Below are 57,671 nucleotides of genomic sequence, written 5' to 3' on the forward strand. Positions count from 1 at the left end.
TGGTAGATGATCCTATTTTTAGTATGAAGATAAAATATTTTGATGATAAGGCTACCTTTAAACAGCGTATAAAGGTTAAAACAAAAAAAAGCTTTACTGTAGAAGGCGTTGTTAATTTTATGGTATGTAACGATAGTAGATGCTTATCTCCGACAGAAGAGGATTTGTTGTTTACGGTTGAGTAATTGAGCCTTTAAAAGTTATACTTATGTTCTTATTAATATTACGGAAATAGTATCTGATATTGTTATATAAAAAAAGTGATCAACTTAGTTGATCACTTTTTTTATTATTTAAACTTTACTCGTAGATGTTACAATCCGAAAGCGGCTTTTACTTTATCTACATAATCTAATTTCTCCCAAGTAAATAATTCAACATCTAATGTTATTGATTCACCATTTGGTTGTGAGAATGATTTAGTAACTGTTTCATTTTTACGTCCCATATGGCCGTATGCAGCGGTTTCGCTATATATAGGTGCTCTTAGCTTTAAACGCTCTTCAATAGCAAATGGACGCATATCAAACAGTTCTGTTACTTTTTGTGCAATCTCTCCATCGGTCATGTTAAAGGTACAGGTTCCGTAAGTATCTATAAAGATTCCCATAGGTTCTACAACACCGATAGCATAACTAACTTGTACTAAAACTTCACTAGCAACACCTGCTGCTACTAAATTTTTAGCAATATGTCGTGTAGCATATGCAGCACTTCTGTCTACTTTACTTGGGTCTTTTCCAGAAAAAGCACCACCACCGTGTGCACCTTTCCCACCGTAAGTATCTACAATAATTTTTCTACCCGTTAAACCAGTATCACCGTGAGGTCCACCAATAACGAATTTACCAGTAGGGTTTATATGATATTTAATATCGTTGTTGAATAAATTTTGAATAGCTTCAGGTAAATCTGCAACTACACGTGGAATTAAAATTTCAACTATATCTTTTCTAATTTTAGCAAGCATTACGTCATCCGCATCAAAATCGTCATGTTGTGTAGAAACAACAATGGCATCAATACGTTGTGGTACATTATCATCGCTATATTCAATAGTTACTTGACTTTTAGAATCTGGTCTTAAGTAAGTAATGTCTTTATTTTCTCGACGTAATTCTGCTAGAACTTTTAGAATTCTATGAGATAGATCTAAAGCTAATGGCATAAAGTTTTCTGTTTCGTTACTAGCGTAACCAAACATCATACCTTGATCTCCTGCACCTTGTTCTTCTTTAGTACCACGATCTACACCTTGGCTAATATCGTCTGATTGTTCATGGATTGCAGAAAGCACACCACACGAGTTTCCATCAAACATATATTCACCTTTGGTATATCCAATTTTGTTAATGGTATCCCTTGCGATTTTTTGAACGTCTAAATAAGTCGTCGATTTAACTTCGCCAGCAAGCACTACTTGTCCTGTAGTAACTAGAGTTTCACATGCTACTTTCGATTCGGTATCAAAAGCTAAAAAATTGTCAATTAACGCATCACTAATTTGATCCGCCACCTTATCTGGGTGTCCTTCAGAAACACTTTCCGAAGTAAATAAATAAGCCATATTATATTATTTTATAGCAAGATTTGACGAAAACGTCGAAGGAAGTTTACACTGCCTTTAGCATTTTTATTTGTAAAAAATTAATTTCAATGTTTTTGAAACTTTATTCAGTACAAAGAGGTTGCAATCAGTCAAATCTTTCCTCTGTTATATGTGGCTGCAAAAATAGAAAAATAAAAGGAATTGCGAATTCATTTAGAGTTTTTTAACCTAATATTTGCTCAATAAGTTTTATTTATGAATATTTGATGAATCTAATCTTTAGCATTTCATATATATTGGAATGTTTTAGGCAGAAACGATTGAATTTATAATATCTTGAAAAAAAAATATTTAATTAAAACGTCTATTAATGTCATTGTGATTATTTCATGATGCACTTGGAACGTTTTTTTTAATCTTAATATGTTAAAAAGCCTTCCTTTTAAAGAAGGCTTTTTTTATTGTAAATTTTTGATTTTTTGGGCATAGTAAAAATGATGAATTAAATAACTGGTAATCAAGTAGTTGTTGGGTGTTTTAGGTTTGTGAATTTAACCTAAAAAACGAATTATAAATGGATTTAAATGACTAATAAATTAATTTCGAACATTATTTAAAGGAATGAAGAGTTTTTAATGAAATTCATAAAAACCTCAATTATTAAAATAAAAACACAGTAAAAGATAAAATTATCCGCAACAAAAATGAAGGAACTCAATAAACATAGTAAAAGGTTAACTCAAGATGAATCTCAACCTGCATCTCAAGCGATGTTATACGCGGTAGGTTTGACTGATGAGGATATGAAAAAAGCCCAAGTCGGTATTGCTAGTACAGGTTACGATGGTAACCCTTGTAATATGCATTTAAATAACTTGGCTGCTGAAGTTAAAATTGAGTGTAAAATAGCAAATTTAGTAGGTTTAGGGTTTAATACTATTGGGGTTTCTGATGGTATTTCTATGGGGACTTCAGGGATGAATTACTCTTTAGCTTCTCGTGATATTATTGCTGATTCCATTGAAACGGTAATGAATGCCCAAAGTTATGATGCTTTAATCTCCGTTGTTGGTTGTGATAAAAATATGCCAGGAGCCGTTATTGCAATGTTAAGGTTAAATCGTCCGTCTATAATGATGTATGGAGGAACAATAGCATCAGGAAAATATAAAGGAAGAAAATTAAATATCGTTTCTGCTTTTGAGGCCTTAGGTCAAAAAGTAGCAGGTGAAATTGGAGAAGAAGAATATAGAGAAATTATTAAAAGTGCTATTCCAGGAGCAGGAGCTTGTGGTGGTATGTATACTGCAAACACAATGGCTTCGGCTATAGAATGTATGGGGTTTGCATTACCTTATAACTCTTCTATTCCAGCAGAGAATCCAAATAAATTATCTGAAAGTGAAAGAACGGCAATCGCTATCAAAAACCTTTTAGAATTAGATTTAAAGCCTTTAGATATTATTACTAAAAAATCTATAGAGAATGCTATAGCTCTAGTAAATGCCTTAGGTGGTTCTACCAATGCGGTATTACACTTTTTAGCTATTGCACATGCTGCGGATATCGAATTTACTTTAGAAGATTTTCAACGTGTTAGTGATAGAACACCTTTAATAGCAGATTTAAAACCATCTGGAAAATATTTAATGGAAGATGTTCATGGTGTAGGAGGAACTCCAGCAGTAATGAAATACTTATTAGATAATGGTTATTTACATGGTGATTGTTTAACAGTAACAGGAAAAACATTAGCTGAAAATTTAGCAGATGTTGAACCTCTTACTTTTGAAGATGACCAAGACGTTATATTTCCTAAGGATAAAGCATTAAAATCTTCAGGGAATTTGCAAATTCTTTACGGAAACTTGGCAATAGAAGGTGCTGTGGCAAAAATATCAGGAAACGAAGGTTTGTTATTTGAAGGTAAAGCGGTGGTTTACGATGGTGAACAAGCTGCAAATACTGGAATTTCAAACGGAGAAGTAGAAAGAGGTGATGTAGTCGTCATTAGATATGTGGGACCAAAAGGAGGCCCTGGAATGCCAGAAATGTTAAAACCAACATCTTTAATTATGGGAGCAGGTTTAGGTAAATCTGTAGCATTAATTACTGATGGTCGTTTTTCTGGAGGAACACACGGTTTTGTTGTTGGGCACATTACTCCAGAGGCTCAAGAAGGTGGAGCCATTGGTTTATTAAAAACAGGAGATAAAATTAGAATTAGTGCTGAAGATAACTCAATTAACGTTTTACTTTCAGATGAAGAAATAGCTGAAAGAAAAGCAAAATGGGTTCAACCAGCTTTAAAGCATTCAAAAGGAATATTATATAAATATGCAAAATCTGTAGCATCGGCTTCTAAAGGCTGTGTAACAGATTTATAGTAAGTAACGATTACAAGAGCAAGAAGAAAATATATAGAGATGAAAGACACTCAAACCATAAAAAAACAAGCAAATAATACGCAAACAACTATGCGTATTTCTGGTAGTGAAGCAATTATTCATTGTTTATTAGCAGAGGGCGTAGATATTCTTTACGGCTACCCTGGTGGAGCTATAATGCCGGTTTACGACGAATTATATAAGTTTAGAGATCAAATTCATCATGTGTTAACACGCCATGAGCAAGGTGCAGCCCATGCCGCTCAAGGTTATGCGCGTATTTCAGGAAAAGTAGGTGTAGCTATGGCTACTTCTGGCCCTGGAGCTACCAATTTAATTACAGGTATCGCTGATGCTCAAATAGACTCTACACCGCTAGTATGTATTACGGGGCAAGTAGCTTCGCATTTATTAGGTAGTGATGCATTTCAGGAAACTGATATTGTTGGAATATCTACACCGGTTACTAAATGGAATTGCCAAGTAACTAAAGCATCTCAAATTCCAGAAGCTATTGCAAAGGCATTTTATATTGCTAAAAGTGGCCGTCCAGGTCCTGTTTTAGTCGATATTACTAAGGATGCTCAATTAGAAGAGTTCGATTTTAAATACGAAAAATGTACGGGTGTAAGAAGTTATAATCCTATACCAGATACAGATACAAAAGCCGTAAAAGAAGCTGCAAAATTAATTAATGCTGCAAAGAAACCAATGATTGTTTGGGGACAAGGTGTTATTTTAGGTAAAGCAGAAGCAGAATTAAAAGCTGTAATAGAAAAAGCAGGAATTCCTTCGGCTTGGACTATTCTTGGAGCTTCAGCTGTCCCAACATCTCATCCTTTAAATGTAGGTATGGTTGGTATGCATGGTAATTATGCTCCAAATGTTTTAACGAATCAATGTGATGTTTTAATTGCTATTGGTATGCGTTTTGACGACCGTGTAACTGGTAGTTTAAATACGTACGCTAAGCAGGCTAAAGTGATTCATTTTGAAATTGATCCAGCAGAGATTGATAAAAATGTAAAAACTGAAATTGCGGTTTTAGGAAACTCTAAAGATAGCTTATCACAGTTATTACCTTTATTAGAAACAAATTCACACGATGCATGGTTACAAGAATTCAAAGACTTGTATGCTATTGAATTTGAAAAAGTAATAAAAGAAGATCTTACGCCAAGTAAAGAAGGTTTAACTATGGGCGAGGTTATTAAACAAATAAATATTGAAACAAAAGGTAATGCGGCTATAGTTTCGGATGTTGGGCAACACCAAATGATTGCTTGCCGTTATGCGGATTTTAATATTTCAAAAAGTAATATTACTTCAGGTGGTTTAGGTACAATGGGCTTTGCTCTTCCTGCGGCTATTGGGGCTAAAATGGCAGCTCCAGAACGTGAAGTTGTTGCTATTATTGGTGATGGTGGTTTCCAAATGAATATACAAGAATTAGGAACTATTTTTCAGCAAAAAACACCAGTGAAAATAGTGGTGTTAAATAATGAGTTTTTAGGAATGGTACGCCAATGGCAACAACTGTTTTTTGATAAACGTTATGCTTCTACAGAGATGACAAATCCTAATTTTGTAGCTATTGCAGAAGGATATTATATTAAAGCTAGAAAAGTTGTAAAGCGAGAAGAGCTAGCCGATGCTGTTAAGGAAATGATTGAATCTAAAGAATCGTATTTCTTAGAAGTATGTGTGGAAAAGGAAGGAAATGTTTTTCCTATGATTCCTACTGGAGCTTCCGTATCAGAAGTAAGATTGTGCTAATAAATTAAGATCTAAAATAAAATGAATCAAGATATACAATCATTTACGATTTCAATTTATACCGAGAATAATATCGGATTATTAAATCGTATTTCAGCTATTTTTCAACGTAGACACATAAATATAGAGAGTTTAACAACTTCACAATCGGAAATCGATGGTGTAAATCGTTTTGTGATAGTTGTAAATATTTGTGAAGAGCAGGCTATTAAAATAGTTAAGCAAATAGAAAAGCAAGTAGAAACTATTCGTGCATTTTATCATACTGAAGAAGATACTATTTTTACAGAATCTAGTATGTTCAAAATTAAATCTGAATTATTGTTTGATGAACCTCAAATTCAGAATTTAATAAAAGAAAGTTATGCTAGAATTGTAACGGTAAATAAAGAGTTTTTTGTTTTAGAAAAATCTGGACGCCGTAATGAAATAGAAGCATTGCGTAAAGAATTAACCAAATTTGGTATTATGCAATTTGTACGTTCTGGACGTATTGCTGTAACTAAAGACGAAATGAAAGTAACAGAAGTGCTGCATGCCTTCAATAATAAATACTAATTAAATTAAAAAATGGGAAATTATTTTAACACCTTATCATTAAGAGATAAATTAAATCAATTATCGAAATGTAGATTTATGGACTCTTCAGAATTTGAAGATGGTGTAAACGCTTTAAAAGGTAAAAAAATTGTCATAGTAGGTTGTGGCGCACAAGGATTAAACCAAGGATTAAACATGAGAGATTCTGGTTTAGATATTTCTTATGCACTTCGTGATGCTGCTATAGCAGAAAAACGTCAATCTTTTATTAACGCAAGTGATAATGGTTTTACTGTTGGTACTTACCAAGAGTTAATTCCTACTGCAGATTTAGTGTTAAACTTAACACCAGATAAGCAACATACTAATGCAGTAACTGCAGTAATGCCTTTAATGAAAAAAGGAGCGACATTATCTTATTCTCATGGTTTTAATATTGTTGAAGAAGGTATGCAAATTCGTGAAGACCTTACGGTAATTATGGTGGCACCTAAGTCTCCAGGTTCTGAGGTTCGTGAAGAGTATAAGCGTGGTTTTGGTGTGCCAACTTTAATTGCGGTACACGAAGAAAATGATCCAGAAGGAAAAGGTTGGGCACAAGCAAAAGCTTACGCCGCAGCAACTGGTGGAGATAGAGCAGGTGTTTTAGCATCATCTTTTATTGCTGAAGTAAAGTCTGATTTAATGGGAGAGCAAACTATTTTATGTGGTTTACTTCAAACAGGTTCGATTCTTTGTTTCGATAAAATGATTGAAAAAGGAATTGATACTGGTTACGCTTCCAAATTAATTCAATACGGTTGGGAAACTATTACAGAAGGTCTTAAATATGGTGGTATTACTCACATGATGGATCGTTTATCTAACCCAGCAAAAATAAAAGCTTTCGAACTTTCAGAAGAATTAAAAGATATTATGCGCCCGTTATTCCAAAAGCATATGGATGATATTATTGAAGGTCGTTTTTCTGCAGGAATGATGGCAGATTGGGCTAACGATGATAAAGATTTATTAGGGTGGAGAGCTGCAACAGCAGAAACTGCATTTGAAAAAACTCCAGCTGGTGACGTTGAAATTTCTGAGCAAGAATTTTATGATAATGGCGTGTTAATGGTAGCTATGGTAAGAGCAGGTGTAGAATTAGCTTTTGAAGCTATGACGGATTCTGGAATTATTGCAGCTTCTGCATACTACGAATCTTTACACGAAACTCCACTTATTGCTAATACTATTGCAAGACGTAAATTATACGAAATGAACGCTGTAATTTCTGATACTGCTGAGTACGGATGTTATTTATTCGATCACGCTTGCAAGCCTTTATTAGCAGATTTCATGAAGACTGTTGATACAGATATTATCGGTAAGCCTTTCGCAACAAGTAATGGTGAAGGTGTTGATAATGCTAAATTAATTGAAATAAATGCAGCCTTAAGAAATCACCCAGTTGAAAAAGTTGGTACATTCTTAAGAGCATCTATGACGGCTATGAAGCCAATAGTTTAATTCTTTAAACATATTTTTAAAACCCGATTAGTTTAAATGAACTAAAAGGTTTTACATATTAATATAACCTACAAGCTGTATAAGCTTGTAGGTTTTTAAAATTATAAAGCAATGAGTAAGGAGAGCAACACCTATTTTCCGAGTCTTAATAATATAGAGCTAGCTGCTGATACTATTAAAAATGTATCGGCAGTCACGCCTTTAGGAGTAAGCCTTCGTTATTCTGAATTTTTTGACGCTAATATTTTATTAAAACGGGAAGATTTACAGCAAGTACGCTCGTATAAAATTCGTGGTGCTTACAATAAAATTAGTTCTTTAACTCCCGAGGAATCTCAAAAAGGAGTGGTATGTGCTAGTGCTGGAAATCATGCGCAAGGTGTGGCTTTATCATGTAAATTGCTTAAAATAAAAGGCACAATCTATATGCCGTCTCCAACGCCCAACCAAAAAATAGAACAGGTAAAAATGTTTGGTGGCGAATATATAGAAATAAAAATTGAAGGAGATACGTTCGATGATGCAAACCATGCAGCCGTTCAAGAATGTACTGCATTGGGTAAAATGTTTATTCATCCATTTAATGATGAAAAGGTTATAGAAGGTCAGGGCACGGTTGGTCTGGAGATTTTGGAACAAACTGCAGTACCTATAGATTATGTGTTTGTTGCTGTTGGCGGTGGCGGTCTAGCATCTGGATTGTCAACTGTTTTTAAGGTATTATCTCCTAATACTAAAGTTATTGGTGTTGAGCCAGAAGGAGCTCCATCTATGTCTACTTCAATTAAAAATAATAAAAACACAGAGATAGAGCATATTGAAAAGTTTGTTGATGGTGCAGCTGTAAAGCGGGTTGGAGATTTAAACTTCTCGATATGTAAACAAAATTTACATGCCATGATTACGGTTCCGGAAGGAAAAGTATGCCAGACTATTTTAGAACTTTATAATAAAGATGCTATTGTGGTAGAACCCGCTGGTGCTTTGAGTATTTCTGCCTTAGATTTTTATGCTGAAGAAATAAAAGGGAAAAACGTAGTTTGTGTAGTTTCTGGAAGTAATAATGATATTACTCGAACTGCCGAAATAAAAGAACGTGCCTTACTTTATGCTAATTTAAAACACTATTTTATTTTAAAATTTCCGCAAAGGGCAGGAGCTTTAAAGGAGTTTGTTGTGGATATTTTAGGACCCAACGATGATATAACCCATTTTGAATATACCAAAAAAACAAACCGTGAAAATGGAGCAGCAGTTGTCGGTATTCAATTAAGATCTTCTGAAGATTTGGAGCCACTTATCGCTAAAATGAAAGCGCGTAAGTTTTTTGGAGATTATTTAAACGACAAACCAGATTTGTTTCAGTTTTTAGTATAATAAATGGTTTCTTTTTGGAAGTTGATTGGTTTGTACAAAATACTTCTCAAGAACTAATAGTGAAATTAAACGCTCTCTTTTTAAGTTTTTAAATTGATTAACGTAAGCATTGGCGTTTTTAATAATTTTTAAGCAAGCGTTTGTGTTGTGGATATAATAATTTAATTTTTCTTCTAAATTAGAGTAGTCTTCTTTAATTTCAATATAGTGGTAATTAGGTTTTAAAGTGTTTTCCATAAACCAAGTTTCATATTTTGGCTTTGGCATTACGGCAATAGAGTTTGATGACATGACCCACTTTAAATTGGATGCAACATCAACACCTTCTAGGCATAAAATAAATTTATATTTTAAATGTTTTTCGATTGAAATCTTCTTTTTAACCCATTCCGGGTTTGTATTATTTTTATTAATTTGACCTAAATTACACAAAGGGTGATTAAAGTACATCTCGTAAAATCTAACGCGATGTGTTTGCTTTTTCTGCACATGGGCACGACCAATTAGTTTATCTTTTTTACTTTCAAAAGGCTTACTATCTTTAGTAAATGTAAAATGCCTCACTTTATTCAATTTAAATAGGATAGCAGAATCTTGCTGAGTCGTAATTGGTCTGCTTTTAACAATACTGGGTGTTTTTGGGATTTTGGTAATATCTCCAAATTTGAATTTTATTCTTAAGTCTGGATGAAAATATCTGCAGAATTCCTGACTATCAAAATAATAGGTTTTATGATATTTTTTTAGTTTTAATTCTGATAAGGGCTTAACTTTTTCGGGTAAAGAAATTGGTTCGTTAAGTTTGTTGTAGTAATTCACGCGATATTTTATATACTCTAAATTATAGCGTTCCATACTATTCAAAGTTTTGCATAATCGCTTTCTAAATATAGAATAAGGATAAATTTCTTTTAAAAAGCCATTGATATAGTAAATCTGCTTATTGTTTTTTTGAGATTTAAATAATTGCATATAAAGAATATTAGTGTACTAAAATGCTTTAAAACATTTGTTTCGGTTTTAATAGGGGGTTATTTTTCTGTTAATTTTAGTGTATTTTCTGTCGAAAACGTTTGAGTTGTATTTAAATATTTTACATGTAATTAAAGTGTTAAGAATTCGCTATTTTTTGGAAGAATAGATTTGTTTTAGTACTGTTTCGGTTCAATTATTAATACCTTTACTATCCTACATAACACAATATATTTATATATGAAAACAACATTTCAAGACATTCCGGAAGAATATAAAATAAATTCATTATTACACCAATCTACATATTTGGTTAATGGAGAATTAAAACATTGGGAGGGCGAAACGGCAGAAGTTTATTCTACTATTTCATCGACTAAAGATTATAAAACAACGGTACTAGGCACAATTCCTCAGTTAGGAGAGGCAGAAGCTTTGGAAGCTTTAGAGTCTGCAACAACGGCATACAACAAAGGGCAAGGATTATGGCCTACCATGAAGGTGATTGATAGAATTGCTTGTATGGAAAAGTTTGTTGAAGAAATGAAAACCAAGCGTGAAGAAGTTGTAAAGCTTTTAATGTGGGAAATTGGGAAGAACCTACCAGATTCTCAAAAGGAATTTGATAGAACAGTAGACTATATTTACGATACTATAGAGGCTTATAAGCAAATTGATAGAGACTCCGCAAAATTCGAAAAAAATTCTGGTGTTTATGCGCATATTCGTCGTGGGCCGCTTGGAGTGGTGCTGTGTTTAGGACCTTATAACTATCCTTTAAATGAAACCTTTACACTTTTAATTCCGGCGCTAATTATGGGGAATCCTGTCGTTTTTAAACCGGCTAAAATAGGTGTTTTATTAATTTCTCCTTTATTAGAAGCTTTTCAGAATAGTTTTCCAAAAGGTGTGGTTAATATTGTTTACGGTCGTGGTCGTGTTTTGGCAACTCCAATAATGCAATCGGGTAAAGTTGATGTTTTGGCCTTAATTGGTAATAGTAAATCTGCAAATGCATTACAAGCCCAACATCCAAAGGGAAATAGGCTGCGTATGGTTTTAGGTTTAGAAGCTAAAAATCCAGCAATTATTTTACCAGATGCCGATTTAGATTTGGCAGTGGAAGAGTGCATTGCAGGAACTCTTTCTTTTAACGGACAACGTTGTACTGCTTTAAAAGTAATATATGTTCATGAATCTGTAGTTGAAGAATTTAATAGATTATTTGCTTTCAAGGTAGATCAACTTAAATTTGGAAACCCATGGGAAGATGGAGCAAAATTAACGCCGCTTCCAGAAATAGAAAAGCCAGGTTATATTCAAGAATTAATTGATGACGCTAAAGAGAAAGGGGCTAAAATATTAAATAAAAAAGGAGGAGAAACTACCGAAAACTTTATTTTTCCAGCAGTACTTTATCCGGTTACAAAAGATATGCGTGTATTTAAAGAAGAACAATTTGGGCCTGTAGTGCCTGTTGTTTCTTTTTCGGATATCGAAGAGCCACTTCATGATATGGCAGAATCTAATTACGGACAGCAAGTTAGCTTATTTGGTCAAAATGTTCATACGTTATCACCGTTAATAGATACTTTGGTTAATTTAGTTTGTCGTGTAAACTTAAATAGTTCTTGTCAACGTGGCCCAGATGTTTATCCTTTTACAGGGCGAAAAGATTCGGCTTATGGAACATTAAGTGTACATGATGCATTGCGTTCTTTTTCAATTAGAACATTTGTGGCATCAAAAGATAATGCTTACAACAATGCAATTTTAAAAGAGTTGTTAGAAAAGAAAACATCTAACTTTATTAGTACAGATTATATTTTGTAATCTAAAGAAAAGCATATCATTTAACTCATAAAATAATTTTATCTTTAGGCTTCTAGTAGTGCAGAATTTTTCAGTGAAAAATATTGCACTACTAGAAGCCTTTATATATGTATATTTGATACATTATAGGTTCCCGTAAAAATTTAATTTAAACTAAAGTAAGATGAAAATAGCAAAGTATGTATTAGTAGCTGCGTGTTCTGCAGTAGTATTAATAGGATGTGGAGGTAAAGAAGAAAAAAAGAAAGAAGGTTTTTCTTATGAGAAAAAAACAGAGGTTGTTAAAACAGTTGAAAGCAACCCCAACGACGTGGTTATTACAGGTAATGATGCCATGCAGTTTAATAAAAAAGAAATTAAAGTAAAAGCTGGCGAGAAAATTAAAATTACTTTAAAGCATATTGGTAAAATGGATAAAAATGTCATGGGACATAATTTTGTTTTACTTAAAAAAGGGGTAAGTCTTTCGGCATTTGGAAATAAAGCAGCTACAGCCAAAGCAACACAATATATTCCTGATAATGGTAAAGATGTTATTGCTCATACTGATATTGTTGGTGCTGGCGAAACATCTATAGTAGAGTTTGATGCTCCCGAACCTGGAACATACGATTTTTTATGTAGTTTTCCTGGGCATTATGTTATCATGAAAGGGAAATTAATAGTAGAGTAAAACGGCCAAGATTATAAGAAGTTAAAAAAGTGAAGTGTTTTTAATATTATGTTTTAAACACCGAGCGGAGCTTTGTCTTTTTTTTAAGAAGGTGGCTTAAATCTCAATAGCGGTTTTTGCTCTTTCATTATCTCTGGTAAAGACGAAAATCTTTTTTGTGAATCATAAGTTACAGTCATAAAACTATAGTTTATCGTTATAAACTTGTTTTCATTATAATTTTACATCTTTAAGTATAGCATTGTTTCTAATGATATGCTTTAAACAAAAAAAACTAACCAAACATGAAAATTAAAAATATTAGTGCTTTAGTACTTGTTTTATTGTCTTTCTATAATTGTAGGGAAAAAGAGTACGTAGACAAGATTTATGAAAAACCAGAAATAGTAAAAGAGGCCTCCTCAGAATTTCTTTCACCAGAAGAAAGTATGAAAACCTTTTATTTACCGGAAGGATATAAAGTAGAGTTAGTTGCTAGTGAACCGATGATTGACGAACCAGTAACCATAGCATGGGATGGAAATGGACGTATGTATGTTGCGGAAATGAATACATACATGCAAGATGTTGATGGTAGTGGAACTAATAGATCTATAAGTAAAATTAAGATGCTTGAAGATTTAGATGGTGATGGTAAAATGGATAAAAGCACCGTTTTTATTGATAGTCTATTATTGCCACGAATGATTTTGCCTCTTGAAAATGAATTGATTGTTAATGAAACATTTTCTTATGATTTATGGAGTTATAAGGATACCGATGGTGATGGTGTAGCAGATAAAAAAGAACGTGTTTATTATAATCCAAACCGTCGTGGTGGAAACCTAGAACACCAACAAAGCGGGCTTATATGGAATTTAGACAACTGGTTGTATACAACTTATAACCCTATTCGATTTAAGTTTAAGAGTAATGGGAAAGTAGAGGTAGACTCTTTAGAAAATATGCCAAATAGAGGGCAATGGGGACTTACTCAAGATGATTTAGGAAATATGTATTACTCGTCTGCAGGTAGTGAAAATCCAGCATATGGATTTCAACAGCCACCAGTATACGGAGAGTTTAATGCAAAAGGTAGGCTTGCTGAAGGCTTCGTACAACCTTGGCCGGTAGTAGGAACTCCAGATGTTCAAGGAGGGCCAAAGCGATTAAGAGAAGATGGTACACTTAACCATTTTACTGGAACTGCAGGGCAAGAAATATATCGAGGACATAAATTGCCTTCAAATTTATATGGAAATCTGTTTATTCCAGAACCTGTAGGTAGATTGATTCGTCGAGCCATAATTAAAAACGAAAATGGTAAAAAGGTAGTATATAATGCTTATGATGAAGCTGAGTTTATGGCATCGACAGATTTAAACTTTAGACCTTTACAAGCCAAAACTGGTCCTGATGGTGCACTTTATATTGTAGATATGTATCGCGGTATTATTCAAGAAAGTAATTGGACTAAAAAAGGAAGTTTTTTAAGGCCGGTTATTGAGAGAAAAAAGTTGGACAAAAATATCGGTAAAGGAAGAATCTATAGAATTGTTCATGAAGATATCGAACTCGATAAAAAACCTAACTTAATAGGACAGAAGGCTTCAGACTTAATAGCGTATTTAGGGCATCCTAATGGTTGGTATAGAAACACGGCTCAAAAATTAATAGTTTTGAGAGGTGATGAAACAGTTATTCCTGAATTACAAGATATAGCTAGAGATAATACATCGTTTTTTGATGGCTTGTTTAATAGCGATAAAGATTTTGGTTTAGAACGTGTTACTGCTCTTTGGACACTTGAAGGTTTAGATAATATTGATAAAACTTTAATTACTGAAAAATTTCAAGATGAAGATTATCGTGTTAGACTTACCGCAATTAGATTAAGCGAAAATTTATTAAGAGCAGGTGATACGGATATTCTACAAGATTTAGAAAAATTAATTTCGGATGTAGATGTAAACGTTGTAAACCAATTGGCTTTAAGTTTACGTTATAGTAAAGATAAAAAAGCAACGGAATTACTTAACATGATCAATTCAAAGTATGAAAGCCATGAAATAATCTCACATGCTGTTGTTGAAAGTTTAAAAAAAGATGACTCTCAGTTAGCGCAACTTAAAAAGCGAATTTCTGGAAGAAGTTTAGGGGCAAGATTGAGTATCACGAAGGGGTATGATTCTTATAAGCAATTATGTATTACCTGCCATGGTGCCGATTTAAAAGGTTTACCTACGGAAGATGGTGGCCTTATTGCGCCAAGCTTAATTGGAAGTAAACGAGTTATGGGCGATAAAGGTGTTTTAAGTAAAATACTGTTAAATGGTTTAATTGGCCCCATTGAAGGTAAAGAATATGGTATCATGATGCCGTTAAAGGATAATAGTGATGAATGGATTGCAGATGTGCTTAGTTATGTTAGAGCTCTGAATGACGAAGATAATGTAGATAGAAAAGTGGTTAGAAATGCCCGAGCACAATCAAAAGATCGAGAAGATTATTGGACTTTAGAAGAACTTTATAACGATAAATAAAAAATCATTATTTAATATGGTTAAAAAAAAGTTGGATGGGAATCCAACTTTTTTTGCTTAAAAAACCTTGATTTAAATAGAAATGTTAAAATTTATTTTGATATTTATTGATTATTAATAAATTGTATGGATATCGGGTTTTAACCCGTAAGAAAAAAAATAAAAATGAAGCCTTATAATAATAGATCTCAAATATAAATATGTAATGGTTTATCAGAAAAGGAATTTTATAATAAATATGTTAAAAATTCTGTTCCTGTAGTAATTACCGATAAAGCAGAGTGGACGAAGTTAGAAGAGTTTAAGCCAGAGTACTTTAAATCTAATTATAATCACATAACCAGAACTGTTGATGGAAAACGTTATAATTTATCTGAAATAATTGATGCATGTGTAGCTTCTACAGAAGACAACAAAGCACCATATCCCAATATTTATGATATTCCCGAGTACTTCCCGGAATATCTTGATATTATTCCCGAAATGAACTATGGAAAATCAAATAGGCTTTTTAGTCGGTTATTGCTTAATATTTTTTCTAAAAGAAATAATCAGCAGCAACTATTTTTTGGAGGGAAAGGATGTGCTTTTCCAAAGTTGCATGTAGATTACAATTGGCCACATACGCAACTCACACAGATTATTGGAGATAAAGAGTTTATTTTATATCCACCCAATCAAACCGATTATTTGTACCCAGAAGAAGTGCTTTCAAATTATAGTCAAGTAGATATTACTAATCCCGATTATAAAAAGTTTCCATTATTTAAAAATGCGGAACCTTTAAAAGTAACTGTTAAAGCTGGGGAGACTATATTTATTCCTTCGGGATGGTGGCACACAACATATATTCATAATTTTAATCTTACTTATGCCGTAGATCATGTAAATGCATTTAATTGGAATATGTTTATGGATAAAACCTACGAAGCAGCAAATAGGCAATACCCGAAATATACTTCATTTACTTGGGTGATTAAAGTTTATAAAGTAGTTATGGGTAAAGTTTTTAATATAAAAGAGTTTTTCTTTAATTAAAATTGTAAAATAAAAAAAAGAGAGCGCGGGTTTAGCTCTCTCTTTCAGAATCAAATATTAAATTCATTAAAAGCGAATCTATTTTTAATTTAGATTCGCTTTTGTTATTCTTACTTTACAATCAACTTCGTTCTCATAGTGAAGGAATGCCCCGGGAATGTACATACTATCCAGTATTCACCAGGTTCGCTAGGCGATGTGAAATAAATGGTTTCGTTACTTTCTGGCCCCACAGTTCCGGAATGAAATAGAACTAAATCACTAAACGGAACATAACTTAAATCAGGACCATCAAGTCCCAAGTTGAGAGCCATTTCTCCAATTTTAAGTGGCGTTTCTTTTCCTGGTTTAGTAATAACAACGTTGTGTATCATGTCGTCATTATTGTTCAAGGTAAGTTGTATTTTACTATTTCGGTTAATAGTAATTTTTTCTGTATCATATTTTAATCCAGGAATGGTACCAATAACTATTTTTTCATCAGCGCCATGTTCTCCCCAAGAAGATGGCATGGTATTAACTCGCTTAGGTTGGTCTATCTTTTTGTTAGATGTTTTAGCCATATGCATTTGTGGCGATTTTAATTCGCCACCTGGGACCTCGTTTAAAGTGTAATATCCTGTGTTGTGTAATAACATTTCGCCAGAGGCCGATTTTAGTTCAGGCATTTCTATTTGATGAATAAAACCTAAACGCATACCATGAATTATTAGTTTCACTTTTAATCCATCTTCAGAAATTTCGGCCTTATGGATCATGGCTTTTTGTTGGTCAACAATTGGGCTACCGTAAGTGTCATGGTATTTGTATGTGAAAGTAGACATCTTATAGTTCGAAAGATCTTCAGCTAATTTTTTGTTGATAGGCTTAGTGAATTCAAATTCAAAACCGTCATCAAGCGCTTTCATTGTTTTAATTTCAAAAGGTGTTTTACCGCTCCAAACTAAGCGTTGTAATCCATAAGATTTTTTTCCTGTAGATGCCCAACCACGACTTGTCATGCCTACAAACATATTGTTGTCTTTGCCCCAAATCATGCGCAATACTCCAGAAGAAAAACCTTCAACGAAACCAAAAGCTGCGCCTTGGTATACGCCATTTACTTTTTCCATGTAAACACGCATAATTTTACTGTGCCCTTGGTCTCCTATAAATTGCTGACCTTCAAAGGGACCAAATTGGCCCTTGGTTGTGTCGTATAAAATATCGGAAGTCGATATTCCTAAAATAGTGTGAGGAAACCAAATTGCTGCAGATTTTAAGGCTTTTTGTTTTTTAGCATAGTCGTACATTGAAAGTCCAGATTGCTTTTCAATATCTTCTGGTTTTAACTTTAAAGGTGAATTTGGTTCGTCTGTCCACCTTAAACTTTCTGCGTGCCCTGCGAAATCTCCTTTTTCTAAATGAGACATACGTCCGGAACCTACCCAGTCTCCTTGGTTTTCTGTATAGAAAATATCGTTATTATCATTAATTGCAAATCCTGCTGGAGAACGTAATCCAGCTGCTAAAGGAGTAAACTCTCCTTCTGGTGTGATTTTTACTAACCAGCCTCTCCATTTTGCAAAACTTTTTCCGCCTTTGTACCATGATACGTTTAAAGTCAATATCATGTCTCCATTTTTGTCAAATTTCGGACCATAGGAATATTCATGATAATTACCAGAAAGTGGCCATGAATAGATGGTTTTGTACAAATCGGCTACGCCGTCATTGTTTTTATCTTCAAGTCTTGTTAATTCGCCACGTTGTGCTAAATAAAAACCATGGTCTTTATAAGCTAAGCCTAAGGTTTCATGCATGCCATGTGCAAATCTTTTAAATTTAGGAGTTTTGCTATATGGATTGTCAATGAGCCATAATTCACCTCTTCTTGTAGAAACGCCTAATTTATTATCATCGGTTAATGTTAAGCCACCAACTTCGAGTTTAATATCTTTAGGTATTGGTACGTCTACAATTTTATAGTATTTAGCTTCTTTTTTTGCTTGAGCTGAATTTAATGTTTTGCCTTTTTGTGAAAATCCTAATTGACTTACTAAAACGGCAGCTATTATTACGATTGTTTTATTGATAATCTTCATTTTTTTTGCGTTTTAGTTTACCAGATTATACTGTAGTTAATTGTTGAATTACCTTCTGGAATCTCGATCAATAATTCATCTTTACCATTATTATTTCTAAGAATAGGTTTAGGTGTTTTGTCATCTTCAAACACGATATAATAGCTTTCGTTATTTATAATGAAAGTATTGTTTTCTAATACTTTTATACTTTCTCCATCTGCAATTTTGTGCCACATTGAAGTTTTAGAATTGGAGGTAATAATACGTTCTATACCTCGTTTTGATTTTAAAAAGGCTTTAAAGCTATGTGTTATCTTATTACCATTAATATCAAAAGAGAACATAGGAATACCATCATCTTTAAATTCATAACCAATTTGTTTAATCATGTTTTTATCATTTAGCATTTTTGGCCATGTTTCATTTTTTGAATCTAATGAAGCAAAATCTAAATCGCCATGTAATGAAATTGGAAAGCCCATAGGTTCTCCCCGTTGATGTTCTCCTCTAGAATGCCACATTTGCGTAGCATCTAGAAAATTACCACTCCAAACATGTAGTAAAGTTCCCGTTTCTAAATCTAAACTATAATTTAATTTTTCAATTAATCCAACAGATATACAGTGAGAACGTTTAACACCTCTATGATTTAAAAAGCTCCGTTGTGTAATTAGTTTATCTGCAACATTTAAGGTAATTGGTGTTATTGGGTTTTTTGAGCTTAAAGTAGTGGTTCCTGTTTTTAATAAAGAATAGCGTTGCATTTTTGGACCTTCTACAAAAAAGTCGAAACCACGACGCCACACAATTGGTTTATTGTAAACCAGATTATATGTTACTTGGCCTTTCTCTAAATGGACTTTGTTAAACACAGTGTTGTTCATATCAAAATCACCATTCATGTTTACAACAGTGTCATTTTTAATAATTAAGTAGGCTCCGCCGTTAACTGTAGTTTCAAATAAATAATCTCCTGAAGTCGGGATATCTAGTTTTCCTGAATAACTCAATACCTTTTGGTCTCTTTCATTAATTCTCATTAAAGGTGAAATGGAGTCCGTTGTGTAATCTTCAATAAGTTTAAGCTTTTCTATGTCCTTTATTACGGAAAGTTTTTTAGGGTTATCGTAAATTTTAAGCTCAGATTTTTTGATACCAATATTTTTATCTTCGTAGAGTTTATATTTTATGTTTTTAAAAGCAATAGGCCCGTGGTCCCCCTGAATCATTAAAGGAGCATAAGGTACTTCCTCTTTTGCGGCGCTAGCACGAGTAGCGCCAGTAACCTCTATGTTTTTGTGAATTAAAATATTATTTAGTCTAACTTCTTCAAACCATGCATTTTTTATCTTTTCCCCTTTATTGTTAAACTTTGGCGCATGAAAAATAACTTTTAAATGTTGCCATAAACCGGGTGCTTTGGCAGCATTTACTAGAGGGGCGTGTCCCTCGTAACCTTCTTTTCCTTTTTCAGCATCTTTATTCCATCTTTGATAAATGCCACCTATATCGCTGTATTTTGGATGGTCTACCCCCCAACTATCGAATAATTGAATTTCATATCTACTTTGAAAATAGATACCTGAATTAGATTTTATTGGCATCATAACATCCAATTCTAACTCAATATCGCCGTGATCGAAATTAGAAAATAAATGCCCATTTTTCTCTTGGTCGTTTGTGTTTACTAATATCCCCGAGCCTTCAAATGGTATAAGTGTTTTGTCTTTACTTCTATCGGTAACTACATTTTCGGCTATTTGCCAGTTTTTAGTAGTTACTTTAAAATGAGATAAATCCTTTAATTCAATACGAGTAAACGGTAAGATGTTTTGGATTTCTTTTTTCTTACTAACCGTTTCTATTGGTTTGGTTTCTTTTTTTTCGCAAGAAAGTATCAGTGAAAAAATAAAAAGAAAAAGCATTTTGTTTTTCATAAGTTTAGATGGTGTTGGTTTTTTTAACTTATGTAAAAGTATGTGCTTTTAATTTTTACGAGTTGTTCATATGGTCTTTTATGTGTATAATATGGTTCTTAAAATGTATAATTTAATTGTAATAGTGTCGATCTTGGTATAACTGGTACAACAATAAAACTAGCGTCAGGATTTTCGTTAATATATTCTTGAGTTGTTCCATTGGCATTTGCTCCAAAAGAATTTGCTCCAAAAAAGTTAGCTAAACCGTCAGAATTTAAAATATTACTTGCTAAAAGGCGTGCGCTTAAATTTTTATTTATTTGATATCCCATACCAGCATCAAAAACACTGTAAGCAGCCAATTGAAAAGCGTTTGCTACGTTGCCTTCACGTTTGCCTGTGTATTTCCATTTAATGAAAGATGAAACTTTGTCTTTCTGAAATTCTGCAGATAAATTAAATAGCAATTTTGGATTGAATGGTAATCTATTTCCTGAATAGTCTATAATACTATCATCTGCAATATCAACAGATCCCGCGGCATCATAAATATTCCATTTTGTGGCCTTTGGGTTTTGTAAAACACCATTAAAACGAAAGGTTAAATATTGAATAGGATTGTAAATGGTTTCCCATTCTAATCCCAATGTCTGTGAGCTGTTAAACTGTATTGGCGTGTAAAAAATACTACTTGTATTATCATCAAATTCAAAATTAGAAACTCCAATATTTTTTAATTGACTCCAAAAAAGTGTTGTTGTAAATGAGAAATCTTTTAAAGCTGATTTTAGTCCTAATTCCGCTTGTTTAATTTTTTGAACTTCGCCCGCCTTAATAATAGGCACGTTAGCAAAGTTGTTGAAATAATAATTTAACTCTGGTGCTTTATTTCCTCTTGAATAGCGACCAAATAAAGAAACATCTTCTGTTAATTTAATATTTAAACCTGCTGAATATGATAAGTAATTATAGTTGAAATTAAAGGAGTCGCGTTCACCTGTTGGCTGTAAAATGTTGTTATCATAAATAGTGGTTTCATCTGCATCTAAACCACCATTTTGCGTAAAAGGCGCACTGCGGTCATTACTCCCTTTATGGTAAATAGTTTCGTAGCGAATACCTAAATCGAGTTGAATTTTATCAGATAGTTTCCATATGTCGTTAGCAAATGTCGCTGCTTGAAAAACATCGGCGCGACTATTAGTAAAGAACAAGCCGCCATAATTGCTCACTCCATTTTCATCAGATAAGTAAAGAATGGGTTCGTTTGGATTTTCTAAAGTAACTTGTAGCATTGTTGGGTTGTTTTCGTAAGTTGAAAACGCGAAACTACCTTGTGTGAAAACAGATGTGTTGGATATGCCGGTAGAAAAACCAAAGCTAAAATCGTGATAATCCCACGTTTTTCTTAAGGTTAATTGTTGCATAAACTCATCAGCATCATTGTCTTTATACCATGTTGATGTTCCTAAAACGGCATCGTTTGGTAATGTGTCATCAGTTAAATAATTTATAGGGCTTCCTGCAAAAATAGGGCTGTTATCAATTCTAGCCATTTCTGCTCCAGTTTGGGCGTTTTTAAAAATAATTTGCCCAACAGGGAATGGATTGCCATTACTTGGTAAATAATAAGTTGTTGGATCGCTAAGAGATACAAAAGCATTACTAATAGAGGTTTGCCAATTAGCATTTTTAGTCGAAAACTTCATATTGTTTTTTATAGACCAATTATTATTTAAGTTTTGGAATAAATCGAAACCAAACGCGAGGTCTTTAGCATGAACACCCTTTGATGGGTTAAAACTATTTGTTTTACCAGTCTCTAAATAACGACCATCTGGAATAGAGGCGGAGTAAGCTGGCATTAAAAGCGCTGTAGAATTAAAATCTTGTCCAAAAGCAGCTTTGGGGTTATCCCAGTTTGTCGCAGCAACGCCGTTGTAACGATTTGTGTAATCATTTAAATATTTTCCGTAAAGTTTAAAATATCCACGAGAGTTCACTTTAGTTAAGTTGAATTTAAACTGTCCGCCTTTACTAAAAGTGAAATCTGTATTTCTTGCGCCATCATCATGTCTATAATGGCCTCCCGCATTAAAACTCCAGTTGTTTCCTAGTGTCCCGCCTAAGACGGCATCTCCGCGGTAATAGGCATTTCCTTCTCCTTTAATACCTGTTTGAAGTTGAACTTCTCCATTTAGTTCTTTCGACGTTTGGTTTCTTGAAATAAAGTTATAAACACCACCTGGGGCATTCATAGCAGTTATCGATGCGCTACCACCTCTTAGAGCTTCAACGTTAGCAGTCATTAAATCTACACGATGGAATAAATCTGGTCCGTAGTATGAGTGTTGTACCAAACTTACGGGTAAGTCATCTTCTTGTAAAGATACATAATACCAACCCATATCATCTTCGGCTGCAGCCGAAACTCCTCGGGTATAAACACGAGTAAAAACCTCCCCTGCAGAGGCATCTACAAAAGTGCCAGGGATGTTTTGTAATAAATTTGCCGTGCCTTGCGGAACCACTTGTTTTAAGGATTGAGTATTTAAAGTACTTACCGAAGAACTCGATTCTAATTGTGTTTTTGGAGTAAAACTACCTGTAACAACAACGGTGTGTAAATCCAATAAATCGGTATCTAGAATGTAGGACAGTGCCATATTTTCCCTACTAATCTTAATGGCATCTTTAATAGGTTTAAAGCCTAAATGAGAAATACTAATAATAAAGTCTCCAGAGGGAATGTTACTTAAATTATATTTACCCTCATCATTTGAGATACTAAAAATGACGGGGTTAGTATTTAAACTAACGGATACTCCAGATATAGGTTGGTTATTATTATCTGTAATTATACCGTTAATAGAAGATTGAGCATTTGTAAATAATGTTTGTGCTAGCATCAGAGTAAATACTAGTAGTTTAATTTTGGTCATAAGTTTCTAGGGTGAAATAGTTGGTTCATAATCGAACACAAATTTATAAAATTTATCTACATTTTTGTTTGGATATTGTCACTGAAAGGATTTAAACAAGACTAAGAAACGTAGTAAAAGCAATCTGTTATATCAATTTTAACGGAACACAAATTTTTATTTGATAAAAAATATGTACTTTGCGTGGTGTAAATGTTCAAATAATTTCAGTGAAAGTAAACAAAATAAATATTGAGCCTTATGAGGCTGATGGTATTGTGTACCATGCTGATACTTGTTTGCCATTAATTGATGCGTTTAATCGAAAAAAAATAAAGTTTAAAGCTTTAGCGAGGCATACATACCCTGGCGATCGATTAGATGAACATACCTTGGGTATAAATAGTATTGGGTATTGGGATGCTAATGAACCGCAAGATTGGGGCCTCGATTGGCACCGTAATGAAGGTATTGAATTTCATTTTTTAGAATCGGGTTCCATGCCTTATTCTCAGGAAAACAAAGAAGTGTTATTAACGCCTAACCATTTAACAATTACGCGCCCATGGGAGGCACATAAAGTAGGAAATCCATACGTTGGTATGGGGAAGTTCTATTGGGTTATTATTGATTTAGGTGTACGAAGGCCACATCAAGATTGGGTTTGGCCAGAGTGGATAACCTTGACGCCAAAAGATTTAAATAGACTTACAACTATTTTAAGACAGAATGAGAAATCCATCTGGAAAACAGATCAAACCGTTCGCGATTGTTTTTCAAGAATTAATAAAGCAGTTAATTCTGATGAAAATGGTAGTAACGCCTCTAAAATAAGATTATTAGTCAATTACTTATTAATTCTTTTATTGGATTTATTAAATACAGATGATGTTGTGTTGGATGAAAAACTAACGGATAGTTCTCGTAGTGTAAAATTCTTTTTAGATGAATTAATTAATAATTTATCTGAAAATTGGACTGTAGAACTTATGGCAGAGTCTGCAGGAGTTGGAGTAACAAGATTTACACATCATTGTAAGCGTTTAACTAATGTAACACCCATGCGTTATTTAACCATGAAGCGTCTCGATTTATCTAAAAAAATTCTTAAAGAAAACAGTGAATTAACTATTGCAGAAGTTGCGTATATGTGTGGTTTTGCAACGAGTCAATATTTCGCAACAGTTTTTAAAAAGCATGAAAAATGCTCGCCTAATATGTATAGAGTTAAGCATGCGATTACCCATGAAGAATGTGTTTAAATTATTTCACTGAATAAAAATACACGTTATTTAAAAATCTATTCTCTATTTTCACTAAGTAGAAATTACAGTTATAAATTTTATATCAAAACTAAAACGATCCTTTTAGATCGATAATCTATCATAGAGGTTTATTTTGTTACGTTTTGTAGTTAATGTTATGATGTAATTTGTACACCAACCAAACCAACTAAAAATTTTAAAATGGAAAACATTAATAAGAAGCGACTCTTTCTTGGGAGTTGTTTAGCATTAATTACAACGGCAATGACATTTGCCATTCGCGCACGATTAGAAACTGTTTTTGGCCCAGAAGGCGTAGGTTTAACTTTAGAACAAATAGGTTACGCATTTACACCTGCTTTTTTTGGCTTTACATTAGCCATGATTTTTGGCGGACCATTAGTCGATTTTTTAGGTATTAAAAAAATCACATGGATTGCCTTCGTAATGCACGCTGTTGGAATTGTTTGGACTATTATGGCCGATTCTATGACCTCACTGTTTTTAGCAACATTATTTGTAGGTATCGGAAATGGCATGGTAGAAGCGGCTTTAAATCCTATGATTGCTTCTATGTATACCAACGAAAAAACAAAAATGCTAAATAGATTTCATGTTTGGTTTCCTGGCGGTATCGTTATTGGTTCTATTGTAGGCTGGCTCGTTATGGATGTTATGGGCTTAAGTTGGCAAATTATGGTTTCAACTTTATTTATACCATTGGTATTATATGCTGTATTGTTTTTTGGGCAAAAATTCCCGGTCACCGAGCGAGTGCAAATGGGTATAAGCAACAAGAAAATGTTTGCAAGTGTAGGGAAACCTTTGTTTCTGTTAATGGTGTTTTGTATGCTTTTAACAGCTGCGTCAGAGTTAGGTACCACGCAGCGTATAGAGTCTTTATTAAAAGAATCGGTTGCTGTGCCACTGTTAGTTTTAGCTTTTATTAATGGTATTATGGCGTTAGGAAGATTATCTGCAGGGCAGGTGGTTCATAGATTAAAACCTTCGGGTATGTTATTGTATTCAGCAATATTCACTTTTATAGGTTTATGGCTGTTAACAGTAACGAGTGGCGGAATGACGTTTGTTGCAGCAGCAGTTTTTGCGATTGGTGTAACATTCTTTTGGCCAACCATGTTAGGCTTTGTTGCAGAATATTTACCAGAAACGGGAGCACTAGGGCTTTCAATTATGGGTGGAGCAGGTATGTTTTCTGTATCATTAGTATTACCAATTATGGGGAAATTGATGGATGATGCCAATGCATCGGAAGCATTAAGAACCATGTCTATTTTACCCGCAATCCTTATTGTGGCCTTTTTAGGTTTAAAATTTTATATGAAAAAAAGAAATAAAACAGAAAAAGCATAATTAGTTATGACAAGAAAATTAAGAATGGGAATGATAGGTGGCGGTGCCGGATCATTCATCGGAGATGTACACCGCAGAGCCGCAGCCATTGATGGTATGATAGAATTAGTTTGCGGGGCTTTTAGTAGTAATGAAGAAAAGTCCAAAACATCAGGAAAAGCATTATATCTTCCAGAAGATAGGTGCTATGGTAGTTTTGAGGAAATGATTTTAAAAGAAAAGGAACTTCCTGAAGGTATTCGTATGGATTTTGTTTCTATTGTAACGCCAAATCATATGCATTTTCCTCCTGCAAAATTAGCTTTAGAAAATGGGTTTAATGTGGTTTGCGATAAGCCGATGACGTTAACATTAGAGGAAGCTATCGCTTTAGAAACTATAATTGAAAAAAGCGGAAAGCTTTTTGCTTTAACGCATAATTACACTGGTCACCCCATGGTAAAGCAAGCGCGAGCTATGGTTGCTAAAGGTGATTTGGGTAAAATTAGAAAAATACAAGTGCAATACTTGCAAGGTTGGTTGTCTACGGCTGTAGAGCAAACCGGACAGAAACAGGCCTCTTGGCGAGTAGACCCGAGTAAATCTGGTATTGGTGGTGCTTTAGGTGATATTGGAACACATGCTGAAAATTTAGCCGAATACATTACAGGTCTAAAAATTGAAGAACTTGCTGCAGATTTAGGAAAGTTTGGAGAAGGCCGTGTGCTTGATGACGATGGTAATTTATTACTGCGTATGGAGAATGGAGCTAAAGGTACCATGTCTATTTCGCAAATTGCTTTAGGAGAAGAAAATAATTTAGCTATAAAGGTTTATGGCGAAAAAGGAAGCTTGGAATGGCATCAAGAAAATCCGAACCAATTAATTACGCATTGGTTAGAAGAGCCTGTTAAAATATATACACCAAATGGGAATAACTTATATGAAGAAGCCCTAAATGTTTCTCGTATTCCGGCAGGACATCCAGAAGGATATTTAGAAGCTTTTGCAACTATTTATAAAAATTTCGCAACACATTTAATGGCTGTTTTAAATGGTGAAACTATTGATAAACCAGATTATCCAACGGTGAAAGATGGTATTCGAGGTATGCAATTTATTTATGCAGCCGTAGCAAGTGATAAAAATAATGCTGCTTGGACAAAAATAGAATAACGATATAACTAAAATTGGTGGATGTTGCGTTAGGGATTGAACGGCCTGTTTAAGCTCCCCGACCAACGGAAGGGAGCGAGTAGAGAAAGCCCGACCCTTGGGTAACGCCAAAAAAAAACAAGATAAAACATGAAAACAATAAAAGGACCGGCTATTTTTTTAGCGCAATTTGCAGGAAGTGAAGCGCCATTTGATACTTTAGATAATTTATGTAAATGGGCTGCCGATTTGGGGTATAAGGGCATTCAAATTCCAACCTGGGAAACGGGATTAATCGATATTGAAAAAGCTGCCGAAAGTCAAACCTACTGCGATGAGCTAAAAGGAAAAGTGAATTCGTATGGATTAGAAATCACAGAATTATCTACACATCTACAAGGGCAGTTAGTGGCTGTAAATCCCGCTTATGATACTTTATTTGATGGTTTTGCTCCCGATGCTGTAAAAGGAAATCCAAAAGCAAGAACGGAATGGGCGATTGATTTTGTTAAAAAATCGGGAACAGCAAGTGGGCGTTTAGGTTTAAAATCTCATGCATCATTTTCTGGCGCGTTATTGTGGCATACTATGTATCCATGGCCGCAGCGTCCTCAAGGTTTAGTGGAAATGGGATTTGAAGAATTGGCAAAGCGTTGGACTCCAATTTTAAATCATTTTGACGAACACGGAGTAGATATTTGTTACGAGCTTCATCCTGGAGAAGATTTACATGATGGTGTATCTTTTGAGCGTTTTTTAGAAGCTACTGAAAATCATAAACGTGCTAATATTCTTTACGATCCGAGTCATTTTGTACTTCAACAATTAGATTATTTAAAATTCATAGATTATTATCACGAACGTATTAAGGCGTTTCATGTAAAAGATGCAGAATTTAATATGTCTGGTAAACAAGGTGTTTACGGTGGTTATTCCGATTGGCAAGATCGTGCTGGTCGTTTTAGATCTTTAGGAGATGGACAAGTAGATTTTAAAAGTATTTTCACAAAACTTACCAAGTACGACTGCGACGTTTGGGCAGTAATGGAGTGGGAGTGCTGTATAAAATCTTCAAGTCAAGGGGCTAGAGAAGGTGCGCCATTTATCGAGAAACACATTATTGAAGCAGCAGAGCGTAGCTTTGATGATTTTGCTGGAGCAAAGCCAGATGAAGCCTATTTAAAAAGTATATTAGGAATTTAATGAATAAAGGTTTAATAATTTTAATAGCGCTGGTTTTTATTTCTTGTAACAATAAAGTTGTGTTTGTTGATTCCGAACATAAAGTGGATTCTCAGCAAGAGCTTATGGAACCAACAGAGCCAAAAGCTACTGAGGCTTGGGAACCTAAACCCAAAGTGGTTACAGTGCACGAGGATACTAAAATTCCATCGGATGCCATTGTATTATTTAATGGTGAAAATTTCAGTGAATGGGAGTCCTCTGCTGATGCTTCAGGTGTGGAATGGATTTTAAATTCAGATAAAAGCATGACTGTTAAAAACAAAGCAGGCGATATACAAACCAAACGTAATTTTGGGGATATTCAACTTCATTTAGAATGGAAATCTTCAGAAAAAATAAAAGGTAAGGGGCAAAGTCGTTCTAATAGTGGTGTCTTTATCCAAGGCAGATATGAAGTGCAAGTATTGGATAATAATAACAACGAAACCTATGTAAATGGTCAAGTAGGCTCTATATACAAGCAAAGTATTCCGCTAGCTCAGGCATCTTCAAAAATAGGGCATTGGAATATTTATGATATAATTTATCATGCTCCCGTATTTAGTGAAGCAGGCGATAAAACAAAAGCGGGTACAATAACGGTGCTTCATAATGGTGTGTTAATTCAAGATCATTATAAAATTAAAGGCTCTACAGCATTTATTGGCTGGCCTAAAAACACCCCACACGGAAAAGCACCAATTAAGTTGCAAGATCATCGGGATAATAGTGGTGTTAGTTATAGAAATATTTGGGTAAGAGAATTATAAAAAAATAGAAATTATGATAAATCGTATTGTTGTTTTACTAATTAGTCTTTGTTTTATTAGCAATAGCTATTCGTGTAATCCAATTAAAAGTAAAATAAAAGTACTTATTGTTGATGGACAAAATAATCATACGGTTTGGCCAAAGTCCACCATCATGATGAAACAATATCTTGAGGAGACAGGTATGTTTACTGTAGATATTGCTAGAACTAAGTATTTAAATAATAGTGAGCAAAATAAAGAATGGTTAGGATTTGCAAAGGTTGAAGAAGGGATTGAAGGCAAGCCGAAAACGGATCCAGATTTTAATCCTAAATTTTCAAAATATGATGTAGTGATTTCTAACTTTGGACATAAAGCTGCTTCGTGGCCAGATAAAGTACAAAAGAATTTTGAAAAATATATTAAAAAAGGAGGTGGTTTTGTAAGTGTACATGCAGCTGACAATAGTTTTCCAGAATGGACGGCTTATAACGAAATGATTGCCATTGGTGGTTGGGGAGGACGTACGGAAAAGCATGGTCCATACCTATATATTGATAAAGACAATAAGCCTAAAAAAGATTACAGTCCGGGTAATGGCGGAACGCATGGTAAAAGAGAGGCTTTTGCTGTAACTAACTACAATACAGAGCATCCAATTACTAAAGGTATGCCAAAGGTTTGGATGCATGCACCAGATGAATGTTATGCGTTTTTAAGAGGTCCAGCCGAAAATGTAACCATTTTAGCTACTGCTGTATCTACTAAGAAAAAGCCAGAGTTGGAACAAAAAGAACCTGTAGTCATGGTTATAAACTATGGTAAAGGCCGAATATTCCATACTACTTTGGGGCACGACACTAAATCTTTTGAATGTGTCGGTTTTATAACTTTACTAAAACGAGGGGTAGAGTGGGCTGCAACTAATAAAGTGACTCAAACGGAGTTGCCAGATGATTTTCCGTCTGCTAACACCCCATCTTCAAGAAATTTCAATTTCGTAAAATAGGAATATTGAATTTTTTAAGAAATATTAATCTATCTCTGCTTTTCGATAATAAAAATGTGAGATTAATATAATTGCACAACATTAAATATAAATATGCTCTATTTTTTATATTTAATGTTGTGTAATCCATAATTAGTTGTAATTTTGCGGCTTATATTAACGAAAGGGGCTCACGCCGACGATTTAGAGTTAATTTTTAAGGTAGTTATTCAGTGAAAACAGGAAACAACATATCTCTTATCTCTTCTGCTTTAGTAGTAAATACTATAGCATCTGTTGTGCGTTTTCCTCAAACTCGCCCCTAGGGGCTTTTCAGTTTAAGAAAGCTATTCGCTTTCGAATTTTCGTTATTTTTTAAAAATTAAATAAATCATCCTTAAATTAAGTATGGTTTAAAGAATATTTTAGGTTTAAGAATCAATTATTGATTTTTAAGTTATCGATTAAATTGAATATTGGTTTTGCAAAACAACACACTAAAATGGATACTACATTGCACATGGATATAAATACGGTTATAGAGCAAGCGGAGCTATATTGTGATGAACAGGATATAGAAATTAAGTTAGTCTATAAGCTTTCAAACAAAACTTTAGAAATTATTTCAGAAAGATCAAAAGAGCTTAATACTTTGTATTATGTTGATGTAGAAATGCTTAGAAAGCGTTCTGAAAATGGTTGTTTTATATTGAAAAAAAACGATCGTATTTATGGTCATATTTTTGTTCATGAACACTTAGTAAAAGGGCATTCTGTTTTTGAGCGTACATCGTTATGGGTAGATCGAGATTGTAGAAGTTATAACCTTGGTTTATTATTAATGGCTAGAATGACCGAGTTATTTTCTGATTTTTTTTTAATTTCGGTGGCACAGACTCCTAAAGTACATCACTACAATGAAATGCTTGGGATGACGCATGTTCGCTTGTCTAATATGTCTGCTGTGTTGGTTGAAGAACTTGAGAAATTAGGGAAATTGCGGGATGAGTTTAGTTTTAGGTATTATGTTAATGAATGCTTCAAATCTGAGATAGGACAATTAAAATAAATAAGTTATACAAATATAATTAAATGAAAAAATTAGTAATAGCATATAGTGGAGGTTTAGATACATCATATTGCGCAGTAAGTTTATCTAAAGAATACGATGTACACGCTGTTAGTGTTAATACAGGTGGATTTACTCCTGAAGAAATTGAACATATTGAAAGTAACGCTTATAAAATGGGCGTTTCAACTTACAAAAATATTGATGCCGTAGCTACATTTTACAACAAAGTAGTTAAGTATTTAATTTTTGGAAACGTTTTAAAAAATGGTACCTATCCATTGTCTGTAAGTGCAGAACGTATTATTCAAGCTATTGAAATTATAGAATATGCTAAAAGTATTGATGCAGAGTATATTGCGCATGGTAGTACTGGTGCAGGGAATGACCAAGTACGTTTTGATATGATTTTTCAAACCTTGGCACCGAACATTAAAATTATTACGCCAATTAGAGATAAGAAATTAGCAAGACAAGAAGAAATAGATTATTTAAAAGCTGAAGGTATTGATATGCCATGGGAAAAATCTAAGTATTCTGTAAATAAAGGGCTTTGGGGAACTAGTGTAGGAGGTGTTGAGACCTTAAATTCTGAAAAACCATTGCCTAGTGAAGCATATCCATCGCAATTAGAAAAAGAAGGTGAAGAGAAAGTAACGCTAACATTTAAAAATGGAGAGTTTGTAGCTTTAAATGGAGAAGAAAATGCACCAGAAGTTAATATTGAAAACTTAAATAACATAGCTTCTGCTTATGCTATTGGTAGAGATATTCACGTTGGAGATACCATTGTTGGAACTAAAGGACGTGTTGGTTTTGAAGCTGCAGCTGCTTTAATTACTGTAAAAGCACATCACTTGTTAGAGAAGCATACTTTAACAAAATGGCAATTACAACATAAAGATTATCTTTCTAGTTTTTACGGTATGCATTTGCATGAAGGACAATATTTAGACCCAGTAATGAGAGATACGGAAGCATTTTTACAAAGTTCTCAGAAAATGGTTTCTGGAGATGTTGTAGTTTCTTTAAAACCTTACCATTTTTCATTAGATGGAATAGTATCTAAGCACGATTTAATGTCGAGCAAGTTTAGTACTTACGGCGAAGAAAATAAAGCGTGGACTGCAGATGATGCTAAAGGATTCATCAAAATTATAGGGAATCAAAATAAAATATACAGACAAGTAAATTCTTAGAATATGATTAATGTTGGAATTATTGGTGGAGCTGGTTATACAGCAGGAGAGTTAATTAGATTATTAATTAATCACCCTGAAACCAAAATAGATTTTGTTTTTAGTACAAGTAACGCTGGGAATAAAATTAGTAAAGTGCACCAAGACTTAGTAGGGACTTTAGATTTAGAATTCACAGATACTGTAAATCCAAAAGTTGATGTTCTTTTTTTATGCCTAGGCCATGGTAATTCTGTTAAGTTTTTGGAGGCTAATACATTTTCTGATGATACAAAAATTATAGATTTAGGAAATGATTTTAGATTAGAAGCCGATAAAGTTTTTAAAGGAAAATCATTTGTTTATGGTTTACCAGAACTAAATAAAGAAGCAGTTGTCAGTGCAAATTATATTGCAAACCCAGGGTGTTTTGCTACAGCTATACAATTAGGTTTGTTGCCATTGGCAAATGCTGGTTTATTGAATAAGGATGTTCATATTAATGCGGTAACGGGTGCTACTGGTGCGGGAACATCGTTGTCTGCAACTACCCATTTTACATGGAGAGATAATAACTTTTCGTATTACAAACCGTTTACTCACCAGCACTTAGGAGAAATAAATCAATCGGTTAAGCAATTACAAAGTAATTTTGCTGCCGATATTTTATTTATGCCAAATAGAGGCGATTTTTCTAGAGGTATTTTTGCTACGCTTTATACTGAATTTACTGGTACAATTGATGATGCAAAGGCGATGTATAAAGATTTTTATAAAGATGCTAAATTTACTTTTGTGTCTGATGAAGAATTACATTTAAAACAAGTAGTAAATACTAATAAATGTTTAATACATTTACATAAACATAACGGTAAATTATTGGTAACTAGTATTATTGATAATTTATTGAAAGGAGCTTCAGGACAAGCCGTGCAAAACATGAATTTAATGTTTGGTTTAGAAGAAGCTACTGGGTTAGGTTTAAAAGCGACTTATTTCTAGAATGTTTTAGATTTTGAGTATGCACACCTGAGTGGCGGATTAAGTATGAAAGGGCTTGTTTGAAGGTACCTAACTACCGTGAAAACTAGTAGTGAAATATTTATATTCGTGAGTTCTTTTTAATTTAGAACGAAAACCAGCGAATAGCGACCACTCCTTGTGATAACGCCAAAAAATAATTAATTAAGACTATTTCTGTTTTTCGCAGAAACATAAAAGAACGTATATAAAATAAGGCCATATGAGAGTAGCCATAATTGGAGCAGGTAGCTTAGGGCAATCGATAGCTAAGGGTTTATTAAGCTCGGAAGCGTTAACGAGTTTATATTTAACTAAACGAAACTTGAATGCTTTAAAGGATTTTGATGCTTCGGATAAAGTCACTTTAACTACAGATAATATTGAAGCTGTCCAGCATGCGGATATTCTTATTTTTGCCATTCAACCCAGACATTTTGAGGGTATTTTAAATGAGCTAAAACCACATTTAAGTAAAAACCATGTTTTAATTTCTGTAATTACCGGTTTTGCAATTGCAAGAATAGAGGCTATTGTTGGTGAAACTAGTTATGTTGTTCGTGCTATGCCAAATACCGCGGCATCTGTGGGACAATCAATGACCTGTATTTCTACCAATAAAAAAGGAAAAGAAAAAATAGATTTAGCCATGACTATCTTTAATAGTATGGGGACCTCGTTGGAAATTCCAGAGGAACAATTGCAAGCAGCTACCGTAATTTGTGCGAGTGGAATTGCCTTTTGGATGCGCTTAATTCGTGCAACAACGCAAGGAGCTGTTCAATTAGGGTTCGAAGCTCATGAAGCCCACCAGCTAGCTATGCAAACTTGTTTTGGAGCCGCTAGTTTATTAAAACAATCGGGTAAACATCCAGAGGAAGAAATAGACCGTGTAACTACGCCTAGTGGTTGTACTATTGAGGGTTTAAACGAAATGGAACACCGTGGTTTAAGCTCGTCACTTATAAAAGGAATTAATGCATCTTTTGAGAAAATTAACCAGATAAAAAATAATTAGCTATGCCACTATTTAATGTATATCCGTTGTACGATGTAACCCCTGTTTCGGGAAAAGGAGTTTATGTTTATGATGAAAATGGGACAGAATATTTAGATCTTTACGGCGGTCATGCTGTGATTTCTATAGGCCATGCTCATCCAAGATATGTAAAGGCTATTACTAAACAAGTAGAAGCGCTGGGTTTTTATTCTAATGCTATTCAAAATCCATTACAAATAAAGTTGGCTAATAGATTAGAGCGATTATCTGGTTGTGCAGATTACCAATTATTTTTATGTAACTCGGGTGCTGAAGCTAATGAAAATGCATTAAAATTGGCATCCTTCAAAACAGACAAAAAACGTGTTGTTGCCTTTAGTAATGGTTTCCACGGAAGAACTTCGGCTGCTGTTGCTGCAACCGATAATAAAAATATAATTGCTCCAATTAATGCGCAACAAGCTGTAACTATTTTACCGCTTAATGATATTGAAGGAGTAAAGAAAGAATTAGAAAAAGGAGATGTTTGCGCCGTTATTGTCGAGTTTATTCAAGGAGTAGGTGGTTTAGATCAGGGAACAGCTGAGTTTTTTGAACAAGTTGATATGTTGTGTAAAGCCAATAATACTTTTTTTATTGCTGATGAGGTGCAATCTGGTTATGGACGTTCGGGAAAATTCTTTGCGTTTCAGCATTATAATGTAACCCCAGATATTATTTCTATCGCGAAAGGTATGGGCAATGGTTTCCCGATTGGAGGTATTTTTATACATCCAAATATTGAAGCTAAATTTGGTATGTTAGGTACCACTTTTGGAGGTAATCACTTAGCATGTGCAGCAGGTTTATCGGTTTTAAGAGTTATTGAAGAACAGAACTTGATTGATAATGTTAATGAAATGGCTTGTTACTTTGTGAAATTAGCTAAAACCATTCCGCAAATAAAAAATATAAAAGGTAGAGGTTTAATGCTAGGTTTAGAATTCGATTTTGAAGTTGGCGATTTACGCAAAGAGCTAATTTATAAGCATCATATTTTTACCGGTGGAGCAATGAATAAGAATTTGTTAAGAATTTTACCGCCTTTAACGATTAGAAAAGAGCATATCAATATGTTTTTTGAAGCTTTAGTAGAAGTTTTAAACGAAATTGAAGAAGCTGTTGCCAAGTAAGGTATAGTGCGTAATAAAAGATGGAGGTTAGGTTGTTGCGTTAAGCAAGAAATTGATTTAGATTGATCAATTTTTAACAATCAACCCTTAATAGAACAAGAGAATATTATAAAATGAACACCCTATTATCTATAGAAACTAGAAATGCTGTTTTATTAAAAATGGCAAAGCTTTTAGAACAAGAGCGACAAGCAATCATTACTATTAATAAAACGGATTTAGAAGCTTATAAAGGAGACGATATTTCCATGTTTGATAGATTGAAAGTTGACGATTTTAAAGTTGATGAAATGATTAAATCTGTTACCCATTTAGCTTCGCAAGATGATCCCGTAGGTGTGGAGCGTTTTAGTTTTAAGCATGATAACGGGATGCAGGTTTATAATAAAACGGCATCGTTTGGTACGGTTTTAATTATTTATGAATCGCGTCCGGATGTTACTGTAGAAGCAGCTGGAATTGCTTTTAAATCTGGTAATAAAATTTTATTAAAAGGCGGAAAGGAATCTTTAAAGTCAAACTTAAAAATTGTAGAATTATGGCACCAAGCTCTAAAGGAGCAAGGTGCATCAACCGATTGGGTTGAGTATTTACAATTTAACCGTACAGAAACTCAGGCATTTTTAGAAAAACCAACACAAAAGGTCGATTTAATTGTACCTCGTGGTGGCGAACGATTAATAGCATTTGTAAAAGAACACGCTACATGTCCGGTAATTATTAGTGGTCGTGGTAATAATTTTGTTTACGTACACGAAGCAGCTGATTTAGATATTGCCATAGATGTTATTATGAATGGGAAGTCTAAAATTTCTGCTTGTAATGCGGTTGATAAAATTTTAATTGACGAAAATCTCGCTGATAAAGATTTATTTGTTTCTCGATTAATTACAAAATTAAAAGATGCCAATATTGAAGTTTTAGGAGATGCTAGCATTTCTAAAAACCACGGTGTAGAAGCGATTGCTTCCGAAGATATTTGGTATAAAGAATTTTTAGATTATAAAATACTTATAGGCGAAATAGCATCTAACCAAGATACTATTGCCATGATTAATAAATATTCAGGTGGACATTCTTCCGTTATTGTTACTACAAATAATGACGAAGCTAAAATGTTTATGGAAAACGTAGATACAGCGGCGGTTTATCATAATGCATCCACACGTTTTACGGATGGTGGGCAATTAGGTTTAGGTGGTGAATTGGCTATCAGTACAGATAAATTACACCAACGCGGACCAATTGGTTTGCAGCATTTAGTTACAAATAAATGGTATGTTCATGGTAACGGACAAACAAGATAGCATGCAGAAAAAGAAACGAATTTTATTAAAAATAGGGTCTAATACACTTACCAAAGAGACTAACAATATTTCCCGTGGTAAAATTGAAGATGTTGCCAATCAAATAGCAAAACTTCAAGATACTTGCGAGTTTATAATTGTAAGTTCTGGCGCAATAGCTGTGGCAAAGCAGTTTGTAAAGTTAGAAAGCAAGCAGGAAGATGTTTTTGTTAAGCAAGCCTTGGCATCCATTGGTCAACCGCATTTAATTCGTATTTATCAAGAAATTTTCAGAGAGTATGGTTTATTAACATCACAATGTTTATTATCATATTCCGATTTTGAAAAACAGGAAAGTAAAACCAATATTGTTAATACTATAAATGTTCTAGTACAAAACAATTACATTCCTATAATCAATGAAAATGATACAGTCGCTACAGACGAAATAAAATTTGGCGATAATGATAAATTAGCAGCCTTAACAGCATCACTTTTGGAGGTAGACTTACTTGTAATAGCAACCAATACTAATGGTATTTATACAAAGGAATCTATTGAAAAAGGAATACCTGAAACTATTGCTGAGGTTAACGATTTTGATGAGTTAAGGGCACAAGTTGTTAATTCTAAATCTTCTCACGGAAGTGGAGGTATGGAATCTAAAATAGAGGCAGCAGCTGTTACACGAAAAGCGAATATAGAAACTTGGATTGTAAACGGTTTGGAAGATAATTTCATAACCGATGCTTTTGAAAATAAAGTGTCGTTCACCAAAATTAAATAGTGAAAGTTTTTAGGCGAATGTAGCCTGAAATAAATAGTTAAAGTACAAGACTTTTTTAGGTTTCTGAAACCTTGAAAGTTTAAAAATAAGTTTAAAAAAATGAAACATTACACATCCATAAACGATATCGACAACATCCATACCTGGATTGAAGAAGCGAAGGCCTTAAAAGAAAAACCGTTGCAAGACATTGAACTAGGAAAAAATAAAACCTTAGGTTTATTATTCTTTAATTCTAGTTTACGTACGCGTTTAAGCACACAAAAAGCGGCTTTAAACTTAGGAATGAACCCTATTGTAATGAATGTTTCTGGCGATGCTTGGGGAATTGAGTTTGGAGATGGCACTGTAATGAATGGTAATACAGCCGAACACATCAAAGAAGCTGCTGCTGTGATATCTCAATACTGCGATATTATTGCAGTTCGTGCATTTCCGAGTTTAACAGATAGAGAGTTGGATGAAAGTGAGCATGTTTTAGAGTCCTTTAAAAAGTTTGCATCAGTTCCTGTCATTAGTATGGAAAGCGCTACAGGTCATCCACTGCAAGGTTTAACCGATGCCATTACTATTGTAGAACACGCTAAGGTATCTAAACCAAAAGTGGTATTAAGTTGGGCGCCACACATTAAGGCGTTACCACATGCGGTTGCAAATAGTTTTACACAAGCCATGAGAAAAATGGATGTGGAGTTTGTAATAGCTAACCCAGAAGGTTATAATTTAAACCCGGAAATTACTGGCGATACGCGAATTTATCACAATCAAGAAGAAGCTTTTAAGGATGCCGATTTTGTTTATACAAAAAACTGGAGTTCTTATGAAGATTATGGTCTAGTTGATAATGTTGACCCTGAATGGATGATTACTAAAGATAAAATAGGTGATGCTAAATTTATGCACTGTTTGCCTGTGAGACGAAACTTGGTTGTGGAAGATGCAGTTTTGGATAGTGATAGTTCTCTGGTTATTCAACAATCAAATAATAGAACATTTGCAGCGCAATTGGTTTTAAAGAAGATTTTAGAAAATTTATAAATGAAAGAAAAATTATCGATCATAAAAATAGGAGGAAACATCATTGAAGATGAAACTTCCTTAAATGCTTTTCTAAAGTTATTTTCTAATTTAGAAGGTAAAAAAATTTTAGTGCATGGTGGCGGAAAACGTGCCACACATGTTGCATCAAAATTAGGCATTCAATCTCAGATGGTAAATGGCAGGCGTATTACCGATGCCAAAACTTTAGAGGTTATTACCATGGTTTATGGTGGGTTGGTTAATAAAAATGTAGTGGCTAAACTTCAAGCTTTAAACATTGATGCGATTGGGTTAACAGGTGCAGATATTAATAGTATCCAATCCGTTAAACGCCCTGTGAAAGATGTAGATTTTGGTTTTGTTGGCGATGTTGAAAAGGTTGCTCACAAATCTATAGATAAATTAATTCAAGCCGATTTCACACCTGTTTTTTGTGCCATTACTCACGATGGTAAAGGGCAACTACTAAATACAAACGCCGATACCATAACGTCGCAAGTCGCTATTGGCATGAGTAAACTATACGAGACTTCTATTTATTATTGTTTTGAATTAAATGGGGTTTTAGAAGATATTAATGATAAAAACTCTGTTGTAAAACATATCGACACTAACTTGTATAAAGATTTGTTAGAAAAAGGCATTATTGCCGATGGTATGTTACCTAAATTAGAAAATTGTTTTGCGGCCTTAAATAATGGAGTGAGCGCTATAAACATGGGGAATACGGAAATGTTAACCCAAGAAAATGATAATTTTACAAAAATAACTTTATAAAATGACGCAGCAAGATTTAACAAATGATGCCATTTCACTTTTAAAAAAGCTGATAGAAACACAATCGTTTTCTTCGGAAGAAGATCCAACGGCATTACTTATAGAAGATTGGTTTAAGCGTTATAATATTGAATTTACACGCACTCAAAATAATGTTTGGGCATTAAACAAGCATTTTGATGATAGTAAGCCAACTTTACTTTTAAACTCGCATCACGATACCGTAAAACCAAATTCGGCATATACCAAAGATCCTTTTAAGGCTATTGTAGAAGATGGAAAGTTATATGGTTTAGGTAGTAACGATGCTGGAGGTTGCTTGGTATCTTTAATTGCGACGTTTACACATTTTTACAATCATGACAATTTAAAATATAATTTGGTTATAGTTGCTTCCGCAGAAGAAGAAAGTAGCGGGCCAAATGGCTTAAATAGTATGTTGGCTGTAATACCGCACGTTGATGTGGCTATTGTAGGCGAACCAACTTTAATGAATTTAGCTGTGGCAGAAAAAGGCCTTGTAGTTTTCGATGCCGTTGTAGCCGGAACACCAAGTCACGCGGCACATCCAAACAATAATAACTCTATTTATAATACGATAGAAGTGTTACAGTGGTTTAAAGATTTTAAGTTCGAAAAAGGATCTAAAGCTTTAGGAGACGTAAAGTTAACAGTGACACAAATTAATGCAGGTTCGCAACATAACGTTGTTCCTGGCCATGTGGATTTAGTGATAGATGTTCGTGTAAACGATGCTTATAGTAATGCTGAAATCGCTGAGGTTTTGCAAGAAAAAGCACCGTGTACAAGTATTACACCGCGTAGTTTGCGATTAAATTCGTCGTGTATCCCAATGGAACACGATTTGGTAAAAGCGGGTATTACTATGGGAAGAGAAACTTATGGTTCACCAACCTTGTCAGATCAAGCAGCATTGAGTTGTCCGTCTTTAAAATTAGGGCCAGGAGATAGCACACGTTCACATTCAGCAGATGAGTTTATTTATTTGCATGAAATAGAAGAAGGTGTCGATTTATATATTAAATTATTAGATAAGGTTATTATAAATTAAGAAACGGAAAGTAGATTTTTCTTCTTTCTATAAACAATAGATTTTCGCTTTCGCGGAAACAGAAAAAAAGTATTAAGATGAAGTTGTGGGACAAAGGTATTTCAATAGATAAAAAAATAGAACAATTTACTGTAGGAAATGATAGAGAAATTGATATTCATATAGCAAAGTACGATGTAATTGCATCCCGTGCACATGCTAAAATGCTTCAAAAAATCGGAATTATCTCTGTTGAGGAGTTAGTCGATTTATTACGTGGTTTAAAAGGATTAGAAGCTCAAATTGCCGATGGAACTTTTGTTATCGACGCGCAGTTTGAAGATGTACACTCTAAAATTGAATTCGAACTTACCAAATCTTTAGGTGAAGTTGGAAAAAAAATACATACGGCACGTTCTAGAAACGATCAAGTTTTAGTGGCTTGCCATCTATACTATAAAGATAATTTGAGTGTTATAAAAGATAAAACTAAAACACTTTTTAATACACTTTTAGACTTAGCTGATACTTATAAAGATAAGGTTTTACCTGGCTATACGCACTTACAAGTAGCTATGCCATCATCTTTTGGGTTGTGGTTTTCTGCATACGCAGAATTAATGATAGACGACGTGTTTCTATTAGATGCTGCTATAAAAACGGTAGATCAAAATCCGTTAGGTTCGGCTGCAGGTTACGGAAGTTCTTTTCCTATCGATAGAGAATTAACTACTAAAGAAATGGGTTTTGCAACACTTAAATACAATGTGGTTGCAGCACAAATGGGACGTGGTAAAAACGAACGAACTATTGCTATGGCTTTAGGAAGTTTGTGTAATACACTGTCTCGTTTTGCAATGGACACCTGTTTATATATGAGTCAGAATTTTGGATTTGTTTCTTTTCCAGACGAATTAACAACGGGAAGTAGCATTATGCCACACAAGAAAAACCCAGATGTTTTCGAGTTAATTAGAGGTAAGTGTAATAAAATACAGGCCTTACAAGGTGAAATGGTTTTAATAACCAATAATTTACCAAGTGGATACCACAGAGATTACCAATTATTGAAAGAAAACATGATTGCTGCTTTCGAAGAATTAAAAGATATCTTGGATATTTTTAACTATTCTATTCAGCAAATTATAGTGAAAGACGTTGATGTAAATAGCGATTTATATAAATACCTTTTCACAGTTGATAATATAAATACTTTGGTTGTAGAAGGACAAAGTTTTAGAGAGGCATACCAAAAAATTGGCGGACAGGTGCAAGATGGTACTTACGTCCCTGATACCTCTAAAAAGCACACACATGCCGGAAGTATCCATAATTTATGTTTAGATAAAATTCGTGCTAAGTTCCCTGTTTAATTTTAGTTCAAACAGATTTTGCTGTTGTTTATAGTTTATATAACTTTTGAAAATAATGTTTAGAACAGTTGTTTTATTATTTATATTTTTCACACAAATAACCTTTTCACAAGAAAATGGTAACTGGAATAAAGCATCAGTATTTACTAAAACAGATACTATTCAGGGATTTGTTAAAACTAAAAGTATTTCTTTTGATAGTGTTAAATTCAAGAAAAGTATGGATGATTCTACGGAGCATTTAACACCTGATTTAATTGAAGGATATAAGGTTGAAGAAGAACTTTATCTAAAAAGATTTATAAAAAAAATAGGCAGTTTCGGTTACTATAAATTTGCTAAATTAATAGATCAAGGTCGGTTTACCTTATTTGAAACTACAGGAGAAAGTTCAAATTCTTTCAAAAGCTCTATTTTGTTGTTAGATTTTGACAATAAGTTTGTTATGTTGAAGTTTTTTGACTTTGGGAAACTGAAAAACAAGAAAAAAATTGCTCAGAAACTAGGCAATTATGAGGTATTGCAAAATATAGTTTTAGAAAGAAGATTTGATTATAACAGTTTTGTAGAAGAAATTATAAATCTTAATTCGAAATGAAGGTTTGCTAATAAAAGTTAGATTTATTTTGAAGAACTTGTTTTCTTAAAATATTATCCTTGAACACATAACTATATTAATATTGTATCGTAATTTATAATTTTAAAGATGCATAAAATTAAAATTGATAAATTTGTTTTATCTATTATTGGTGTTATAATATTAGCTTATTTTTTCCCGCAATGGGGCGTAAGTGAAAGCAAAATTCCTATCGATACGATTAGTGCGATAGGAATTTCGCTTATATTCTTTTTTTACGGACTTAAGTTGAGTCCGGCAAAGCTAAAAGCAGGGCTTAAAAACTGGAAGCTACATGTGCTAGTGCAAAGTGCTACGTTTTTAATTTTCCCGATGTTAGTGCTTGCTTTGCGTCCTTTAATACAAAATGAGGCTCAAGAAACGATATGGTTGGCGTTCTTTTTTTTAGCGGCGTTACCATCTACGGTATCATCATCTGTGGTTATGGTATCGATAGCGAAAGGTAATATACCTGCTGCTATTTTTAATGCAAGTATTTCGGGTATTATAGGTGTTGCGCTAACGCCACTCTGGATGGGGCTTTTTGTTAATGATGCTCAAACCGATTTTGACTTTACGTCTATTTACATAAAGCTTATTATTCAAATTATTTTCCCTGTTATTTTAGGGCTTGGGTTGCAACGCTACTTTGGGGCTTTTGTTCAAAAACATAACGCTAAGCTTACGCTTTTTGATAAATCTGTTATTTTACTTATTATTTACAAGAGTTTTGCTGAATCCTTTAAAGGAAACATATTTAGTTCGGTATCGGTAGTCGATTTAATCTTGCTTTTTGTGGCCGTGTTGGTGTTGTTTTTTATTGTTTTTGTTTTGATTGGCTTCTTGTCTAGAAAAATGAATTTTAATAGAGAAGATCAAATTACAGCGCAATTTTGCGGCACCAAGAAGTCTTTAGTGCATGGTACGGTGTTTTCTAAAATTATATTTGGGAATATGGCTTCTATTGGTATTGTTTTATTGCCTTTAATGCTGTTTCATGCGTCGCAAATATTAATTATTACCATAATAGCAACACGATTGTCTAAACGGGAAGATTAGGGGTTTATACCGTATATTCTGTTTTGAAAGTGTAAATCTCTACAAAGAAACAATTACTTAATACTTGCTCTATAGCCTTAGCGGATACTTGCGTTAGGGATTGCAGCATTGTTGGAGCTCTTTTTGTGTTGTTGCACCTATTGCAACACAAAAAAGCGACTGCGGAAAGCCCGACCCTTTGGTAACGCCCAAAAAAAAGCATAAAAAAAGCGCACTTTAAAAAAAATGCGCTGTATAAGGGTTTCCTGAAATTATAATGTTCTGCGTGACTAACTCAAGTAATTAAATAATAGTGGATTGCCCTAAATGTATGTTGGTAAAGTTTAGATTGGTTTCGTCGGGATGATTTATAAAATCTTCGATGAAATCTCCAACCTTGGTGGTGCTAATGTTATCGTATTTGTTATTTAAATCGGGTGTGGTAATATGTAATTTTAATGATTTATCGACACCTTCGCGAACACGGTTGGCTTCTTCATCTAAACCAAAGTGATCTAGCAGCATGGCAGCCGATAGAATGGATGCAATTGGATTAGCAATGCCTTTATTTGCTGCTTTGGTATATGCGCCGTGAATAGGCTCGAACATAGCGTGTTTATCGCCTAATGATGCTGAGGCCAATAGGCCTATTGAACCAACAATAACGCTAGCTTCTTCAGAAAGAATATCGCCAAACATATTTTCGGTTAAAATCACATCAAATTGTCTTGGGTTGATAATGAGTTCCATAGCGGCATTATCAATATACATGTATTTTAATTTTACGTCTGGATATTGCGGTGCAATTTCTTGCACGATGCGTCTCCAAAGGCGTGAGCTTTCCAAAACGTTTGCTTTATCTACTAGCGTAATTTTCTTTTTTCTAGACTGTGCCGCTTTAAATGCTGCGTGGGTAATACGCTCGATTTCGTACCTGTTGTAAGTACAAGTATCGGTTGCAGTGTTACCATCTTCACTTAGTGTGCGTTCTCCAAAATAAATACCACCAGTAAGTTCGCGATAAATTAAAATATCTACATCTTTAATTTGCTTTACTTTTAGAGAAGATTTACTTAGTAAATCTTCATAAGCTATTACTGGGCGTATGTTTGTGTGTAAACCTAGCTCTTTTCTAATCCGTAATAAACCTTGTTCTGGGCGTATTTTTGCATTAGGATCCAAATCGAAAGAGGTACGGCCAATGGCTCCAAAAAGCACAGCATCGGCGTTTTTACAAGTGTCTATGGTTTCTTGGGGTAACGGATTACCTGTTTTGTCTATAGCGCCTGCGCCCACTGAACCATGATTGAAAGTAAATATGTGATTAAAATCCATAGCAATGGCTTTTAATACCTTAACGGCTTGCGCGGTGACCTCTGGGCCAATTCCATCGCCTGGCAATACGGCTATATTTAATTTCATGTATTAGAATTTATTTTTTACAAAGATAATGCGTAGCGCATTACTTTTGAATTACGATGACACAATTTCGTTATAAATTTTACTGCTTTCTATAATTTTATGAATATCGCTATCTACAACTTCTTTTTTCTTATCGGCGTAGTCTAAGAAATTCGTATAAATTACGTCTAATTGAAGTTTAGTTAACTCGTACCCAACATTTTTTGCTCTGTAAGCAAGAGCAGCGCGACCACTGCGAGCTGTTAATACAATAGCAGACTCTGTTACACCAACATCTTTAGGATCGATAATTTCGTAAGTTTCACGGTTTTTTATCACACCATCTTGGTGAATTCCTGAGCTGTGTGCAAAAGCATTAGCACCAACAATCGCTTTGTTAGGTTGGGTGTAAATCCCCATGCTGTCGGATACCAATTGGCTTAAGCCGTAAAGCATTTCTGTTTTAATGTTGGTATCTAAGTTTAGGTATGGGTGTTGTTTTAAAATCATAACAACTTCTTCTAAAGCAGTGTTACCAGCACGTTCGCCAATACCGTTAATAGTACACTCTATTTGGCGCGCACCATTAATTACACCTTCTATAGAGTTAGCTGTTGCTAAACCTAAATCGTTATGGCAGTGACAAGATAAAATAGCTTTGTCTATACCCTTTACGTTTTCTTTTAAGTATTTAATTTTTGCGCCATACTCACTTGGTAAGCAATACCCCGTAGTATCTGGTATGTTTAATACCGTTGCACCAGCCTTAATTACGGCTTCGCAAACACGTGCTAAATATTCGTTATCGGTTCTACCCGCATCTTCAGCATAAAACTCAACATCTTCCACAAAAGATTTAGCATAAGTTACGGCTCTAACGGCACGTTCTATTATGGCATCTTGTGTAGATTTAAATTTGAATTTTATATGAGAATCCGATGTGCCAATACCTGTATGTATTCTAGGTAATTTAGCATATTTTAAAGCTTCGGCAGCTACTTTTATATCGTTTTCTACCGAACGTGTAAGTCCACAAACGGTTGCGTTTTTTACAATTTTAGAAATTTCTTCAACCGATTTAAAATCACCAGGACTCGAAACAGGAAAACCAGCTTCAATAATGTCAACACCTAAAAAATCTAGCTGTTCGGCTATTACTAATTTTTGCTCGGTATTTAGTTTACACCCAGGGACTTGTTCACCATCTCTTAGCGTTGTATCGAAAATTTGGACTTTATTATCAGACATTTATTAAAATATATTTTCTTATTGTTCTACGAAGTTATATTTTGCTTAACGAAATGGATAATACAACCTTAGTTTATTACGATGTTTAAAGCAGTTATTATCTACTTAATATTCTAAAAATCAATCAATTAACATTGGTTTTACACCTATGACGAAAGAGCAAAAAGATAATTTGTTTGTGCTAGTGAAATCACTTTCTAAATCCGAAAAGCGCCAATTTAAGCTTTACGTAGGACGATTGGGAGTAAATGAGGACTCTAAGTTTTTAATGCTGTTTAATATTCTCGATAAATTATCGGTTTATGATGAGGCTTTTATTTTAAAGAAAGGTATTGTTAAAAAACAGCAGCTTTCTAATTTAAAAGCGCACCTTTATAAGCAAATATTAATTAGTTTAAGGTTAAATCCGTCGCATAAAGATATTAGACTGCAAATACGCGAACAACTCGATTTTGCAACCATACTTTACCATAAAGGTCTTTACAAACAAAGTTTAAAAATATTGGATAAAGCCAAAAGTTTAGCCATTATCAATGAAGAAAAAAATGTGGCTTACGAGGTGGTCGAGCTTGAAAAAGTTATAGAATCGCAATATATTACTAGAAGTTTAAGTAATCGTGCCGATGAACTTACTATACAAGCTAAAGAGCTTAGTTTACACAATGTATTGGCAAGTAAACTGTCTAATTTATCCTTGCAACTTTATGGTCTATATTTAAAAATAGGCTATATCAAGAACGATGAAGACTATAAACAGGTTACGAAGTATTTTAATGACCGCTTACCTAAGTATGATATACACGAGCTTGGTTTTCGTGAAAAGCTATGGCTATACAAATCTTATTTATGGTATAGTTTTCTAACGGTCGATTTTTTGTCTTGCTATAAGTATTCTCTAAAATGGGTAGATTTATTTTATGCTAAAGAAGAAATGATTGAGCTAAATCCTGTGTTTTTTTTAAGCGGAAATAATTATTTATTAGAGTCGCTATACTTTTTAAGAAAATACGATAAATTTAAGGAGAGCTTAATTAAGTTTGAGGGTGTAACCAAAGAAAAATGGTTCCCTAAGGATGATAATCTTGATGGTTTAGCTTTTCTATACATCTATAATAACAAGTTTAATTTACATTTTATTGAAGGAAGCTTCGAGGAAGGTTTGCCTTTAGTGGATGAGGTTTTGAGTGAATTAAAATTTTATAGAAACCGTACAGACGAGCATCACGTTATGGTATTTTATTATAAAATGGCCAGTATGTATTTTGGAGCCGGAGAAAATAAAAAATGTATAGAATTCTTAGATAAAATTATTAGTAATAAATCATTACAAATGCGTGAAGATTTATTGTGTTTTTCTCGTATTTTAAATCTTGTAGCACATTACGAAGCTGGTTTAGATTACAACCTCGATGTGCTTATAAAGAGTACGTATAAGTTTTTAATTAAAATGGAAGATTTATATGAAGTACAAAAAGAATTTATTAAGTTTTTAAGAGGTTTAGGTGATATCTATCCGCATGAGGTAAAGAATGAATTTAAGAAACTCCATAAAAAACTAAAGGAATATGAAAACGATCCGTACCAAAGTCGAGCATTTTTATATTTAGATATTATTTCTTGGCTAGAATCTAAAATTCAAAATCGTCCTATTGGTTTGGTTATCAGGAATAAATTTCATGAATTAAAGAATAAGTAGTTTTGTTTTTTTTTTTTGTTGAGGAATAGTTTTAATATGAGTTGGTTTAAAATCTCATTATATTTAGACTACCTGCTTTCGACAATTATAAAGAACAAAAACAGCCACATTAAATAGTTTTATTTATTACCATATAATGCCAAAATGTTTATAGAACAAGAAGAAAAATTTAAAGACGTACTTTCTAAAATAGAAGGGACAATTAATGAGCAAAGCTTTTTTAATAAGTTCTTGGAATTGTACCCAGAAGCTTGGAAAAAACATAAAATTATGTATTCAAAATTTACTAGAAGTAAACAATTTGGACAAAAAATTCCGTTACCAAAACCTGAAGTTTCTTTACGAAAAGAAATTAGGGTGTGGTTGCAAAAACAATAAAACCGGAATTTAAACTATCAAAACCAAGCAAACTATCTCATTTTATAAAAATATAAAAAGTAACATAGTTTTAGCGATATAAAGTGTTGGCGATGTTCTCTTTCCGCGAAAGCGAAAAAATAAACCACAAGCTTATTATCTACAAACTTACTTCCGTATATTTGCACTTTCTTAAAAATAACAATCATGCAAGACGGATTATACGCAAAATTTAATACAACAAAAGGAGAGATTCTAGTTGCTTTAGAGTACAAAAAAACACCAGGAACAGTTGGACACTTTGTAGCTTTAGCTGAAGGAAATCTTGAAAACAAAGTAAAGCCACAAGGGACACCTTATTACGATGGATTAAAATTCCATAGAGTAATTGAAGATTTTATGATTCAAGGTGGATGTCCACAAGGTTCAGGAGCAGGAAGTCCAGGTTATAAATTTGACGATGAGTTTCATCCAGACTTAAAACACGACGGACCAGGTGTGTTGTCTATGGCAAATGCAGGACCTGGCACTAATGGAAGTCAGTTTTTTATAACACACGTAGAAACGGCATGGTTAGATGGTAAGCATACTGTTTTTGGTAAGGTTGTAGAAGGGCAAAACATAGTAGATGCCATTGCACAAGGTGATTTAATTGATACCTTAGAGATTGTTAGAGTTGGAGCAGAGGCGGAAGCTTTTAATGGCGTTGAAGCATTTAGAACTTTTGAAGGTTCTCGTGAGGCAAAATTAGCTGCGGCTAAAGCTGCTGGTGAAGCGGAATTAGATAAGTTGGCTGCTGGGTTTGAAAAAACTGAAAGTGGTTTGCGTTACCAAATTATTCAAGAAGGTAATGGTACAAAAGCAGAAAAAGGTAAAACGGTTTCTGTACACTATAAAGGACAATTGGCTGATGGTACTGTTTTCGATTCATCATACAAACGTAATTCACCAATTGATTTTGCAATAGGCGTAGGACAAGTTATTCCAGGATGGGATGAAGGTATTGGCTTATTAAAAGTAGGTGATAAGGCGCGTTTAGTAATTCCGAGTCATTTAGGATACGGAAGTGCTGGAGCAGGAGGAGTAATTCCACCAGATGCTACTTTGGTTTTCGATGTAGAACTTATGGATGTGAAATAATTTATTACTAGATTCTGTAAAGCAGACACTGGTTTCAATATAGATTTGAAAAAGAAAAGCACCTCGAAAGAGGTGCTTTTCTTTTTACCTATAGTTCCATGCCAACTAACTATAAATTAATTTCATTCACCGAAATTGTAATTTTAAAGTTTGTGTTAATATTAAATTCGCAGCATGGTTAAAATAGTAGATACAATATTCTATTCTCGGGTTTTAAAAGAACTGAATTATTCTTTTGGGGATTTTTATATTTTTGAAAAATTTATAGTTTCCGAAATTAAAGAGGGGGTTAATTTCGATTATAGTAATGCAAGAAAAATAATAAATGATGTTTGTGATTTTCTTGGAACGCAGAATGGGGAAAAAATTAATTTTATTTCGAATAGGGTAAATTCATATTCGGTTGTAGCTTCCGATTGGTTAAAATTTTATAAGAATAGCTATAGGCTAAAATCTTATATAGTCGTGTCGGATAGTCCTAGACTATCTAACTCTACCATCGAAAAGCTGTTTTTTAAGGGGACAATAAAACATTTTAAAGAGCTAGATGTAGCTATTAATTTTGTGGAAAATGATATGATAGAAATTACTTAGTATTGTTTTATATTTGTTTCTATGACAGATAAAGAACTACAACAGCTTAAATATCCAATCGGTCAATTTACTTGTCCAGAAAAAATCACATCAAAACATCTGGAAGAGTGGATCTCGGTATTAGAACATTTTCCTGATAGGTTAGATGGCCTAGTGAATGGGTTAACAAACCAACAGTTAGACACGCCATACAGACCAGAAGGTTGGACTATTAGGCAAGTTGTTCACCATTTATCCGATAGTCATCACCATAGTTACACACGTTTTAAATGGGCTTTAACAGAAGATAAACCGGTAATAAAAGCTTATTTTGAAGAACGCTGGGCAGAATTAATAGATTCTAAATCTGCACCTATACATATGTCTTTGGCTCATTTGCGTGCCATTCATTTTAAATTGGTGTACTTATTAAAAACCTTATCGGAAGAAGATTTAAAGGCCTGTTTTATTCATCCGGAAACCAATAGCGAAGTGCCGTTAAATTTTAATGTTGGCAATTATGCTTGGCATAGCAACCACCATTATGCGCATATTGAAAATCTTATAAAATTAAAAGGTTGGATTTAATATGATAAGAAAAGCAACACTTGCCGATGCCAAAGCCCTTCTGGATATCTATAATTATTATGTAATACATACCGTTTCTACTTTTGATGAGGTTCCTTTATCTTTAAGTGTTTTTACAGAAAAAATGGAGCTTATTTTAAAAGACTATCCGTTTATTGTTTTTGAAGAAAATAACAAAATTTTAGGCTTTGCTTATGGTAGTAAATTTAGACCAAAACCAGCTTATAATTATACCGTAGAATCTACAGTTTACGTCAAAAATGGTGTTCATGGCAAACAAATTGGCTCTAGATTATATACGGAATTAATAGCGCTATTAAAGCAACATAATTTTAAATCGATTTTGGGAGTGTTAACCATTCCAAACCCAGCGAGTGTTAAGCTGCATGAAAAGTTTGGTTTTACTCAAGTTGCTCATTTAAAAGAGGTGGGGTTTAAATTTGAAACTTGGCTAGATGTTGGTATTTTTCAATTAAAACTTAATTAAGCTTTTTTCCATTTTATACCACAGCCAATACTTGGTTTTTGTGGCGCATCATTACTAGTGTTATTTACCAAGCAATCTATAGCGTAGCGTAAATCTTTTCCTGTAACAGGAACGCCGTTACCTGGTCTAGAATCGTCCAATTGGCCTCTATAGGTTAATTCTAAATTTGAGTTGAATACATAAAAATCGGGAGTGCAAGCGGCATTATAAGCTTTTGCAACATCTTGCATTTCATCATACAAATAAGGAAAAGGATAATTTTCATTCTCGGCATGAAGTTTCATTTTTTCAGGACTGTCTTGAGGGTAATTAACAACATCGTTGCTAGAAATAGCGATACATGCAATACCTTTTTCTATATAGGTATTTGAAATGGCTACCAACTCTTCATTTACATGAATTACAAAAGGGCAGTGGTTACAGATGAACATAATTACAGTACCTGTTTCACCTTTTAAGGCATTGAGCTCTAGAGTTTCTCCAGAAACGGTGTCTATCAATGAAAAATGAGGGGCTTGTGTCCCTAAAGGAAGCATGTTGGATGGAGTTTGAGCCATAATTAAAAGTTTTATGCTAAGTTCGGGATTATTTGTATTTTTAAAAAATGAACCAATCAATAACTTTCGAAGATTTCACAAAAGTAGATTTAAGAGTAGGGACTATTTTAGAGGTTAACGATTTTCCTAAAGCTCGAAAACCCGCCTATCAATTAACTATTGATTTTGGAGACTTAGGGATAAGAAAAACATCGGCGCAAATTACCACACTTTATGAAAAAGAAGATTTACTCCAAAAGCAAGTTGTGGCTGTTGTTAATTTTGCAAATAAACAAATCGCTAATTTTATGAGTGAGTGTTTGGTTTTAGGAGCTGTGAGAGGTAAAGATGTTATGTTGCTAAATCCCGAAAATAAAATAAAAAACGGAACGGCTGTTTTATAGGATATGCAAGAACTTGATTATGTAAAAATCAACTTTGATAGTAATGGTTTGTGGGTTTTAAACGTAGCCTTGGCAGTTGTTATGTTTGGGGTTGCATTAGGTATTAGTTTAAGTGATTTTAAAATTTTATTCAAGCAACCAAAAGCTGTTTTGGTTGGAGTCTTAAGTCAGTTTATATTATTACCGCTTGTTACTTTTTGCTTTGTTTATGTTGTGAAACCACAACCTAGTATTGCTTTGGGAATGATTATGGTTGCGGCTTGCCCTGGTGGTAACATATCTAATTTTATGACGCATTTAGCCAAAGGAAATACAGCGTTGTCCATAAGTTTAACAGCGTTTGCAACTTTTACGGCTGTTTTTATGACGCCTTTTAATTTTCAGTTTTATGGAAATTTGTATCCGCCAACGGCTCAAATTTTAAAAAATGTAGCGCTAAATCCTTTGGATTTAATACAATTGGTGTTGATGATACTTGGTGTTCCTTTAATCTTGGGCATGTTATTACGCCACTATAAAGAAACATGGGCTATTAAGTTATCTAAACTACTGAAACCATTATCTATCATTATTTTTGCCGCTATTGTTATTATTGCTTTTTCTAAAAATATAGATGTGTTTAATGCTTACATTCATCATGTTTTAATATTAGGAATAGGGCATAATATACTTGCTATTTTACTCGGGTTTTTATTGGCAAAGGCCTTTAAGCTTTCTTTTAAAGATCAAAAAACTTTGGCTATTGAAACAGGTATTCAGAACTCAGGCTTGGGTTTACTTCTTATTTTTTCATTTTTCAATGGGTTAGGAGGTATGGCTATTTTAGCTGCGTTTTGGGGAATATGGCATATTATTTCAGGACTCTTATTGGCCACGTATTGGTCTAAAAAATAAAACATAATAAAAGTACTATTGAATAAAATTTGGTTACATAGTGTACGGTTGTATATTAGGTTAGGATTGTTTTTCTATTACAAGAAAATCCATGTTTTTAATGCGGAAAACATGCCTCAAAATAAGCCATTATTACTATTGTCAAACCATCAGAACGCGTTGTTAGATGCGTTAATCATTGGTACACAATCGGGAAGATTTCCTTATTTTCTAACAAGAGCAGCCGTTTTCAAAAAACCACTAGTAGGCAAAATATTGCGAAGCTTGCAAATGCTACCGGTATATAGAATTCGTGATGGTTGGAATACTATCAATAATAACAAAGCTATATTCGAGGCTTGTTCGGGCATATTGAATAATAATGAAATGGTGGCTATTTTTCCAGAAGGAAACCATAATTTAAAACGAACCGTACGGCCGTTAAGTAAAGGGTTTACACGTATTGTTTTTGATACCTTAGATACTTATCCCGATATAGATTTACAACTTATTCCGGTTGGATTAAATTACCAGAATGCTGAGCGGTTTGGAGATTCGGCTTCGTTATATTTCGGTGAAATTATTAAGGCAAAAGATTATGCTGCAGATAAAAGAAGCGAAGCAGTGATAAATTTAAAAACTAAAATTCATTCTGAAATATCAAAACTTACAATACATATACCTTCAGATGCATATAAAGAAACGATTACGAAGCTTAACAATTTGAATGTAAGCTTTACTAATCCTAAAGTAATTCATGATTTTTTAGAAAACCGAGGCACTTTATCTGAAATTAATACATATACAAAACCGACTTTATTGAAAAGTGGATTAAAGTTTCTACTAATTTGTAATTTGATTTTACCGTATTTAGTTTGGAAGTTTATTGCTCAACCTAAAGTTAGTGATGTTGAGTTTATTGGGACCTTTCGTTTTGCAATAGCCATTACTTTGGTGCCTATTTGGTTGTTAGCGGTTTCTGGAATTATTTGGGTAGTCTTCGGATGGCAAATAGCACTTGGTTATATTTTAGGTAGTTTATTTTTGGCGCTACTTGCGGTTAAGACATAAAAAAATCCGTTGCTAAGAAAGCAACGGATTTTTAATTTATATGTTTTGAAACGTTTTAGATATCATCAAAGCTAATATCAGTAAAACTTTCTGGTGTTTTTAAGTCTGCTTCGGTAACTCGAGATCCATCATCTTCCGAGTTCTCGTATTCTTTTTTGAAATCCTTTTGGTGACGTTCACTTATTACTTCATCTCCTTTTTCATTTATAATGTAATCCGTCATTTCTGCTAGAATATCTTTAAACTCAGCAAAATCTTCTTTATAAATATAAATTTTATGTTTTTTGTAATGAAACGAGCCGTCATCATTTGTAAATTTTTTACTTTCAGTAATTGTTAAATAATAATCTTCAGCCTTTGTCGCTCTTACATCAAAAAAGTAAGTACGTCTTCCTGCTCTCAATACCTTTGAAAAAATCTCCTCTTTCTCCATCATACCATTATTGTTCATAATTATATAGAAATTTGTTTTTAATTCTAGTGTTTCAAAAATCTAAAAAAAACCTAAACAAACCAACCTTTTAAGGAGTTTCTTTTTAAAAAGTAATATTTAATTACTGCAAATAAACTAAATATAACTGTAAGTGTTTTATTTTGAAGAGGTTTCGCTTAGTTGTTTTAAATATAAATGTTTGTAATACCCATCTATTTCTATTAACGTATCGTGCGTACCTTGTTGTACAATTTTACCATCTTCTAACACAATTATTTTGTTTGCATTTTTTGCCGAAGACACCCGGTGACTTACTATAATGGTAGTTTTTCCTTTTGTAATTTTATTCAAATTTTTCAGGATTTTTTCTTCCGTTTCGGTATCCACAGCAGATAAGCAATCATCGAAAAGTAAAATTTTTGGTAATTTTATAATCGCTCTAGCTATAGAAACGCGTTGCTTTTGTCCTCCGGAAAGCGTGATACCGCGTTCGCCTAAAACTGTATCGTAGCCTTTATTGAATTTCATAATATTTTTATGAACTTGTGCATTTTTTGCGGCCTCGATAACTTCGTCATCGGTTGCGTTTTCCTTACCAAATTTAATATTGTTCTTTAGACTATCAGAAAACAAGAACGCTTCTTGGGGCACATAACCAATACTGTCTCTTAAATTTGATAGGTTTAATTGGCCTATTTGCTGTTTGTTGATTATTATAGAGCCTTCATCAATATCATATAGACGACCAATTAAATCTAAAATAGTAGATTTTCCAGAACCTGTTTTTCCTATAATGGCAAGTGTTTCGCCTTCTTTTACATGGAAATTAATATTTTGTAAGGCTGTTATATTGGTATCATCGTAAGTAAAGGACACATTTTTAAACTCAATATCGCCAGTAATTTCAGTGTTAGATTCAACTGTGTTTTTTATTTCAGGCTCTATTCTTAAAAACTCATTAATTCGCTTTTGCGAAGCTTCAGCCTGCTGTACAATCGATGTTACCCAACCAACAGTTGCTACTGGCCAGGTTAGAAGGTTTACATAAATTATAAACTCTGCAATGGTACCAATACTTTCAATTTCGCCATTAATATATTGCATGCCTCCAATGTAAATTACAATTAAGTTACTTACGCCAATTAATAAAATCATCATAGGGAAAAACCAAGCTTGCACACGTGCCAAATCTATTTGTTTTTCTTTGCTTTCTGCAGCAAGAGTAGAAAAGTTGACAGATGTTTGGGGTTCTATGCCGTATGCTTTTATTACAGAAATACCACTAAATGATTCTTGGGTAAATGTGGATAGTTTGGATAGATATTCCTGTACAATTGTACTTCTTCTATGTATTTCTTTACTTAATTTGTAAATAACAATAGATAGAATAGGTAACGGTATTATGGTGTATAAAGCCAGAGAAGGAGATTCCTCGAACATATATATCAATGCAATAACAAAAAGAGTTACCGTGTTTATGCTATACATTATTGCGGGACCAGCATACATTCTAACTCGACCAACATCTTCGCTAATACGGTTCATTAAGTCACCGGTTCTATTCTTCTTGTAGAAATTTAAAGATAATTTTTGGTACTGCTCGTAAATTTCATTTTTTAAATCGAACTCGATATATCGAGATACATTTATAATATATTGTCGCATAAAAAATGTTAGTATACCACCAACAATGGCCGCACCTATAATGAACAGGATAGCTTCTAAAAGTTCAGCTTTAAAGGCCGCAAGAGGCATGTTTTCATTAAAGTATTTTTCTATTACGATAAATATTTTTTTTACATATCTAGGTGTAAATAGCAAAAACATGCGGGCAATTATAGTAATAAATATCCCGATTAATAGGTTGGTTTTGTATTTTAGAAAGTACTTATTTAAGTGTTGTAATTCTTTCATTTATTTTAAAGGAAATAAGGTGCAAATATAGGGTATTCATTATAATTAAGATATTTATATACTCTAAGCAATTGTTAAATATAGCTTAAAGTATTTAGTAATAATAAAGTGTTTAAAATCCGTTTTTATTTAAATATAGTGTTATTTTTGCCGCACGAAAGCAATAAAAAATTTTCTAACCAAAATAAGTTCTTTGTAATGATGCTAAATAGAAGACATATTCGTGTAAAAGTAATGCAAACCATGTATGCCTTTAAAGGTAGTGAAAGTGATGATTTTAGTAAAGATCAAAAATTCTTACTATTTAGCATTGATAACATGTATAACTTATACCTTTTACTTATCTCGCTAATAATTGAAGTTCAAAAAAGAGCTGAAAGTAACTTGGTGAAAAAGCAAAATAAGCACCTAGCTACAAAAGAAGATATTGACCCGAACCGAAAATTTGTTAACAATGAAGTTTTTAAAATTTTATTGAACAACTTGGACCTGAAGGATAAATTAGAACGTTATAATATAAAGGATTGGGAATTAGATAGCGAGTATGTAGATGTTATCTTTAAGGCTATAACGTCTAGTGAATTGTACCAGAGCTACATGGAAACTAAAACATCTAGTTTTAAGGAAGATAAAGAATTTTTAGTTGATGTTTTTAAAGAAATAATCGCTCCAAACGAAAAACTTTACGAGTATTTAGAAGATAAAAATTTAACATGGTTGGATGATTTGCCAACGGTTAATACAACTATTTTAAAAATACTTAGAAAAGTAAAATTAACGTCTTCGGAAAATCACTTTACACCGCCATTATATAAAGATACTGAGGATAAACAATTTGCTATCGATTTGTTTAGAAAAACATTGTTGAACAGAACCGCTATAAATAAAGAGATTGAGCTTAAAACTCAAAATTGGGATTCGGATCGTATTGCAAATGTGGATTATGTTTTATTGCAAATGGCTATATGTGAGGTGAAAAGCTTTCCGTCTATTCCTGCAAAAGTAACTATTAATGAGTATTTGGAAATAGCTAAAGAATATTCTACACCAAAAAGTAGCGTGTTCATTAATGGTATTTTAGATAAGCTTGTAAAGGAATACACCGAAGCCGGAAATTTAAATAAAATTGGTAGAGGATTAATGTAGGTTATTTTATGTTAAGAGTATTACAAAAATTTCAATTCGACTAAATAATTGTTATTTTTGCAACTTCAATTAAAAAATATATTTAAAATGAAAAAGATTATATTAGGATTAAGTGCATTATGTGTATTAGCTTTAACATCTTGTAAAGAAGAAAACGCAGCAAAAAAAATTGAAGAAGCAAATGTTACGGCTGCGGCAGTAAGAGATGCTAGTGCATCTAATTTTCCTGTAATTGAGTTTGAAGAAACTACTCACGATTTTGGAGAAATAGAAGCAAAAAAATCTGTTGAGACTGTTTTTAAATATACAAACACAGGTAAAGCACCATTAGTAATTACTAATATTGGGACATCTTGTGGATGTACTGTACCAGAAGATTGGTCTAGAGAGCCATTAGCTGTTGGAGAAACGGGGCAGTTTACCGTAAAATATAACGGTAGTGGTAAAGGGAAAATCTCTAAAAGTTTAACACTTACTGCTAATACTGAAAAAGGAAAAGAAATAGTTAAAATTGCGGCATTTGTAAAAGATGACGCTAATAGCGTAATGACTAAATAAATAATAAAAATTATAATGGGAG

At 33.5% G+C, this 57,671-nt stretch carries 51 protein-coding genes (2 of these 51 only partly in view); 41 read left to right on the forward strand and 10 right to left on the reverse strand.

Annotation, left to right across the window (positions count from 1 at the left end; genetic code table 11):
- A protein-coding gene (locus tag ACJJV4_RS16165) for a protein-disulfide reductase DsbD domain-containing protein (RefSeq protein WP_405296319.1) crosses the window boundary here: on the forward strand, positions 1 to 185 show its final stretch. The gene continues 262 nt to the left of window position 1, outside the view; only the last 185 of its 447 coding nucleotides appear in the window; its start codon lies off the left edge, out of view; the stop codon is at positions 183 to 185.
- A 128-nt stretch (positions 186 to 313) separates the two neighbouring features.
- Here the strand turns inward: ACJJV4_RS16165 and metK are convergent, their stop codons facing one another.
- Positions 314 to 1,567, reverse strand: coding sequence for a methionine adenosyltransferase (gene metK, locus ACJJV4_RS16170; RefSeq protein ID WP_159019508.1), 1,254 nt, complete (start codon positions 1,565 to 1,567; stop codon positions 314 to 316).
- Between the two features lie 686 nt (positions 1,568 to 2,253).
- Here metK and ilvD point away from each other — a divergent pair.
- From ilvD to ilvA, 5 genes are all read left to right on the forward strand, one after another.
- A complete protein-coding gene (gene ilvD / locus ACJJV4_RS16175) occupies positions 2,254 to 3,936 on the forward strand; it encodes a dihydroxy-acid dehydratase (RefSeq protein WP_405296322.1) in 1,683 nt (560 codons plus the stop codon).
- A gap of 39 nt (positions 3,937 to 3,975) precedes the next feature.
- Positions 3,976 to 5,712 (forward strand): biosynthetic-type acetolactate synthase large subunit, encoded by a 1,737-nt coding sequence (gene ilvB, locus ACJJV4_RS16180; RefSeq protein ID WP_405296324.1) that lies wholly within the window; start codon positions 3,976 to 3,978, stop codon positions 5,710 to 5,712.
- A 21-nt stretch (positions 5,713 to 5,733) separates the two neighbouring features.
- The gene (ilvN, locus tag ACJJV4_RS16185) at positions 5,734 to 6,270 is read left to right on the forward strand and encodes an acetolactate synthase small subunit (protein WP_405296326.1); all 537 of its coding nucleotides are present in this window, start codon (positions 5,734 to 5,736) and stop codon (positions 6,268 to 6,270) included.
- 12 nt (positions 6,271 to 6,282) lie between these two features.
- Positions 6,283 to 7,758, forward strand: a complete 1,476-nt coding sequence (ilvC, locus tag ACJJV4_RS16190; protein WP_405296328.1) for a ketol-acid reductoisomerase — start codon at positions 6,283 to 6,285, stop codon at positions 7,756 to 7,758.
- A gap of 111 nt (positions 7,759 to 7,869) precedes the next feature.
- Entirely contained in the window at positions 7,870 to 9,135 is a 1,266-nt protein-coding gene (gene ilvA, locus ACJJV4_RS16195; RefSeq protein WP_405296330.1) for a threonine ammonia-lyase IlvA, read from the forward strand.
- Here ilvA and ACJJV4_RS16200 read toward each other — a convergent pair.
- Complete coding sequence (locus ACJJV4_RS16200; protein ID WP_405296332.1) at positions 9,127 to 9,990, reverse strand: glycosyl transferase family 90; 864 nt, start codon at positions 9,988 to 9,990, stop codon at positions 9,127 to 9,129. The genes ilvA and ACJJV4_RS16200 overlap by 9 nt on opposite strands.
- A gap of 357 nt (positions 9,991 to 10,347) precedes the next feature.
- On the opposite strand from ACJJV4_RS16200, the gene ACJJV4_RS16205 reads away from it, so the two are divergent.
- The 4 genes from ACJJV4_RS16205 to ACJJV4_RS16220 all read left to right on the forward strand — a co-directional run bounded on the left by ACJJV4_RS16205 (position 10,348) and on the right by ACJJV4_RS16220 (position 16,173).
- Complete coding sequence (locus ACJJV4_RS16205; protein ID WP_405296334.1) at positions 10,348 to 11,940, forward strand: NADP-dependent glyceraldehyde-3-phosphate dehydrogenase; 1,593 nt, start codon at positions 10,348 to 10,350, stop codon at positions 11,938 to 11,940.
- Between the two features lie 163 nt (positions 11,941 to 12,103).
- Positions 12,104 to 12,613: an azurin gene (gene azu, locus ACJJV4_RS16210; protein WP_405296336.1), complete on the forward strand. Its 510-nt coding sequence runs from the start codon at positions 12,104 to 12,106 to the stop codon at positions 12,611 to 12,613.
- 284 nt (positions 12,614 to 12,897) lie between these two features.
- Positions 12,898 to 15,135: a cytochrome C gene (locus tag ACJJV4_RS16215; protein ID WP_405296338.1), complete on the forward strand. Its 2,238-nt coding sequence runs from the start codon at positions 12,898 to 12,900 to the stop codon at positions 15,133 to 15,135.
- Positions 15,136 to 15,333: 198 nt separating this feature from the next.
- On the forward strand, positions 15,334 to 16,173 hold the full coding sequence (locus ACJJV4_RS16220) for a cupin-like domain-containing protein (RefSeq protein WP_405296551.1): 840 nt from the start codon (positions 15,334 to 15,336) through the stop codon (positions 16,171 to 16,173).
- Positions 16,174 to 16,283: 110 nt separating this feature from the next.
- On the opposite strand, the gene ACJJV4_RS16225 is transcribed toward ACJJV4_RS16220, so the two are convergent.
- The 3 genes from ACJJV4_RS16225 to ACJJV4_RS16235 form a co-directional block, all read right to left on the reverse strand.
- Positions 16,284 to 18,257, reverse strand: coding sequence for a plastocyanin/azurin family copper-binding protein (locus ACJJV4_RS16225; protein WP_405296340.1), 1,974 nt, complete (start codon positions 18,255 to 18,257; stop codon positions 16,284 to 16,286).
- Positions 18,258 to 18,274: 17 nt separating this feature from the next.
- On the reverse strand, positions 18,275 to 20,176 hold the full coding sequence (locus ACJJV4_RS16230) for a DUF1080 domain-containing protein (RefSeq protein ID WP_405296342.1): 1,902 nt from the start codon (positions 20,174 to 20,176) through the stop codon (positions 18,275 to 18,277).
- Between the two features lie 98 nt (positions 20,177 to 20,274).
- On the reverse strand, positions 20,275 to 23,100 hold the full coding sequence (locus ACJJV4_RS16235) for a TonB-dependent receptor (RefSeq protein ID WP_405296344.1): 2,826 nt from the start codon (positions 23,098 to 23,100) through the stop codon (positions 20,275 to 20,277).
- 209 nt (positions 23,101 to 23,309) lie between these two features.
- On the opposite strand from ACJJV4_RS16235, the gene ACJJV4_RS16240 reads away from it, so the two are divergent.
- The 19 genes from ACJJV4_RS16240 to ACJJV4_RS16330 all read left to right on the forward strand — a co-directional run bounded on the left by ACJJV4_RS16240 (position 23,310) and on the right by ACJJV4_RS16330 (position 43,245).
- Positions 23,310 to 24,341: a helix-turn-helix transcriptional regulator gene (locus tag ACJJV4_RS16240; RefSeq protein ID WP_405296346.1), complete on the forward strand. Its 1,032-nt coding sequence runs from the start codon at positions 23,310 to 23,312 to the stop codon at positions 24,339 to 24,341.
- A 204-nt stretch (positions 24,342 to 24,545) separates the two neighbouring features.
- A complete protein-coding gene (locus tag ACJJV4_RS16245; protein ID WP_405296348.1) occupies positions 24,546 to 25,718 on the forward strand; it encodes an MFS transporter in 1,173 nt (390 codons plus the stop codon).
- 6 nt (positions 25,719 to 25,724) lie between these two features.
- Positions 25,725 to 26,873, forward strand: a complete 1,149-nt coding sequence (locus ACJJV4_RS16250; RefSeq protein WP_405296350.1) for a Gfo/Idh/MocA family protein — start codon at positions 25,725 to 25,727, stop codon at positions 26,871 to 26,873.
- Between the two features lie 129 nt (positions 26,874 to 27,002).
- Entirely contained in the window at positions 27,003 to 28,055 is a 1,053-nt protein-coding gene (locus tag ACJJV4_RS16255) for a sugar phosphate isomerase/epimerase family protein (protein WP_405296352.1), read from the forward strand.
- Positions 28,055 to 28,846, forward strand: a complete 792-nt coding sequence (locus ACJJV4_RS16260) for a DUF1080 domain-containing protein (RefSeq protein ID WP_405296354.1) — start codon at positions 28,055 to 28,057, stop codon at positions 28,844 to 28,846. Before ACJJV4_RS16255 ends, ACJJV4_RS16260 begins: the two co-directional genes overlap by 1 nt.
- A 13-nt stretch (positions 28,847 to 28,859) precedes the next feature.
- Positions 28,860 to 29,837, forward strand: a complete 978-nt coding sequence (locus tag ACJJV4_RS16265; protein WP_405296356.1) for a ThuA domain-containing protein — start codon at positions 28,860 to 28,862, stop codon at positions 29,835 to 29,837.
- A gap of 481 nt (positions 29,838 to 30,318) precedes the next feature.
- Positions 30,319 to 30,885, forward strand: a complete 567-nt coding sequence (locus ACJJV4_RS16270) for a hypothetical protein (protein ID WP_405296358.1) — start codon at positions 30,319 to 30,321, stop codon at positions 30,883 to 30,885.
- A gap of 23 nt (positions 30,886 to 30,908) precedes the next feature.
- Positions 30,909 to 32,084 (forward strand): argininosuccinate synthase, encoded by a 1,176-nt coding sequence (locus tag ACJJV4_RS16275; protein ID WP_405296360.1) that lies wholly within the window; start codon positions 30,909 to 30,911, stop codon positions 32,082 to 32,084.
- 3 nt (positions 32,085 to 32,087) lie between these two features.
- On the forward strand, positions 32,088 to 33,065 hold the full coding sequence (gene argC / locus ACJJV4_RS16280; RefSeq protein WP_405296362.1) for an N-acetyl-gamma-glutamyl-phosphate reductase: 978 nt from the start codon (positions 32,088 to 32,090) through the stop codon (positions 33,063 to 33,065).
- A gap of 241 nt (positions 33,066 to 33,306) precedes the next feature.
- The gene (gene proC, locus ACJJV4_RS16285) at positions 33,307 to 34,101 is read left to right on the forward strand and encodes a pyrroline-5-carboxylate reductase (protein ID WP_405296364.1); all 795 of its coding nucleotides are present in this window, start codon (positions 33,307 to 33,309) and stop codon (positions 34,099 to 34,101) included.
- Positions 34,102 to 34,103: 2 nt separating this feature from the next.
- Positions 34,104 to 35,255 carry an aspartate aminotransferase family protein gene (locus ACJJV4_RS16290; RefSeq protein ID WP_405296366.1) on the forward strand — a complete coding sequence of 384 codons (1,152 nt, stop codon included), beginning with the start codon at positions 34,104 to 34,106 and terminating at the stop codon, positions 35,253 to 35,255.
- 113 nt (positions 35,256 to 35,368) lie between these two features.
- Positions 35,369 to 36,562, forward strand: coding sequence for a glutamate-5-semialdehyde dehydrogenase (locus tag ACJJV4_RS16295; RefSeq protein WP_405296368.1), 1,194 nt, complete (start codon positions 35,369 to 35,371; stop codon positions 36,560 to 36,562).
- Between the two features lies 1 nt (position 36,563).
- Positions 36,564 to 37,328 (forward strand): glutamate 5-kinase, encoded by a 765-nt coding sequence (proB, locus tag ACJJV4_RS16300; protein ID WP_405296552.1) that lies wholly within the window; start codon positions 36,564 to 36,566, stop codon positions 37,326 to 37,328.
- 99 nt (positions 37,329 to 37,427) lie between these two features.
- On the forward strand, positions 37,428 to 38,366 hold the full coding sequence (locus ACJJV4_RS16305; RefSeq protein WP_405296370.1) for an acetylornithine carbamoyltransferase: 939 nt from the start codon (positions 37,428 to 37,430) through the stop codon (positions 38,364 to 38,366).
- Entirely contained in the window at positions 38,367 to 39,146 is a 780-nt protein-coding gene (argB, locus tag ACJJV4_RS16310) for an acetylglutamate kinase (RefSeq protein ID WP_405296372.1), read from the forward strand.
- Between the two features lies 1 nt (position 39,147).
- A complete protein-coding gene (locus ACJJV4_RS16315) occupies positions 39,148 to 40,218 on the forward strand; it encodes a M20 family metallo-hydrolase (protein WP_405296374.1) in 1,071 nt (356 codons plus the stop codon).
- 77 nt (positions 40,219 to 40,295) lie between these two features.
- Complete coding sequence (gene argH, locus ACJJV4_RS16320) at positions 40,296 to 41,570, forward strand: argininosuccinate lyase (protein WP_405296376.1); 1,275 nt, start codon at positions 40,296 to 40,298, stop codon at positions 41,568 to 41,570.
- A gap of 55 nt (positions 41,571 to 41,625) precedes the next feature.
- A complete protein-coding gene (locus ACJJV4_RS16325; RefSeq protein ID WP_405296378.1) occupies positions 41,626 to 42,168 on the forward strand; it encodes a hypothetical protein in 543 nt (180 codons plus the stop codon).
- A gap of 108 nt (positions 42,169 to 42,276) precedes the next feature.
- The gene (locus ACJJV4_RS16330) at positions 42,277 to 43,245 is read left to right on the forward strand and encodes a bile acid:sodium symporter family protein (RefSeq protein WP_405296380.1); all 969 of its coding nucleotides are present in this window, start codon (positions 42,277 to 42,279) and stop codon (positions 43,243 to 43,245) included.
- A 282-nt stretch (positions 43,246 to 43,527) separates the two neighbouring features.
- Here ACJJV4_RS16330 and leuB read toward each other — a convergent pair whose 3' ends face one another.
- Together leuB and ACJJV4_RS16340 are read right to left on the reverse strand one after the other, a co-directional pair.
- Complete coding sequence (gene leuB / locus ACJJV4_RS16335) at positions 43,528 to 44,646, reverse strand: 3-isopropylmalate dehydrogenase (RefSeq protein WP_405296382.1); 1,119 nt, start codon at positions 44,644 to 44,646, stop codon at positions 43,528 to 43,530.
- A gap of 51 nt (positions 44,647 to 44,697) precedes the next feature.
- Positions 44,698 to 45,873, reverse strand: coding sequence for a 2-isopropylmalate synthase (locus ACJJV4_RS16340; protein WP_405296384.1), 1,176 nt, complete (start codon positions 45,871 to 45,873; stop codon positions 44,698 to 44,700).
- Between the two features lie 148 nt (positions 45,874 to 46,021).
- Here ACJJV4_RS16340 and ACJJV4_RS16345 point away from each other — a divergent pair, with 148 nt between their 5' ends.
- From ACJJV4_RS16345 to ACJJV4_RS16370, 6 genes are all read left to right on the forward strand, one after another.
- The gene (locus ACJJV4_RS16345; RefSeq protein ID WP_405296386.1) at positions 46,022 to 47,569 is read left to right on the forward strand and encodes a hypothetical protein; all 1,548 of its coding nucleotides are present in this window, start codon (positions 46,022 to 46,024) and stop codon (positions 47,567 to 47,569) included.
- 144 nt (positions 47,570 to 47,713) lie between these two features.
- A complete protein-coding gene (locus ACJJV4_RS16350) occupies positions 47,714 to 47,947 on the forward strand; it encodes a hypothetical protein (RefSeq protein ID WP_405296388.1) in 234 nt (77 codons plus the stop codon).
- A gap of 186 nt (positions 47,948 to 48,133) precedes the next feature.
- Positions 48,134 to 49,066, forward strand: a complete 933-nt coding sequence (locus ACJJV4_RS16355) for a peptidylprolyl isomerase (protein ID WP_405296390.1) — start codon at positions 48,134 to 48,136, stop codon at positions 49,064 to 49,066.
- A 174-nt stretch (positions 49,067 to 49,240) separates the two neighbouring features.
- Positions 49,241 to 49,660 (forward strand): hypothetical protein, encoded by a 420-nt coding sequence (locus tag ACJJV4_RS16360; protein WP_405296392.1) that lies wholly within the window; start codon positions 49,241 to 49,243, stop codon positions 49,658 to 49,660.
- Between the two features lie 21 nt (positions 49,661 to 49,681).
- On the forward strand, positions 49,682 to 50,227 hold the full coding sequence (locus tag ACJJV4_RS16365; protein ID WP_405296394.1) for a YfiT family bacillithiol transferase: 546 nt from the start codon (positions 49,682 to 49,684) through the stop codon (positions 50,225 to 50,227).
- A gap of 1 nt (position 50,228) precedes the next feature.
- Positions 50,229 to 50,714 (forward strand): GNAT family N-acetyltransferase, encoded by a 486-nt coding sequence (locus ACJJV4_RS16370; protein ID WP_405296396.1) that lies wholly within the window; start codon positions 50,229 to 50,231, stop codon positions 50,712 to 50,714.
- Here ACJJV4_RS16370 and ACJJV4_RS16375 read toward each other — a convergent pair.
- Entirely contained in the window at positions 50,711 to 51,271 is a 561-nt protein-coding gene (locus tag ACJJV4_RS16375; protein WP_405296398.1) for a thioredoxin family protein, read from the reverse strand. The two genes, ACJJV4_RS16370 and ACJJV4_RS16375, sit on opposite strands and share 4 nt — an antisense overlap.
- A gap of 47 nt (positions 51,272 to 51,318) precedes the next feature.
- On the opposite strand from ACJJV4_RS16375, the gene ACJJV4_RS16380 reads away from it, so the two are divergent.
- The 3 genes from ACJJV4_RS16380 to ACJJV4_RS16390 all read left to right on the forward strand — a co-directional run bounded on the left by ACJJV4_RS16380 (position 51,319) and on the right by ACJJV4_RS16390 (position 53,598).
- Positions 51,319 to 51,654: a tRNA-binding protein gene (locus ACJJV4_RS16380; RefSeq protein ID WP_405296400.1), complete on the forward strand. Its 336-nt coding sequence runs from the start codon at positions 51,319 to 51,321 to the stop codon at positions 51,652 to 51,654.
- Positions 51,655 to 51,657: 3 nt separating this feature from the next.
- Positions 51,658 to 52,548, forward strand: a complete 891-nt coding sequence (locus ACJJV4_RS16385) for a bile acid:sodium symporter family protein (RefSeq protein ID WP_405296402.1) — start codon at positions 51,658 to 51,660, stop codon at positions 52,546 to 52,548.
- Positions 52,549 to 52,659: 111 nt separating this feature from the next.
- Positions 52,660 to 53,598, forward strand: coding sequence for a 1-acyl-sn-glycerol-3-phosphate acyltransferase (locus tag ACJJV4_RS16390; RefSeq protein ID WP_405296404.1), 939 nt, complete (start codon positions 52,660 to 52,662; stop codon positions 53,596 to 53,598).
- 55 nt (positions 53,599 to 53,653) lie between these two features.
- Here ACJJV4_RS16390 and ACJJV4_RS16395 read toward each other — a convergent pair whose 3' ends face one another.
- On the reverse strand, positions 53,654 to 54,049 hold the full coding sequence (locus ACJJV4_RS16395) for a PUR family DNA/RNA-binding protein (protein WP_405296406.1): 396 nt from the start codon (positions 54,047 to 54,049) through the stop codon (positions 53,654 to 53,656).
- Between the two features lie 138 nt (positions 54,050 to 54,187).
- On the reverse strand, positions 54,188 to 55,945 hold the full coding sequence (locus tag ACJJV4_RS16400) for an ABC transporter ATP-binding protein (protein ID WP_405296408.1): 1,758 nt from the start codon (positions 55,943 to 55,945) through the stop codon (positions 54,188 to 54,190).
- Positions 55,946 to 56,143: 198 nt separating this feature from the next.
- Between ACJJV4_RS16400 and nusB the strand changes: the two genes are divergently transcribed.
- The 3 genes from nusB to yajC all read left to right on the forward strand — a co-directional run.
- Positions 56,144 to 57,091, forward strand: coding sequence for a transcription antitermination factor NusB (gene nusB, locus ACJJV4_RS16405; RefSeq protein ID WP_405296410.1), 948 nt, complete (start codon positions 56,144 to 56,146; stop codon positions 57,089 to 57,091).
- Positions 57,092 to 57,178: 87 nt separating this feature from the next.
- Complete coding sequence (locus tag ACJJV4_RS16410) at positions 57,179 to 57,649, forward strand: DUF1573 domain-containing protein (RefSeq protein WP_405296412.1); 471 nt, start codon at positions 57,179 to 57,181, stop codon at positions 57,647 to 57,649.
- Positions 57,650 to 57,664: 15 nt separating this feature from the next.
- A protein-coding gene (yajC, locus tag ACJJV4_RS16415) for a preprotein translocase subunit YajC (RefSeq protein WP_405296414.1) crosses the window boundary here: on the forward strand, positions 57,665 to 57,671 show its 5' portion. 293 nt of this gene lie beyond the right edge of the window; only the first 7 of its 300 coding nucleotides appear in the window; the start codon lies at positions 57,665 to 57,667; the stop codon falls past the right edge of the window.

Source organism: Algibacter sp. Ld11, from assembly GCF_045066735.1.
Taxonomy (GTDB): domain Bacteria; phylum Bacteroidota; class Bacteroidia; order Flavobacteriales; family Flavobacteriaceae; genus Algibacter.

Excerpts from the sequence above, each read along its gene's own strand:
- metK (WP_159019508.1), bottom strand. The coding sequence starts at position 1,567 with ATGGCTTATTTATTTACTTCGGAAAGTGTTTCTGAAGGACACCCAGAT.
- ilvD (WP_405296322.1), top strand. The coding sequence starts at position 2,254 with ATGAAGGAACTCAATAAACATAGTAAAAGGTTAACTCAAGATGAATCT.
- ilvB (WP_405296324.1), top strand. The coding sequence starts at position 3,976 with ATGAAAGACACTCAAACCATAAAAAAACAAGCAAATAATACGCAAACA.
- ilvN (WP_405296326.1), top strand. The coding sequence starts at position 5,734 with ATGAATCAAGATATACAATCATTTACGATTTCAATTTATACCGAGAAT.
- ilvC (WP_405296328.1), top strand. The coding sequence starts at position 6,283 with ATGGGAAATTATTTTAACACCTTATCATTAAGAGATAAATTAAATCAA.
- ilvA (WP_405296330.1), top strand. The coding sequence starts at position 7,870 with ATGAGTAAGGAGAGCAACACCTATTTTCCGAGTCTTAATAATATAGAG.
- ACJJV4_RS16200 (WP_405296332.1), bottom strand. The coding sequence starts at position 9,990 with ATGGAACGCTATAATTTAGAGTATATAAAATATCGCGTGAATTACTAC.
- ACJJV4_RS16205 (WP_405296334.1), top strand. The coding sequence starts at position 10,348 with ATGAAAACAACATTTCAAGACATTCCGGAAGAATATAAAATAAATTCA.
- azu (WP_405296336.1), top strand. The coding sequence starts at position 12,104 with ATGAAAATAGCAAAGTATGTATTAGTAGCTGCGTGTTCTGCAGTAGTA.
- ACJJV4_RS16215 (WP_405296338.1), top strand. The coding sequence starts at position 12,898 with ATGAAAATTAAAAATATTAGTGCTTTAGTACTTGTTTTATTGTCTTTC.
- ACJJV4_RS16225 (WP_405296340.1), bottom strand. The coding sequence starts at position 18,257 with ATGAAGATTATCAATAAAACAATCGTAATAATAGCTGCCGTTTTAGTA.
- ACJJV4_RS16230 (WP_405296342.1), bottom strand. The coding sequence starts at position 20,176 with ATGAAAAACAAAATGCTTTTTCTTTTTATTTTTTCACTGATACTTTCT.
- ACJJV4_RS16235 (WP_405296344.1), bottom strand. The coding sequence starts at position 23,100 with ATGACCAAAATTAAACTACTAGTATTTACTCTGATGCTAGCACAAACA.
- ACJJV4_RS16245 (WP_405296348.1), top strand. The coding sequence starts at position 24,546 with ATGGAAAACATTAATAAGAAGCGACTCTTTCTTGGGAGTTGTTTAGCA.
- ACJJV4_RS16250 (WP_405296350.1), top strand. The coding sequence starts at position 25,725 with ATGACAAGAAAATTAAGAATGGGAATGATAGGTGGCGGTGCCGGATCA.
- ACJJV4_RS16255 (WP_405296352.1), top strand. The coding sequence starts at position 27,003 with ATGAAAACAATAAAAGGACCGGCTATTTTTTTAGCGCAATTTGCAGGA.
- ACJJV4_RS16260 (WP_405296354.1), top strand. The coding sequence starts at position 28,055 with ATGAATAAAGGTTTAATAATTTTAATAGCGCTGGTTTTTATTTCTTGT.
- ACJJV4_RS16265 (WP_405296356.1), top strand. The coding sequence starts at position 28,860 with ATGATAAATCGTATTGTTGTTTTACTAATTAGTCTTTGTTTTATTAGC.
- ACJJV4_RS16270 (WP_405296358.1), top strand. The coding sequence starts at position 30,319 with ATGGATACTACATTGCACATGGATATAAATACGGTTATAGAGCAAGCG.
- ACJJV4_RS16275 (WP_405296360.1), top strand. The coding sequence starts at position 30,909 with ATGAAAAAATTAGTAATAGCATATAGTGGAGGTTTAGATACATCATAT.
- argC (WP_405296362.1), top strand. The coding sequence starts at position 32,088 with ATGATTAATGTTGGAATTATTGGTGGAGCTGGTTATACAGCAGGAGAG.
- proC (WP_405296364.1), top strand. The coding sequence starts at position 33,307 with ATGAGAGTAGCCATAATTGGAGCAGGTAGCTTAGGGCAATCGATAGCT.
- ACJJV4_RS16290 (WP_405296366.1), top strand. The coding sequence starts at position 34,104 with ATGCCACTATTTAATGTATATCCGTTGTACGATGTAACCCCTGTTTCG.
- ACJJV4_RS16295 (WP_405296368.1), top strand. The coding sequence starts at position 35,369 with ATGAACACCCTATTATCTATAGAAACTAGAAATGCTGTTTTATTAAAA.
- proB (WP_405296552.1), top strand. The coding sequence starts at position 36,564 with ATGCAGAAAAAGAAACGAATTTTATTAAAAATAGGGTCTAATACACTT.
- ACJJV4_RS16305 (WP_405296370.1), top strand. The coding sequence starts at position 37,428 with ATGAAACATTACACATCCATAAACGATATCGACAACATCCATACCTGG.
- argB (WP_405296372.1), top strand. The coding sequence starts at position 38,367 with ATGAAAGAAAAATTATCGATCATAAAAATAGGAGGAAACATCATTGAA.
- ACJJV4_RS16315 (WP_405296374.1), top strand. The coding sequence starts at position 39,148 with ATGACGCAGCAAGATTTAACAAATGATGCCATTTCACTTTTAAAAAAG.
- argH (WP_405296376.1), top strand. The coding sequence starts at position 40,296 with ATGAAGTTGTGGGACAAAGGTATTTCAATAGATAAAAAAATAGAACAA.
- ACJJV4_RS16325 (WP_405296378.1), top strand. The coding sequence starts at position 41,626 with ATGTTTAGAACAGTTGTTTTATTATTTATATTTTTCACACAAATAACC.
- ACJJV4_RS16330 (WP_405296380.1), top strand. The coding sequence starts at position 42,277 with ATGCATAAAATTAAAATTGATAAATTTGTTTTATCTATTATTGGTGTT.
- leuB (WP_405296382.1), bottom strand. The coding sequence starts at position 44,646 with ATGAAATTAAATATAGCCGTATTGCCAGGCGATGGAATTGGCCCAGAG.
- ACJJV4_RS16340 (WP_405296384.1), bottom strand. The coding sequence starts at position 45,873 with ATGTCTGATAATAAAGTCCAAATTTTCGATACAACGCTAAGAGATGGT.
- ACJJV4_RS16345 (WP_405296386.1), top strand. The coding sequence starts at position 46,022 with ATGACGAAAGAGCAAAAAGATAATTTGTTTGTGCTAGTGAAATCACTT.
- ACJJV4_RS16350 (WP_405296388.1), top strand. The coding sequence starts at position 47,714 with ATGTTTATAGAACAAGAAGAAAAATTTAAAGACGTACTTTCTAAAATA.
- ACJJV4_RS16355 (WP_405296390.1), top strand. The coding sequence starts at position 48,134 with ATGCAAGACGGATTATACGCAAAATTTAATACAACAAAAGGAGAGATT.
- ACJJV4_RS16360 (WP_405296392.1), top strand. The coding sequence starts at position 49,241 with ATGGTTAAAATAGTAGATACAATATTCTATTCTCGGGTTTTAAAAGAA.
- ACJJV4_RS16365 (WP_405296394.1), top strand. The coding sequence starts at position 49,682 with ATGACAGATAAAGAACTACAACAGCTTAAATATCCAATCGGTCAATTT.
- ACJJV4_RS16370 (WP_405296396.1), top strand. The coding sequence starts at position 50,229 with ATGATAAGAAAAGCAACACTTGCCGATGCCAAAGCCCTTCTGGATATC.
- ACJJV4_RS16375 (WP_405296398.1), bottom strand. The coding sequence starts at position 51,271 with ATGGCTCAAACTCCATCCAACATGCTTCCTTTAGGGACACAAGCCCCT.
- ACJJV4_RS16380 (WP_405296400.1), top strand. The coding sequence starts at position 51,319 with ATGAACCAATCAATAACTTTCGAAGATTTCACAAAAGTAGATTTAAGA.
- ACJJV4_RS16385 (WP_405296402.1), top strand. The coding sequence starts at position 51,658 with ATGCAAGAACTTGATTATGTAAAAATCAACTTTGATAGTAATGGTTTG.
- ACJJV4_RS16390 (WP_405296404.1), top strand. The coding sequence starts at position 52,660 with ATGCCTCAAAATAAGCCATTATTACTATTGTCAAACCATCAGAACGCG.
- ACJJV4_RS16395 (WP_405296406.1), bottom strand. The coding sequence starts at position 54,049 with ATGAACAATAATGGTATGATGGAGAAAGAGGAGATTTTTTCAAAGGTA.
- ACJJV4_RS16400 (WP_405296408.1), bottom strand. The coding sequence starts at position 55,945 with ATGAAAGAATTACAACACTTAAATAAGTACTTTCTAAAATACAAAACC.
- nusB (WP_405296410.1), top strand. The coding sequence starts at position 56,144 with ATGATGCTAAATAGAAGACATATTCGTGTAAAAGTAATGCAAACCATG.
- ACJJV4_RS16410 (WP_405296412.1), top strand. The coding sequence starts at position 57,179 with ATGAAAAAGATTATATTAGGATTAAGTGCATTATGTGTATTAGCTTTA.